Raw genomic sequence first — 57,671 nt, 5'->3', positions numbered from 1 at the left:
AATCCCCGTTGTCCATGTATTTAAAAATGGCGTTTTAAATTTCGGATGAACTTTAGCAAGACGCTTCGGTAATAAACCATCTCGGCTCATCGCATAAGAAACACGAACTTGCCCATACATCATAACTAGCATTACTGTTGTAATCCCTGTAATTGCTCCTACTGAAATTACCCCCGCTAATCCATCTTGTCCAATAAATTGAAGTGCAAAAGCAACTGGATCTGATATATTTAGCTGTCCGTATGGAACAATTCCTGTCAAAATAAGCGAAACAACGATATAAAGAACTGTACAAATTAATAACGATGCAATAATACCAATTGGTAAATCACGTTGCGGACGTTTCACTTCTTCTGCCGCTGTTGAAACTGCATCAAATCCTATAAATGCGAAGAATACTGTGGCCGCTCCAGCCATTACACCATCTAAACCAAATGGCATAAAAGGCGTCCAGTTTTCAGGTTTCACATAATTAAAACCAGCAAAGATAAAAATAAGAACAACTGCTATTTTAATAAATACCATAATGTTATTTACTCGTGCACTTTCACGAACACCCCTAGATAAAAGAACTGTCATCACTAAAATAATTAGAACTGCAGGTAAATCGATTATTCCACCCTTACCTGTACCAGGAGCCGAGGAGAGAATAGTCGGAATATGAATTCCAAACCCCTTTAATAAAGATTGAAAATATGCAGACCAACCGTTTGCTACAGCAGATGTAGCAAGTAAATATTCAAGCATTAAGTCCCAGCCAATTAAAAATGCGAATACTTCCCCCATCGTCGCGTATGTATACGTATACACACTGCCCGAGACAGGAACTGAAGAAGCAAATTCAGCATAACAAAATGCAGCAAAGGCACAAGCTAGCGCGGCAATCGCAAATGATAATATAATAGCTGGCCCAGAATGTTTCGCTGCCACAACACCCGTTAGAACAAAAATACCAGTTCCAACGATTGCACCGATTCCAAGCATAGTTAAATCTAGCGCGCCCAATGTTCTTGCTAACGTTTTTTGCTTACTTTCTTGCATTAACTTTGCAATTGGCTTCTTTTGAAAAATTTGCTTCATCTTTCACTCCTCCAAGTTTTAAATTTTCTGAAAATTTTTAATTCGCTTTTTTATTTTACTCATTACGCTTTTCCCAGTCAATACTTTTGTCGAAACAAGTAGAAATTCTTCTGAATATGCACCATCCTTATCATTCTTTCTATATATCTTTCGACAACTCTTTTTGGTATTATTATACATGTCGATTCCACAAAAAAGCATGCTCCCTTATTGAGAGCATGCCTTTTTTTACTTATTTCACAGTATATGAACCTTGTTCAATCCAGCTATACATATACTTTTCATCTTCTGTTTCATGTGCTTGTTTTACAATACGAAGCGGACGGAATGTGTCTATCATAACAGCTAATTCAAGCGTCTCTTTCTTCCCTATACTTGCCTCTGTTTTCCCCGGATGCGGCCCATGAGGAATCCCGCTCGGATGAAGTGTAATAGAACCTTCTTCCACACCTTTGCGACTCATAAAGTTTCCTTCTACATAATAAAGAACTTCATCACTATTAACATTACTATGATAATATGGTGCCGGAATTGACTCTGGATGATAATCGTATAAACGTGGTACGAAAGAGCAAATAACAAAATTATGCCCTTCAAATGTTTGATGTACTGGCGGTGGTTGATGAATGCGCCCTGTAATTGGTTCAAAATCCTCTACATTAAATACCCACGGATACAAATAGCCATCCCATCCAACAACATCTAACGGGTGGTGTCCTAAAACATGTTTATGCATATATCCTCTTGATTTTGTCATTACGACAAACTCGCCTTTTTCATCATAGGTCTCTAATTTTTCTGGACCACGAAGATCTCTTTCACAAAACGGACTATGCTCTAACAATTGTCCATATTCATTTCGATAACGACGCGGTGTTGTAATTTGGCTATTCACCTCTACAACAAGAAACTTAGTCTCTCCTTCATCTGGAATAACACGATAAATCGTTCCAATTGGGATCGTTACATAGTCGCCTTTTCTATAGTGAATCGTTCCAAACATCGTTTCAATTTTCCCTGTTCCATAATGAACAAATAACATTTCGTCGCCATCACCATTACGATAGAAATAATCCATTTTTTCTGTTGGGCTCACTACTCCAATTAACAAATCTTCATTTCCAAGTATGAAATTCCGTCCACTTATTGCATCACCACTTTTTTTATTTTCTTTCGTTCGGAAGTGGCGATGAGAAAGAGCAACATCCTCTTCATACTGCAACTGACAAGAATGCGATAATGCAGAATGACCTACTTCTGTTGGCATATAGTGATGATACAAAATAGACTGCGTACCAGAAAATCCTTTTGTTCCCATTACCTGTTCACGATAAAGCGATCCATCTTTTTTACGAAATTGTACATGTCGTTTATGAGGTAGTTCTCCCATGTGACGATAAAACATGCCCATCACCCGCTTCCTTTTCTTTTTTGATCGTATTACGTAGTGTACCTAAACCAGTAATCGACAGCTCTACAACATCTCCATCTTGTAGCCACTCTTCTGTACCAAGTTCTAAAATACATCCTGTTCCTACTGTCCCAGAACCAATCACATCTCCTGGATATAACGTAACGTCCTCTGAAGCACGTTCAATCATTTCAGCAAATGTATAGTAAATATCTTGGAAGTTTCCCTTTGATAATAGTTTTCCGTTTACATGAGCAGTCATTTCTAAATCATATCGATCACCATTACGATAAACATCTAATTCCTCTTTCGTAACAAGATGTGCTCCTAACGAAGTTGCAAAGTCCTTTCCTTTCGCCGGACCGAGACCTACTTTCATTTCTGTTGCTTGTAAGTCTCTCGCACTCCAGTCGTTCATAATACAATAACCAAAAATATATTCCTCTGCTCGCTCACGAGAAATATTTCGCCCTTCTTTTCCTATTACGCAAGCAATCTCCAGCTCATAATCAAGCTTTTTAGACTTTTTCGGACCAATTACAAAATCACCGGAACCAATTACAGCACGATGATTAGTAAAATAAAAAACCGGAATATCATACCATTCAGGCACAACATCTAGTCCTCTTCGTCCACGAGCTGTTTTTACATGTTGTTCAAATGCGTAAAAATCTCGAATACTACTCGGATTAGGAAGAGCAGCTGTCAATTGTACTTCTTCTAAAGCATATATACCCTTATTTGGATTCTTAATATTCCGCACTACTTCTACATACTCATCAGCTTTTTCTAAAAAAGCCATCATAGCAGAAGGGATTTTCCCTTCACTAGCAAGATTCATATCTATTACTTTGTCACCTTCAAGCCATCCAGCCCGTATTTCTTTTGAAGGAAGACGAAATGTAACAAATTTCATCCTGATTCCTCCTTATAAAAATGAAATTTCCACCAGCAAAGGGACTTTTGCTGGTGGATATAAATCTTATAAGTTTCCGCGACGCTCTTGTTCTCTTTCAATTGATTCGAATAACGCTTTAAAGTTTCCTTCACCAAATCCACGAGAACCTTTACGTTGAATGATTTCAATAAATAAAGTCGGGCGATCTACAATTGGTTTCGTAAAAATTTGTAGTAAGTAACCTTCATCATCACGATCTACTAAGATCTTTAATTCTTTTAGCTTATCAATTTCTTCATCGATTTTTCCAACTCGTGCAGTTAACTCATCATAATAAGTATCAGGTGTATCTAAAAACTCCACCCCATTTGCACGAAGCGCTTCAACCGTTTTAACAATATCACTTGTTAATAAAGCAAGATGCTGTACACCAGCTCCATTATAGAATTCTAGATACTCTTGAATTTGTGACTTTCTCTTTCCGTCTGCTGGTTCGTTAATCGGAAACTTAATACGGCTTCCATTCGTCATAACTTTCGACATTAACGCCGAATACTCTGTACTAATATCGTCATCATCAAAATGAATCATTTGTTTAAAGCCCATGACATTCTCGTAATAACTAACCCACTCTTCCATTTTTTCAACATTACCAACTACATGATCGACAGCAATTAAACCAGACTCTTCAAATGGAATATTAAACTCTACCTTTTGGAATCCTGGCATAAATGCCCCTTTATAATTTTTACGCTCTACAAGCGTATGAATTGTATCACCATACGTACCAATAACTGCTTTTTTCAATGTACCGTCCTCATCTGTTAATTCCTCTGGTGGAGCAATTGCGACGGCACCACGTTTCACTGCTTCTGAGTATGCTTTATCAACATCATCAACAAGTAGTGCCACATCCTTCACGCCATCACCATGAGTCTTTACAAACTCTGCAATACGATTTTCACTACTTAAAGCTCCAGACACAACGAAACGCATATTTTTTTGCACAAGAACATAAGATACCTTTTCACGGTTTCCAGTTTCTAATCCAGAGTAAGCCACAATTTTGAATCCGAACGCTCTCGCAAGATAATAACTCGATTGCTTTGCATTCCCTACGTAAAATTCCAAATGATCTACATCACGTACTGGAAAAAAATCCTCCATTTGTGCAGCTAGCGTATCCATAGATTTTTGTTTCATAATATCTTCATCCCCCTGTAAATAGATTAAATGGTCCATACTTAAAACCAACCGAAAACGCTTCCAACATAAATAAATAGAAATTAGTTAGCAAGCTAACAAATTCTGACCTTTAAAATTTTCTATCTTTTCTGTCAAATTCCTCTTTTTTTCTTACATATAAAATTCGACTTTTTTCTCTTTGAAATAAAGCGGGATTTTATTCAGTGGATTTTTGATTATTCGTTGAATCAAATTTCAAACGCAGCGTCTAATTAGCCATAAATGCTGGATAATGAGGTAACTTTAATACTTGAGGGTATATAAGAAGAATATAAAAAAGACTCCAACATATTAACTACTTACTAATACGTTAGAGTCTTTATTTTTTTTGAATGATTGTATTTATATATATCATACTAATACACTTGCAAGGAATAGAATAAATGATGTTAATATTACCGCTCCACCTAAGGATCCTAATAAATCTGTTTTTGTTACTTGAAACACTTGTTCACTGTTCATATCCCTCATTCTCCCTTCTTTTTCTTTTTTTACAAAGTTTCTATTATACTAATACGCTTGATAGAAATACGATTAATGCTGTTAATACTACCGCTCCACTTGCTGATCCTACGAAGTCACCTTTTGTTACTTGTAATACTTGCTCTTTCATATCTTTCATTCTCCCTTCTCTTTCTTTTGTTACAAAGTTTCTATTATACTAATACGCTTGATAGAAATACGATTAATGCTGTTAATACTACCGCTCCACTTGCCGATCCTACGAAGTCACCTTTTGTTACTTGTAATACTTGCTCTTTCATATCTTTCATTCTCCCTTCTTTTTCTTTTTTTACAAAGTTTCTATTATACTAATACGCTTGATAGAAATACGATTAATGCTGTTAATACTACCGCTCCACTTGCTGATCCTACGAAGTCACCTTTTGTTACTTGTAATACTTGCTCTTTCATATCTTTTATCCTCCCTTTTCATAAGTTATCTATATGTAATTTCTAAGAAATGTTTATTTCATAGTTTTTATGTTAACGTTACATTAAATTTGATAACGTAACGTTTGTAACATTAATGTAACATAACTATTGTTACGTTGCAATATAATAACGTGAAATTTATTACACTTTTTTTACGTTTTTTTATAATAATCCCCAAAAACCTTTATTTAATGCACTTTTCACTAAGCTCACGTTTGTAACATTCGTGTAATATTACAGTCATAAAGTGAAATATAGTCATACTCCTCTCTATTTTTGTTACAAACAGTTTATTTAGTGACACTAAACCTATCTAATCTTTACTTACTTTTAATATGAGATAAAATACCGTCTTTCCAAGATAAGTTTATATGTTTCCTCTATATAACTATGTATAATAAAAACAAAGAGGTGGTCATTTTGAAATTAATCGCATTAGATATGGATGGTACACTACTATCATCTAATCTTGAAATCTCCAAAGAAAACCTACAAGCAATCCAAACTGCACAAGAAGCTGGTCATATTGTAATGATTTGTTCTGGTCGTGCGAAAGAGGATGCTTTAAAGCTATTGGAAGAATATAAATTATCTCTTCCAGTCGGAGCAAGCAATGGGGCTATTGTTTATGTGGATGGAAAAGTAATTAACTCGCGTTGTATACAAAACGACAAAGTGTACAAACTTGCAAAATTACTAGAATCTGAAAGTTTCCCATATAAGTTATATACAAATAAAGGAGTTTATTCTCCATATACATGGCAAGATCAAGTGATGCAAGCGTTCGAAGAAAATAAGCAGGCGCTTGATGTTACATTAGAGGAACTTGAACGAATTACAGAAAAGCAAAAGAAATCGAACTTAATTACTGATTTCAAAAAAATAGAAGATGTTGTAAATAACCAAGAACTGGAAATATCTAAATTCTTCATTTCAACATTTAATGCAGCGCATCGCGCACAGCTATTAAGCGTGTTACAAGAAGACGCTGATATTATGGTTACAGCATCAGCTCCTACTAACTTAGAAATTATGGATAAGAATGGACATAAAGGAAACGGGCTACAGCAGATGGCAGCTCATTTTAATATTCCTATTGAAGATACAGTTGCTATTGGTGATAATTTTAATGATGTACCAATGTTAGAAGTAGCAGGCTTATCTGTTGCAATGGGCAACGCTGAAGAAGATGTAAAAAAACTATGTGATGTTGTAACATTAACAAACAATGAACATGGTGTTGCTCACGCAATCGAGCAATTTGTATTGAAACAAACTTCATCTAGTAAATAAAAAAAAGGACTCTTTCCATTTGAAAGAGTCCTTTTTTTATACATGATGACAAGAAACAAAATGATCATCACCAACATTACGAAATTCTGGTATTGTTTTTTTACAAACATCTGTTGCAAACGGGCAACGTGTATGAAAACGACAACCCGAAGGTGGATTTGCTGGACTTGGAATATCCCCTTCTAGTATAATTCGCTCTCGCTTCACTGTTGGATCTGGTATTGGAACGGCTGATAACAATGCTTTTGTATACGGATGTAGCGGATTGGTAAATAACTCATCACGCGGCGCCGTCTCCACAATCGTACCTAAATACATAATTCCGATTTTCGTACATAAATGTTCTACTACACTCAAATCATGTGAAATGAATAAATAAGATAATCCCTTTTTCTCCTGTAACTCACTAAATAAATTAATAATTTGTGCTTGGATAGATACATCTAGTGCCGCCACAGGTTCATCAGCTACAATGAATTCTGGATTTAACACCATAGCCCTTGCGATTACGATACGCTGACGTTGTCCACCAGAAAACTCATGGGGATACCGGTCAATATGATAAGGAGCTAAGCCACATAACTCCAATACTTCAATTACCTTTTCACGAACATTTTCTTTCGTCGCTAATCCGTGGGCCAACATCGGCTCTCCAAGCGCTTCTCCAATTCTCATTCTCGGATTTAATGAGCTAAATGGATCTTGAAAAACGAGCTGCATATTAGGGCGATGTTTTCTCAATTCATCCTTCGATAAAGAATGAACATCTTTCCCTTTAAACTTCACTTCCCCCTCCGTTTTTTGAATGAGACGTAAAATTGTTTTTCCTATCGTTGTTTTTCCGCTCCCTGATTCGCCAACGAGACCAAACACTTCGCCTTTATTAATAGTAAAACTTACTCCATCAACTGCTTTTACATGTCCGATCGTTCTACTAAATATGCCACCTTTAATTGGAAAATATGTCTTTAGGTTTTTCACCTCTAATAATGGTTCACTCATTGCTCCGCACGCTCCTCATATAACCAGCAAGCTACTTTATGATTTTCATCATTTATATTTAGATTTGGGGCTTCTTTTTCACATATTTCCATACAATGCTCACAACGCCCACTAAAGTAACAAAACTCACCTAAACCAACTAAATTTGGAACTTGCCCTGGAATAGAATATAGTTTATCTATTCGTTTTCCCATTACTGGTTTTGATTTCAATAATCCTTTCGTATAAGGATGTTTTGGATTTTGGAATATCTCTAATACCGGAGCTTCTTCAATAACTTTCCCGCCATACATAACGACAACGTAATCAGCCATTTCTGCTACGACACCTAAATCATGTGTAATTAATAAGATCGACGTTTTAAATTCTTCTTTCACTTGTCTTAGTAAATCTAATATTTGAGCTTGAATCGTAACATCAAGAGCTGTTGTTGGTTCATCTGCAATTAATAACTTAGGATTACAACTAAGCGCAACAGCAATCATAATACGTTGTAACATCCCGCCGCTCAGTTCATGCGGATAAGAATGGACAATTTCATCAGCACGGGCTATGCCAACTTTACGAATTAACTCAATTGCTTTCTTATACGCTTCATTTTTACTAAGTAATTCATGCTCCCTTAGCGTTTCTACAATTTGCTCACCTACAGTGAAGACGGGATTTAGCGATGTCATCGGTTCTTGGAAAATCATTGCAATATCATTGCCTCGTAAACTACGAAGTTCTTTCTCTTTCATTCCTAAAAGACTTTTTCCTTCATATAAAATATCTCCACCCACTACACTGCCAGATTCAGCAATAAGCCCCATAATAGATAAAGCCGTTACACTCTTCCCGCAACCTGATTCTCCTACTACACAAACCGTTTCACCTTCTCGAACAGCAAAGCTAACATGGTTTACAGCCTTCACTGTCCCTTCCTCCGTTTGAAAGTGTGTTTGTAAGTCTTTTAGCTCTACTACCGCTCTACTCATACCTTCTCACCTACCGTCTCATCTTTGGATCTAACGCATCACGAAGTGCATCACCAAGTAAATTAATTGATACAACTGTTATAAAGATTGCAAAACCAGGCGGAATCCATAACCACGGACGCTTTTGGAAATCAATTAATGAGTTAGCTGCGCTAATCATGTTCCCCCATGATGGTGTAGGTGGGACGACGCCGAGACCTAAGTAGCTTAGCGCGGACTCACTTAAAATAGATCCAGCCACACCCAAAGTTGCTACAACAATAAGTAACGGAAAGACGTTAGGAATTAGATGATGAATGATTTTTCGAGAATCTTTTAATCCTAATACATCTGCCGCTTGCATAAAGGCTTGCTCCCGCAATGTTAAAATTTGTCCTCTCACAAGACGGGCAAGTCCTGGCCATCCTACTAAACTTAAAATAATCATTACAACATATAAACGGTACTCCGATGGTAATTTCCATTCTGATAAAATTGCTCCCATTATAATAAGTAGCGGTAATCCTGGAATGGACATTAAGACATCTGCAACACGCATAATTAAATGATCTACAACTCCTCGATAAAAACCAGCAATGGCTCCTAATAGAGCACCTAGTATAACGGATAGTAGCATCGACGCTAAACCAATTGTTAATGAAATACGCCCTGCTTGCATAAGTCTAGTTAAAATGTCCCGTCCCAACTGGTCTGTTCCAAGCCAATGTGACAGGCTGGGTGGTTTATTAATTTGTGTTACTTGTACTTTCCCATCAGCATACGGTGAAAAGATTGGACCGATAAAACTAAATAAAAACATAAATATTAAAACGTATAAGCCACACAGTGCCATCTTATTTTTCTTGATTTTTTTATACGCTTGGCGCCATGGTGATGATTCATTTCTCTTTTTCCGTTCTTTCTTTTTCTCTATTATGGGTGTAATAGTCTCCATATCTTTCCCCCCCTTACTTCAATCGAATTCTTGGATCAACAAACGCATATACAATATCAGCTAAGAAATTAGCCATAATCGTTAAACAAGAAAGAAACATTGTAAAGGCCATTAATACCGTATAATCACGGAAGTTTAATGCTTCTAATTGAATACTCCCAATCCCTGGCCAATTAAAAATCTGTTCAATAATAATAGCTCCTGAAAATAAACCCGGTAATTCAAAAGCGAGTAATGTAATTGCTGGCAAAATTGCATTTTTCAATGCATGTTTATAAATAACGGTCCTTTCTTTTAAACCTTTTGCACGAGCAGTACGAATATAATCTTGCCTAATAACATCCAACATGCCGGTTCTAAAATAGCGTGTTAACGATCCTACACCAAGAAGCGTTAAAATAAATACAGGTAGAATCATATGACGTAATACTTCTAATATGTATGCTATCCCTGTTGAGTTACTCCCAATATCAATCATGCCACCAATAGGCAATAACTTTAAATCAACTGCTAATAATTTAATTAAAAATAGTCCGATAAAGAATGATGGAAATGACATTGCTGCAAAGACACCGATTGTTACCAATCTATCAAACCAAGAATGCTGCTTTGTTGCAGAAATAACCCCAATAATAAGAGCAATAATCCAAGTGAAAAATAAAGCTGCAGCAGCAACAATAAATGTATTCCAAATGAATTTATTAAGTAATGAAGTTACCGGTTCTTGGTACTGTAAAGAAAATCCAAAATCACCATGCAAAGCATTCACTAGCCAATGAAAATACCTTTCAATAATCGGTTTATTTAAACCGTACAACTCTCTTAATTCTTGAGCTCTCTCTGGTGTTAATTTTGGATTTGAATCGATATAATCACCCGGTAAGAGTGCAAATAAGAAAAAGATAATAATAGACGTACCAAACAATGTAGGAATCATTTGTAGAAACCTACGAATGATATATGTTTTCACCTTTTGTCTCCCCAATCCTATTTACTTAAAAATAGAAGAACATTTTTTCAAAACAGCTACCATTCCATTGCTGTGTGAAAAAACGTCTTCTATTATTTAGGTCAACCCTTATTGTTCAATAGATAACACTGGTAAATTGGAACTAATGCTATCGTACTTTTCTGGATCAATTCCTTTTATACGTGCATTATGAGCATAAAGTAGTTTACGATAGTTTAATAAAATAACTGGTGGATCATCACTTAACTCTTTATACAGCTCTTTATAAATCGCTTTACGTTTTTCAATATCTGTCGTTCCTATACCTTTTACAATCAAATCATCTACTTTCGGATTATTATAACCCGTATCACTTTTTGGATTAGTTGATAAGTACTCACTTACAACTTCACTTGGATCACTAATTCCTGGTGTTGAAACTGCCGCTAAATCGTAGTCACCTTTTCCTACTTTTGAAAGCATCGTATTAAAGTCCATCAACTCTGGATTTAATTCAACACCAATTTCTTTGTAACTTTCTTTTGCAATCGGAATAAAGATATCATTTGTTTTACCTGTATTTGATGCGTAGTATGTTAATTTTAATTTTTGACCATCTTTTTCACGAACCCCGTCAGAACCTACTTTCCAACCAGCCTCATCCAATAATTTTTTAGCCTTTTCTACGTCGTGCGGATATTTATTAATACCTTCTTCTGTATATGCCCATGAAACTGGAGCAATTGGTACGTTAGCGACAGAGCCATAGCCTTGTAAAGCTGTATCCACATACTTCTTACGGTCTAATCCATAAGTAAGTGCTTGGCGTACCTTTTTATCTTTCAAATACGACTTCTTATTATTTACATAGATATAAGCAATATCACTTGATGATTCAAGATTAATATTTGCAAACTCTAATCCTTTTAATTGGTCTATATTTTCAGGGTTCGCTCTAAACCCACTATAGTCCAGTTCACCTGTTTGGAATAATTGGAATCCAGTATCACCTGATGTAATTTTGTAAATAAAGTTTTTGATTTTTGGTTTACCTGCATAATAATTTTCGTTAGCAACAAAGCGGACTTCTTGACCTGGAACATATTTTTCAAATTTATATGGACCCGCTGCAATTGGTTGCCCATATAATGCTTTTAAATAGTCTAAACTTGTATTTTGTTTATAATCTTTTCCATAATAAGCTTTTGATAGCACTGGGCCACCTAAATTCGTTAGCGCCTGTGAATTAACTTTTTCAGTTGTAATTTTAATTGTCTGTGGATCAACAACTTGGATTCCTTCAATAGAAGTTGCTTTTCCTTCTTTATATTCTTTCCCACCTTTAACAGCATACTGAGCAATATCCAATCCACCTTCATACGCTTTATCATGAAGTAGTGTTAATGTAAATGCTACGTCATCCGCTGTTAAAGGCGACCCGTCACTAAATTTTAAGTTTTTACGTAAGTGGAATGTATATGTTAACTGGTCAGCAGAAATATCCCATTTTTCTGCAAGGTCCGGAACAGGTTTACTTTGTTTGTCTGTTGTTACTAATGACGCAAAAATAACAGACGTTACATTTCCATCCCAACCATTATCTTGGAAATACGGAAGGAAAACTCCCCCTGGCTTAGAAATGGCTGTAATAAAAGTATCTTTTCGTTGATTTGCTTTCTCTGGACTTTTCTTTTTATCTGTAGCTGGAATTGATTCAATCTTAGAGTCTTTTAAATCCTGCTTTTTTACTGGTTCTGTAGAAGCCGTATCCTCCTGTCCCCCACAAGCAGATAACACAAGCGAACTACTCAGTAATACTGAAAATACACCAGCCCATTTTTTTGTTTTTTTCTTCATTGTCCCCACCCTAACTGTTTAATAGTTATACCCTTTGAACTTATAAGCTTATGTATGCCTCCCACAGCACATTTATAGCCAATCGGAAAAGTCGGTTTTAATCATAAAAAAATAGATGTTTTTGAGGGGTAACAATCTTATTCCGACCTTTCCAGTAGACTTTATGGTTATTAGCTTATATCGTTCAGTATATTTTGTCAATTCTTTCTAAATAAATATTTTGAGAATTTTCCCAAAATTATCCCTCTACATTTATACTTTAAGAAAACTCAGCTATAATTCGTATTAAAAACTTAAAAATCTACTTCTATTTCTTCAGCATGAAACATAGAATACTAATAACCAATTACCAAAAAGGGGGCGAAAATATGGACAAACTATTCCAATACGTCCTGCACTACGTATTATTAACAATTATGATAGTCGGGGCGTTATTACTATTCCCGTTCTTCCCAAAGTTCGTCCTCTTTTTAGCTTTTTTTATCATGCTCGGGATCGCTATTATAATTTCAACGAGAGAAGATGCCACGCAAAAAGAGAGCAGAGTTCAGCGCGTAAAGCTGTAACTTTGCTCTCTTTTCGTTTTCAATCACTAGTCTCTGTTACACATATTTATCCCGCTATTTTCCGGGCAGTAAAACCCCCACTGATTAAAGTTTCACTTTATCTCTCGGGAAATAATTAGCCTTTGTTTTTGTGATTACTCCTATTGAAAAGCCACTAATGACATTTATTTTTCACCTTATCATTTCATATGCTTCACAAGCTATGCAAATTGAGGAACACGGATTTATCTAAGTTACTGTTTCACGTGAAACACATCGCTTCATTTAATCTTTAAAGCAAAATATCATTATGAAAAAGCCACTTCCTCCAGCAAAACTGAAAGGAAGTGGCTTTCTACTCTTTACTCCACAATATTCTCTAACTCACTATATAACTTCGCTCGTAACAACTCTTTCATCGTTTTTTCCTCATATAATTTTTCAAGTCTTTCAACATCAGCTACATGTTCCATTTCACATTCTATTGCATATATATCTTCTTCTACATGCATTAACTCATTTTCAATCTCTTCAAGATTCCTAGCCTTTTTCTCTTTTACTGGAACCATTTCAACACTCTTTCTCCCTTGGCGTTTCTGCTTTATTACTTGCTTCTCAAGCTTTTCTTCCCATTTTTGACGAGCCCATGCATAGTTTCCTGCAAACTCAAATAATTTACATTCATCAATCCAGTACGTCTTTTCAAATAACTTATTTAAAAAATAACGATCATGTGAAACAGCTAGGATTGTTCCATTATATTGCTCAAGGGCTTCCTCTAAAACTTCCCTTGATTCAATATCAAGATGGTTTGTCGGCTCATCTAAAATTAGAAAATTGATGTCTTGATACATAAGTTGCGCAAGTCTTAACCTCATTTTTTCTCCACCGCTCAGTTGCGTTACTTTCTTAAATACTGCTGGACCATAAAATAAAAACTTAGCCAATATATGTCTTGCTTCTCCTTCGGTTACAGCTACATACTCTCTAAACGCTTCCAATACATTACTCTTCAAATTGCCATACGTATGCTGTGATAAATAACCAATTTTGACACTACTACCAATTCGAATTTCACCAACGTCTGGATTTATTTCTTCTAATAGTAGTTTTAATAATGTAGTCTTTCCTGTGCCATTACGACCAACGATAGCCGCACGCTCTTGAAAACGCACGTGTAAATTCGCTTGTTCAAATAAAGGTCGGCCAGCAAAACCTTTGCTCACTTCTTTCATTACAACAACATCTTTCCCGCTTCTCTCTTGCCCTTCAAACTGAAGACCCATCTGTTTTCGTTCTAAGATTGGCCTCTTTAATTTCTCTATACGTTCTAACGCACGTTCCATATTTCTCGCTCTTTTATGCAATCCTTCATTCGGAGGGTTCGCTTGATTTGCCCATTCACGTAGACGCTTAATTGCTTCTTTCATTTTCTTTATTTTCTTTTGTTGCTCCTGATAAGCTTGAAACTCTTGAAGTAATCTTTCTTCCTTCTCCTCAACGAACTGAGAATAATTCGTATGGTACACGTGAATCTCTCCATCTTCCAAATCAAAAATTTTCGTTACAACTTCATCAAGGAAATAACGATCATGTGAAATAACCATAACTGTTCCAGTGTATTCTTTTAAAAATTGCTCTAACCATTCAACTGCAAATAAATCTAAATGATTTGTTGGCTCATCTAATAGAAGTAAATCTGGTTTCTGCAATAGCATATATGCAAGGCTTACTTTCGTCTGTTCTCCTCCACTTAATTCCGTAAATACTCTTGAAAATAAGTCTGTCACTTGTAAGCCATTTGCTACCTTCATTATATTTGCTTCTATTTCATAACCACCAAGGAACGCAAACTTTTCTTGAATTACTCCGTATCTCTCCATTAGCTTTTGCAAAGAAGATTGTTCCTGCTCCTCCGCCATATTTTTTTCTAGAGCATGCATTTCTTTTTCTAATTCCTTTTCTACTTTAAAAGCGGAACTCAATACATCATATACAGTCAGGACCTCATCAAACTTCGGAATTTGTGCGACATGACCAATACGTGTACCTTTCTTCATATGGATGGCTCCTGCATCCAAACTCTCCATTCCCGTTAGAAGCCCAAAGATTGTTGTCTTCCCACTACCGTTACGACCAACTAACCCAACACGTTCACCATTCTTTATTTCAAGCGATATATTTTCAAATATGATGTTTCCACCAAAAGATTTCGTTACATTATTTACACTACAAATAGTCATTTTCCGTACTCCTTTCAATATAAAAAACCATGAGAAAGAAACATTCCCCATGGTTTTCGGCATAGAAAAAGGAAGCCAAATAGCTCCCTTTTCACACGTTTATTAAAAATGGGTGAAGAGATTTCTATCGTTCAATAGTCACTATGCAATTGTTAAAAAAGGGCATACGTATCCCGTTAACAACTACATCATGAAAAATCGCACGACAAAAATAGATAAAATCTAAAAATTTGGCACGTGCAGCTAAAGAACGTTTCATCTCATTCACCCCTTTCGTACGGAATTTAATACTTACTTCTTTATTATACTTTCCAATTTCATGTTTGAATAGTCATTTTTCTGAAAATAATGAAGATAGACTAAACATTTCAATAAGTGACATCAAATCTTACAAAACTGTTATGTTCACGTAATGGAAAGCGATAGTACGAAAAGATGCCTCCCTATACAATAAAGATGTAAACAAGAGAGACAAACAAAAGGAGGAAACAAACATGATGAAAGAAATCGTAAAAGCAATCTTTGAGGTATTAGTGAACGGACAAGCAGTTGTAAAAGAACTAAATGAACTATAAAAAGGAGTGAAGAAATATGATGAACATGGTGAAAATGATTTTACACGCTTTAGTCGATGCAAAAGCAGTTAGCCAAGAATTAAACCAACAATAAAAAGGGGTATATGAATATGAAGAAAGCCATTATTATAATTGCAAGCACAGCAATTACTTTATACACAATAAAAAATAGAAAAAAGAAAAATACTGAAAATGTTCTATATTATCCATACACACTATTAGAGAAAAAATAAAAGACAAGGTACCCTATCGTAATGAGGATATCTTGTCTTTTATTTTTTCCATATTGCCTTTAGAGGATTTCCTTCTCCTTTTCCCGAATGTATTAAGCGGGATTTTTACACATATTTTAAAGGGGCATATATATAAATGGATACACAACAACTATATTTTTTAAACGATATCGGTAAACAAAAACCAGAAAGTATTCGGAATAGAAGCGCTGCATGTCCATTTTGCGATAAAGAACATTTAACGGATATTTTAGCAACTGATGGTTCTATTATTTGGTTAAAAAATAAATTCCCTACATTACAAGATACATTTCAAACAGTGTTAATTGAAACCGATAATTGCGAAGATCATATCGCAACATATACAGAAGAACATATGCGGAAATTAATGCAATTTTCTATTCAACATTGGTTACACTTACAGAAGAAAGAAGAGTTCGCATCTGTGATTTTATACAAAAATCATGGTCCATTTTCAGGTGGAAGTTTGCATCATGCACACATGCAAATTATCGGAATGAAATATGTAGATTATCTTGAAAATATTGAAGAAGAAAATTTCCAAGGGGTAATTGTTCAAAAAAACGAACGCATTGAGCTTAATATTTCAGAGCGTCCCATTATTGGCTTCACTGAATTCAATATAATCATTGATAATATTTCATATATAGATGATATGGCAAATTACATTCAGCAAACTGTACGTTACATACTGACAGATTTCCATAAAGGATGTAGTAGTTATAACTTATTCTTCTATTACTTAAATGGAAAAATTATTTGTAAAGTTGTTCCTAGATTTGTCGTTTCACCGCTGTATGTAGGATATAAAATACCTCAAGTTTCTACAAAACTAGAAGAGGTGAAATTACAACTCACGCAGTATTTTACGAAAGAAAAGGATGAAATTATTCATAAAAAAACAGAGTAGGTATCGAAAACCTACTCTTTTATTACACCTTTATTTCGATAGTACACATCTTCTAATCCGATGTTATACTTCATGTTATTATCCGTCCACTCTGGCCCTAAATTCCCTGGCCATCCAGATGTATTCGCTATATATTTCAGTAATGCAAAATCAGTCAAACCTTTTTGCACCCCGCGCTTATATCCTTTCATCAAATGTGGCATTGCAATTTGTGCATTTGTACGTGGATCTTTCAGCTCATCATCAGTTAAATGTTCTGGTGCAAGCCCGCCGCCGCGGTGTAGTTGAAACAATCCGAATGAAGTTCCATTATCTCCAACACTTCTTGGATTTAATCGACTTTCATGCTCGGCAATTGCAAGAGGTATCCATTCCGGAAGATTTACTTTCTTCGCTTCCTCTATAATGATTTGTTTCATCTGTTTTGCTTCTTCTGAATCAACATAACTTGTTCCATTAACTAGCTTATCCATTCCTTCAGACTTTCCTTGGAAATATAAATATACTCCAAGAACAACTAAAAATCCTACAAAGAATTTCTTCACTACCTCTACCTCTTTCTCCGCTGAAATTTGTCCCCTTTCAGCCTTCCCTTTACAATTACCTACATTCTACTACTCTTTTATCATAGCAAATAACTATACATATTATCATCATGCTTTAGACCGATTTTGTGAAAAAAAAGCTGGTAAATACGTGCAAAAATGTAACTTTCATAGACTATAACGCATTTATTGTATATAATTGTAAATTGAATTCTAAATATAAACTAGGAGAATAATAATATGAAAAAACGGCTGTTACTCTTATTTAGTTTACTACTATTAATTCCTGTCCCTATTTCCGCACAAAAAACTGAACAACCAAAAACCCTTATTTTATACAGTTCAAACGATGATCAAATTACAAGCGATATCCAAATACTTAATACACAAGTAGGGCATTTCACTAATAATATAACAATTAAAAACATAAAACAGTTAGCTGAAATAACTGATAAATCTTCGTATACACATGTTATTTACATGGGTGAAAAACAAGAAGAACTTTCTACTGAAGCAAAGGAATTTCTAGAAGGCTTCCCAGGACCATTACTAGTTTTAGGTCAAAATATAGAACAGTTATCTACTCGTTTTTCATTTATCACACTTAAAAATGAAGATATAAACTCTGATACAATTGAATATCCAACACGTAAACTAAAGAATATATTAGAAGAAGAAAGATCAATTAAACAACTTGATACAAACGGAACAATTCTCGCACATGCTTTAAGAGGAAATAATACTTATCCATTAATTGTACAGCAAAATAATTCTTATTATGTAGCAACTTCTAACCTCTTTGATTGGATATCTTATTATATTGGCGAAAGCCTATTTTCTTATTTTCAGCAAAAACCCGAAACCAATAAAAAATTAGCTTATTTACGTCTTGAGGATGTTCACCCAGCAGCAGATATAAATCAATTGAAAGAAATTGCTGAATTACTAAAAGAGAAGAAGATTCCTTACATGATCACTGTTATTCCTGTATATACAGATCCGGAGACAGGTAAAACCCTACATTTAAAAGATAAACCCGAACTAGTCGATCTTTTACGCTCTATGCAAGATGATGGCGCAGCGATTATTATGCATGGTTACACTCACCAATTTTATGATAGTGAAACTGGGGAAGGTTTTGAATTTTGGGACGTAAAGACAGATCAACCAATTCGCCAACCGAAACATGAAAAACCGAAGACAAAAGATGACTTTCCAAATATAGAGGCATATAACCAATATGTAAAAAAAGGGGAAGAGTTTGAGGAAAAATATACGACAGATCATATCGAAAAAGGGATTCAAGAACTTGTAGATGCTAAACTATATCCTGTCGCATTTGAAGCACCTCATTACACAATGTCTCAAAAAGGGTATGAAATATTATCAAGATACTTTTCAACTTATGTAGGACAACTACAATTAAGTGATACAACTTGGAAATCCATGCACTCTCCAGCATATAGAAGTACACCATCATTTCTACACGGAATGAAATTAATGCCTGAAACAGTCGGTTTTATTGAAGAAGATAAGCCACAAGCTATTGCTAAAATGAAAGCAAATGCTTTATCTGTCGCTAAATTATCCGATGGGATTATTGGAGCATTCTATCATCCTTACTTAGGTGTGAAACCATTAAAAGAAGTGTTAAAGGATCTAGAAAGTATTCCAAATATAGAATGGATTGATTTACAAAAGGAAAAGAATGAAGTAAAAATGAAAGATATTCATATTACGACGAATAAAGACGGCATTCACGTTGAAAAACCCACCAGTGCGAATGACATAATTGATTATATAAAGCAATATGGCTTCTTCCTTATACTAGGGTTCGTTATCATTGTCTTTCTTTTATTATTAAAACGTGCGAAAAAATTAGAATCCTAATACAAAACCACCGAGCGGAACGCTTGGTGGTTTTTTGTCCTATATCAAACCGTGGCATTTTACTAAATAAATTCAACTTTTACTTTTTCCGTTACATGATTAAAACTATAATTCTCCTATCCTTTCAAATAAAATCGACTTGTATTTTCATATATTGTTTCTGCGACCTTATCAATGGATATGTTTTTTATAGAACTAATTTCCTTTAATACATCTCGAATCATTCTTGGGTGCGTTATAACATCTTCTTGAAATTCCCACGGACCATCTGTTTCTACCATCATATATTCAAGCGGATAATACGAAACGATTTTTCTAATCTTCTCCTTATGTAAAACATCCGGTGTAATCGAAATATAATAACCATTTCTCATCATCCGTTTCATTGTTTCATCGCTTCCTTTAAACCAATGGAAGTGTGCACGTGAAACTTTATATTTCTCTAGCAAATCACATACAATGTCAGCATCTTCATAAACTGCGTGTAATATAATCGGCAAATTATACTTACTAGCTAGTTCTATAAATTTTTTCAATACAGCTATGTATGAATCTACAGCAATTCTTTCATCTTCTTTTCTCAAATAATAGGGCAAACCTACTTCACCAATCGCAACAATTTCCTCTGCGTTCTGTTCAATAAGTTGATAAATCTGTTCACACTCTTCTTTATGAATCTGTTGCTCTGGATGAAACCCTATCACTGGATATATAAAGGGATACTTCTTCGCTAAAGATAACGTTTCCTTACAAGATTGATAATTCATAGATACCGCAATAAGCCCCTTTATTTCATTACTATTTTCCACCTCTTTCAGTAATCTGCTCTTCTCTTCATCCTTATATTGATCAACATGTATATGACTATCAATCCATTTCATCTTTATGCCCCCATAAAAAAAACAAGAAAGGACTTCCTTTCTTGTTTTAGCATCTATATTATTTAACAATTAAGTTTGTTATGATATCAAATAATCCAATACACACTACGGCAACAGTAAAGTAGCTACAGAAATCTTTAATTGGTAACTTCACTACTTCTTCTTTACGCATCCCATTTTTCTCCCTTCTTACTAGATCCCTAATTATTTTTCTATCTGTATCTATTATGCAAAAAATATGACAAATTTACTATCGAATTAACTTACGTAAACCTTACAATGTTGTAAGGTTTTAAAAAAGATCCCCATCTTTATTCAGATGAGGATTATTAAAAATTAGTTGGTTTTTCATTCTTCATTACAAACAGAAAGTAATATATTGAGACTTTCTAGTTACACTATATGAAAATTACTATCTTTTGACTATCGAATTACATTACAGAAGGCTTACATGTTTGTAAGTTATGTGTAATGTAATTCGATAGTTTCCCTTACTTATATTTCGTACAATAAAGTTAGAAAGTAAGCCAAATAAGAAGAACACTCACATAACCAAATTACATTGCTAGTAGCTACTCTTCTTATACCTTTCACCTATGCTACTACAATGTACCCCCTTCCCCTTTATATAATAAAAAAGCCTTAGTCTATATGGACTAAGGCTTTTTGTTAATTTCAAAAATACCCTTACCCAGTATTTTTATTTTCGACAAAAAATAGCTTGGGGTATATTTTACTATCTCATCGTTAAAAGTTTGCTCTTCGCATTTATAGGAATATTTGCAACCTCAATTTCTTCAATCGATTCACCGTAACGTCCTTTTGCAAAAACCTTTAATGCTTCATCTCTCTTTAACATATGCTTAACCGTTTTCTTTATTTTCTGCTCTCTACCACGTTCATCGAATGCAATAAATTCATATTCATACCACTCATCACCAATATGCTGACCAATTGTATTCACAACCGTATAGTATTCTTTCGTCTTATACAGTGGATTATATTTATCGATAACCGGTCCAAGTTTCGTAGGCAGTAACATTACTACTATCACTATCATCGCTATTATAGTAGTGATCATTTTTTTCTTCATAATAAACATTCCTCCTCTGCAGGATATATATACATCCATTTTAAAAAGGGGGAATAAAATCTACTATTGAATCTCATTACATTACACTTACATTTTTGTAAGAATTAAAAAAGGTGAACGAATTTACTCGTTCACCTTTTAGCTTGCTTTAAAGCCACCGCCAAGCACATCACGTACATCATGTATAACAACGAAAGCATCTTCATCTACCCGACTAATAACTTGTTTTAACTTAACAAGCTCTTGTTTATTAATAACAACATATAAAACTTCTTTATTTTTACCAGTATATCCGCCGCGCCCTTCTAATACAGTAACACCGCGTGTCATATTTTTCGTAATAGCCTCACGAATTAAGTCTGGTTGATTCGAAATAATCGTAACAGCCGTTTTTGTGTCCATTCCTTCTACAATGAAATCAATCACCTTCGCTCCGATGAACACAGCTACAAGTGTATACATTGCCTTTTCTTGCCCTATTATAAATACAGAACCAGCAATTACAACAATATCAATAATTAGTACGCCTTTACCTACGCTCCAACCTAAATATTGATTTGCTAACTGAGCTAAGATTGCTGATCCTCCCGATGTACCTCCGGCTTTGAACATACAGCCTAATCCAATACCCACAAATAAACCAGCAAATAAAGCTGCTAATAATGTATCACTATTTACATGATACTCAATATGTTCTGTAACGTATAAAAACAAAGATGTTTCTACAATCCCTAAAATTGTATAAATCATTGTTTTCTTATCAAAAAATTTATAACCAACAGCTAGTAAAATTGCATTTATAGCAAAGTTCACAATTCCTGGTGACCAATCAAATAAGTAGTACGTAACAACCGTTAAACCAATAATTCCACCTTCCGATAAACGGTTTGGAATTGCAAAGTAATTAATACCAATTGCGAATAATAATGAACCAATTGTAATTAGTGTTATTTCCTTTATACGTTGATTAACCATAGTTCATACCCTCCCCCCATTTGACATTGTATCACTATCTCCTAGAGGTTTAGAAGTGGTTTTTATTCCGCATTTTCCCTGTTAAAAATTGAAATATTATGTTTAAACAGAGGGGTGATTAATTATTCATATTTGCTCTAACTGCACGGACAAATTGCTCCACATTCCCTTTCTGAATATACTTAGCGCGAATGGTTTCATGATTACAAGTAAATTCAAAATACGGATGAAAATCTATGCTATCTATATGCAAATATGAATACTCTTTAAATGTTGAAGAATAGTACGGAAATTTCCCGTAAAAAAGGAGACGTCTAGTAGTGGCAACAAAAACCCCATGTTGATACGATAATATAAAATTATCCTTCTCAAATATCCCTACCACAAAAGCCAGAATCTTTTCATCATCATCTACATACTTTTTCATACTCGATAAAAGTTCATTCATGCATATTCCTCCAAATTCTATTCATTGCATTAACACTTGAAAAGAATCCATGGATTATTACAAACCGGTTTAACTCCTTTATAAAGTATGAAACGCGTTTCCTGTCAAAGATATTTCAAAAAAATAATCCGTTATGCGATTATACACATAACGGATTAAAATTAAACTGTAGAGCGTTCCACAAGTTCGTATGGAATTTCCAGCTTTTCTTGTTCAGAACTCTCGTCATTCACTTTTCTATGCAACATTTCAAAAGCAGTTTTCCCTATCTCCTTTAAATTTTGATCAATAGTTGTCAGTTGTAACACTTGTGAGATAGGTTGATTATCAAAGCCAATAATTGCTAAATCCTCAGGAACTTGAATGCCTAATTTTTCAACCTCTGTCATAACCCCAATCGCAACCTCATCGCCTGCTACTATTAATGCTTCAGGAAGATCCTGCATCTCTTTTAACTTATGAGCTACTTTCACACCATCTTCTAGTGTAAAACATTCTGTAAAAATCCATTCTTCATTAACCTCTTCGTCTATAGATTGCAATTGATGTTTATAAACATCAAAACGCTTTTGACTACTCGGCCCTAATTTTCTTCCCGTACAATAACCAATTTTTTTATAACCTTTCTCAATCAAATAATCCATTCCTAATTGAAAGGCCGCTGAATGATTCGTATATACACTTGAGATGTTTGAAATATCATTGTCTTCACAAGCAATTATTGCGCCGCAAGAAGCATACGGTTCTATCGTTTCCCAATCATTTGCACGTGAACAAATAATAAGACCATCCAATTGTTTTGTTTTTAACATATGTAAACTTTTCATTTCTTCTTTTTTATTATAATTCGTTTGGCAAAGTAGCACCCTGTAATTATGCGCTAACGCAATCTCCATCATTCCGCTCACCATCGCATCAAAACACGGATGATTAATATACGGTAAAATCACACCAACAATATTCGTTTTTCCTTTTGATAAATGAACAGCATTTGCGTTTTGCGAGTAATTCAATTTCTCAACTATCTCTATAACCGCTTTTCTTTTTTCTTCACTTACATATGGGTGATCATTCAACACTCTCGAAACAGTCGTAACTGAAACTCCCGCCATCTTTGCAATATCTTTAATATTAGCCATACACTCACCTCTACCTTTAACTTAATGAATCTCAGGAACATATGTCAAATCTTCTTATCATTACACCTTCATTCGTTTCTCTTACAAAAGTGTAATTTTTCTGTAAGCTAATTCGATAGTGACTTTCCGCAACATTTCATACAATTAAGTCAGAAACAGGGTAACAACTATTCGAAAAGGAGCGGATTAATATGATGAACAAAATGAAAACAAACAATTTCTTAAATACAATGGGCATGGTATTTTCCGCTCTTATTGATGCAAAAGCTGTTGCTTCTACATTAAACAAGTAAGGAGAATATATTATGAATAACATCACTTTTAACAAATTAGATTTTTTAGGACTAGCTAGTGGCTCGATTCTTCTTACTGCTTTTATTTACGCCGCTACGCTTGTATAACTTCGTGTCCCCTTTCCCCTTTATTATAAATAGTAATAGAAAAGACGACCGTCTATGCCCGGTCGTCTTTTCTTATTTTTGATTTGATTGCAAAGCTTCTTTTAACTCCTCAAACTTCTCATTTAATTGATCTGTCATCATTTTCATAGCGGTTTTTCGATCTATTTGTTCTCCAGCCTCAATTTGAATTGGATCTCCAAAAATCAATTGTGCCTTTTTCCCCTTTATTAATTCTTTTACACTTGATGGACCAACATAAGCTGCTGGTACTAACGGAACATTAGAACGCATCGCAATTGTCACAGCACCCGCTTTTAATGAAACATCTTCCGCTGATCTCGTTCCACTCGGAAAAATTCCTACTACCTTTCCTTCTTTTAATAAACGTGATGGTATTTTAAGTGTACTTGGTCCCGGATTCGCACGATCTACAGGGAATGCATTTACATTTTTAAAGAACCAATTTTTGAATTTACCTTCAAATAACTCTTTTTTTGCCATGTAATGAATTTGAGTTGGATACATCCCTGTAGCTAACATTAATACATCCATAAAACTTGTATGTGTACACGCAACAACATACGGTCCACCTTCTGGTAGCTTTTCTCTTCCTTGTACTTCTACTTTCCCAGCTGTTTTAAATATATATTTCAACAAAAATGTAATTGGTTTATACATTTGTTTCGTTCCTTTCTAAACATCCGAAGTATAATCATATTCTTATAATAATTATAACACTAAGTTTTAGGAGTTGGTAACAAAATTAAGGATGAATTGTTAAATTTCAATTCTTACAAAAGTGTAATTTTCTTGTAAGCTAATTCGATAGTTACTTCTTACTATATTTCATACAATTAAGTCAGAAACAGGGCAACAATTATTCGAAAAGGAGTGGATCAATATGATGAACAAAATGAAAACGAACAATTTCTTAAATACAATGGGCATGGTATTATCAGCTCTTTTCGATGCAAAAGCTGTTGCTTCTACATTAAACAAGTAAGGAGAATGTATTATGAATAACATTGCTTTTAACAAATTAGATTTTTTAGGATTAGCTAGCGGCTCTCTTCTTCTTACTGCTTTCATTTACGCTGCTACGCTTGTATAACTTTGTGTCCCCTTTCCCCTTTATATAGAAAAAGACGACCGTCTATGCCCGGTCGTCTTTTTAATTTTTTCTTTCTTTCAATTCTTTTAAAAGCTGTATCAGCTCAGCTTGTTGTTTTATCTTTTTACGACCATTTCGATTAATTGCCGCAAGCTCACAGGCAACTCCGACGGCGAAGAAAAACAATAAACTTTCTAACATGTGAAATCCTCCATTTGCCTATTAAACAGCTTGACGTAATTGCTCTTCTTGTAAAACTCTCTTATTTATATTTTCTTCTTTTCTCTGACAAACGTTATTGCGAATAAGCGCTGCAATAACAAGTACAGTCCCTATAATATCAAACATTGTGATTTGATACCCTTGCATCATCATAATAGCTAAAGTCGTAATTGGTACAAAATTAATAAATAAAATCCCATTAATGGATGATAAAATTTTCACACCGTAGTTCCAAGCAAGTAGCGCTACAATACCTGGCAATGTCATCATAAATAACAAATCATATTTTACAATAGAAATCGTTCCCATACTCGGAACTGAAATATATCCAAGCGACGTAATAATTACCGTTATAATTCCTGTAACAGTCGTACCGAATACACACGTCAACGTAGAATAACGTAATGTTGACCAATCACTACATGTTTGACCACCCATCGTATAAATAACCCAGCCTACAACACCAATAAATATAAATGCTAATGAGAACATATTATCTTTCAATGTTACAAAGAAACTCATGTCACCTTTTGTAATAACAAACACAGCTCCTACAAAAGCAATAACCATACTCGTTATCATATACTTCTTCGGTTTTATATGCTTATATCCCCATAAAATACAAATAGAAATCATCGGCATAAGTGCTTCCATAATGGAAGCTACCATTACACCCGACTTACCCATTAACATTTGCCCTAAAAATATGAGGACATTATATACTGTAAATGCCATCGTTCCAAAAAAGACGAGTAACTTTCCTCTTCCCTCTAAACGAAATGCCTGTTTTCCTTCTTTCATTAACAACAATACAATCAGTACGATCGCCACCGCTCCATAGCGAATAAGCGAAAAATAAAATGGATCTATGTATTCTAGCGCATGATCAGCAACTGGAAACATCGCTCCCCATGACATACTCGCAATTAAACAAGCTAAAGCCCCTATTATCATTTGACCTCTTCTCACCGCAATCCCCCGTTTCTTTCTATTTGCACAAAGAGAATTGTAAAAGAAAAAATATATCACGTAAAATGATTCAAAATGATGTTAACTATCATTTATAATGATAGTTAACATCAAGGGGGATTACAAAATGGAATTAAGAGACTTACAAATCTTTAAAAGCGTTGCCGACCAGGGTAGTGTAAGTAACGCAGCAAAGGAATTAAATTATGTACAATCAAATGTAACTGCACGTATTAAACAACTAGAAAACGAATTAAAAACCCCACTCTTTTACCGCCATAAACGAGGCATGACTTTAACAGCTGAAGGAAGAAAAATGCTCGTTTATGTTAATAAAATTTTGCAAGATGTCGACGAACTAAAACAAGTATTTTTAGATAGTGAAACACCCTCCGGTATATTAAAAATCGGTACAGTAGAAACAGTAAGTACATTACCTACCATTTTATCTTCTTACTATAAAAGCTATCCGAATGTCGATTTATCATTACAAGCGGGTCTAACAGAAGAATTGATTAGAGAAGTACTTGATCATCAATTAGATGGTGCCTTTATATCAGGTCCTATTAAACATCCACTAATCGAACAATACGATGTTAGTACAGAAAAATTAATGCTTGTAACACAAAATAAAGCTTTTCATATAGAAGAATTTACAACAACGCCTCTACTCGTTTTTAACCAAGGATGTGGATACCGTTCCAAACTAGAACGATGGCTGAAAGACGAAGGTTTGCTACCAAAAAGAATTATGGAATTCAATATATTAGAGACAATATTAAACAGCGTTGCACTCGGCCTCGGAATTACACTCGTACCACAGTCTGCTGTCCATCATCTTTCTAAAGCAGGTAAGGTACATTGTCATGCAATCCCTGAAAAATACGGCAGTATTTCAACGGTTTTCATACGCCGTAAAGATAGCTATATGACGAATTCAATGCGTAGTTTTTTAAAAACAATTGAAGAACATCATCATATCAATATGCTGTGAAAGACATTCTTACATGAATGTCTTTTTTTCTTACAAAAGTGTAAGTCTTTCGTAAGCTAATTCGATAGTTGCAAGTGGACATATTTCCTATAATTAAGACATAAGCAGGGCAACAACAATTCGAAAAGGAGCGGATACGCATGATGAACAATATGAAATCAAATAAATTTTTAAATACAATGGGCATGGTGCTATCCGCACTTGTCGATGCAAAAGCTGTTGCTTCTACATTAAACAAATAAGGAGAGATTATAATGAACAACATTACTTTCAACAAATCAGACTTTATCGGACTTGCAAGTGGAGCTACTCTTCTTACGGCTTTCATTTATACACTTGCTCAAGGTCTTGTTTAACACTTTGTTTCCCCAAACCCCTTTATATAGAAAAGGCTGCTCGTCTTATAGACAAGCAGCTTTTTAGTTTGTTTCATATATAATTTGACCTGTTTTCGTAATATCATATCCGCCAATTGCATTTAATTCATTATGAAATTCTTCCGATTGCAGAATGTCTTTCATGACTTCAATCAGCTCTTCATTTTCTTTATTCTTCAAAATTACTAAATCATACTGTTCTTTCATGATTGGAATAAAGTCCACATTTACAATTTGCGAAAACTTTTCTGAACCTACTCCTACATCAGCTTTTCCATTTGCAACTTGCGTGGCAACACCCAGATGATTCGATTCTTCCCATTCATATCCACTAATATCAGCTTTATTTAATTTTTGGATTCGTAATTGTTCATCCACTAACACTCTAATACCAGAACCCTTTTCTCGATTTACAAACTTTATAGTGGATCCGGATATGTCGGCCCATGTCTTTATTTTCTTCGGATTTCCTTTTTGGACATAAAACCCTACATTTCTGGACAATAAATTAATCATAATACATGGCTGTCCTACTAAAATGCGTTTTACATAAGGAACATTATATGTACCCGTTTCACCATCAAACAAATGCAAACTAACGATACTTCCTTCTCCTTGATACATTTTCACTAAACTTGTTAAGCTACCTTGATACGCCCTTAAAACATTAGAACTTGGCAAACGGTTTTCTATACGTTTAGCTAACATATCTAACGTTAGTTCTTGACCACTAATAATACACGTGTTCAAGATACTACTACCATCGTTTTTTACAGGAGTAACTTGTACCTTTCCTGTTTTCATTTGTTTTATATATTGATCTAAATCTGCTGCATCAATGCGCATCTGTCTACCAACTCTATAAGAAGGCAGTTCTCCTTTTTTAATTAAGTCGTATACAGTTAATTTTGATACTTTTAATCGCTTCGCTACTTCTTCCGTTGTGTAGGAATGATGATCCATAGACGATTCCTCACTTTCTTCCTTCATTGTAACAAAGAAAAGAATATTTCTCCTATATTAAAAAACAACTACATCGTTCAAATTATATTCAATTATAACTAGTTATATTTAGTTATAATTAGTTATAATTAGATGTGTCAAAACGAAAGGGGATTTTTTTATGAATAAATTTACATTACGTTCTATTGGGGCACTTATACTTTCTTTCCTTCTTATATTTAGTGCTGCTTGTACAAGTGGGGAAAAGAATACAAAGTCAGCTGCTAAAGAGGATAAAACAGTTGAACTTACTATCTCAGCTGCTGCAAGCTTACAAGATGCATTAAAAGAAATTGAAAAACAATATAAAGAAAAAGAACCAAATATTAAACTTTCTTTTAACTTCGGTGCTTCTGGAGCACTTCAACAACAAATTGAACAAGGTGCACCTGCTGATTTATTCTTCTCTGCAGCAGAAGATAAATTCCAAACCCTTGTAAAAAAAGGATTCATTAATGAAAAAGAGGGGAAAAATCTTCTTGGAAATGAACTAGTTCTAGTCATCCCTAAAGATAGCTCTCTTACAAAATTTCAAGATTTAAAAGATGAGAAAATCAAAAAAATTGCACTTGGTACACCTGAATCTGTACCTGCTGGAAAATATGCAAAGGCTTCTCTAACACACGAAAACCTTTGGAATGATGTTCAAAATAAAGTCGTATTTACAAAAGATGTTCGCCAAGTGTTAACATATGTAGAAACAGGGAATGTCGATGCTGGTATCGTATACAAAACAGATGCTCTCATTTCAGATAAAGTAAAGATTGGTGAGACAGCAGCAGCTACTTCTCATGAGCCAATCCACTATCCTTTAGGTGTTATAAAGGAATCTAAACATAAGAAAGAGGCGACTTCAGTTTATGAGTATTTGCAGTCAAAAGATGCACAATCTATCTTTAAGAAATATGGATTTACAGTCCTGTCGTAATTACTATGAGCATTGATGCTATTATATCGCCTGTCTTTCTATCTTTAAGAGTAGCTGCTTGCGCCACTATTCTCGTTACAATTTTAGGGACGATTGTCGGGCGAGTATTAGCTCGCTCCTCATGGCGATATAAAGTACTATTAGAAACCATTTTTTTATTACCAATGGTACTTCCACCAACTGTTATCGGCTTCTTTCTCATTATCATGTTTGGAAACAACAGCCCGATCGGAAAGTGGATCGAATCATTATTTCAGCAGTCTATTATGTTCACATCTACTGCTGCGATTATCGCTTCTACAGTTGTTGCATTTCCGCTTATGTACCAATCAGCAAAAACGGGATTTTCTATCGCAAATGTACAAATTGAAGAAAGTGCTCGTGACCTTGGCGCAAGTGAATATCAAGTTTTTCTGCACGTTACACTTCCGCTCGCATTTCCTGCCTTACTAAGCGGGATGATTTTGAGCTTTGTCCGCGCGCTCGGTGAGTTTGGTGCTACACTCATGTTTGCCGGGAATATTCCTGGTAAAACACAGACAATCCCAACTGCAATTTACATGGCCATTGACGCAAGTAATATGCAACTCGCCTGGACACTTGTGATTATCACTATTAGTATGTCACTCGCATTTCTCCTATGCATTCAGCTTATTAATAAAAGAATTAGTAATTCTTAAAGCAGCTTTTTTGAAGCTGCTTCTTTATTTCTTAGGAAATAAAATATACCATCGGGAAATAACTGAATTTTACCTTTTATTAAAATATACATTTTATTTGAATTCACTTTCTAAAATAGGCAATTTCCTGTTATTATATGGAGGTGTTTCAAAAAATGAAGAAATGAAAACGCATTTATATCGTAAGTTCTTCATCCTGTTTTAGCGATCGGTAATCTTCTACTCTATTAGTGGGGCATTACCGATCGTTAGAACGATATGTAATTATATTGGTATAGAAAACCGAAGGGAGTCTTGTAATGGACATTTTATTAGCGCTTCTTCCTGCAATTGCATGGGGAAACATCTTATTAGTAAGCGTAAAAATGGGCGGTGGTGCATATAGCCAAACGGTAGGTATGACAATCGGTGCTCTATTCTTCGCAACAATCATGTATGTATTTACTCAACCAGCTTTAACAATGACAGTCTTAATTGTTGGTTTTATTTCAGGTTTATTCTGGGCTTTAGGACAAGTAAACCAATTAAAAACAGTTGAAAAACTAGGTGTTTCAACTACTGTAACGATTTCTACTGGCATGCAACTTGTTGCAACTTCTATCTTTGGGGTTATCGCTTTCCGTGAGTGGACTACTACTACAACGATCATTCTGGGAACGATTGCAATCCTATTAATCGTAGTTGGTGTTGTATTCACATCATTAGATGATAAAGAAAATGCTCAGCCACCAGGACAATTGAAAAAAGGTCTTCTTACTTTAATTGTTTCTACTTTCGGCTATCTTGTATATGTAATTATTATTCGTTGGTATAATATCGACGGTTGGTCTGCTATTTTACCACAAGCAGTTGGTATGTTTGTTGGTGCGGTTGTACTGACGTCTAAACATAAACCATTTAACAAATATGCAATCCGTAATGCTTTATCTGGTTTACTATGGGGAACTGGAAACTTATTCTTACTTCTTTCATTACCACGTGTTGGAGTAGCAACAAGCTTCCCATTATCTCAAACTGGAATCGTTATCTCAACATTCGGCGCAATTGTCTTCTTAGGTGAAAAGAAAACAAAACGTCAATTGATCTTTATTGCACTAGGTAGTGTTTTAATTATCGGCGGCGCTGTATTACTTGGTATGACAAAAGCATAATCTTATATTCTATTAGTAACCCCCTGAAGCATATATGCTTCAGGGGGTTTTTTAATTCTAATTTTTTTCTAGATATAATTATTTGTATGTTCTTGCCCCTTATAATTACTCTTCCACTCTAGCAAACCAGCTACACATATAAAGAGATTAATAACAGCTAATATTAGCATGACGTATAAACCAGTAGAAATATAAATTACAACGCTAACTACATTATATAAAATCCATAAATGCCAGTTTTCTAATATTTTTCGACTTAACATAAATTGAGCCACTAGTCCCAATACAGCATTTAAAGCGTCTAAATATGGACTTGTTGACTCTAAATAACGGACTTGATAATAACCCCAACCAATCCAAGCAACTAAAATAAAACTTATATAAAAAGTCCACCCTTTCAAATCTAAACGAACTGTTGCTTTTACCTCTCCCTCCCCACTTCGTGCAATCCAATAATACCAACCATATACATTAAAGATAAATTGAAAAGCAGCTAATACTGCCATTGCATATAAACCTTGTGTAATAAAAATGTATAGAAATACCGCAACAGTAATCATGCCAAATAAAAAGTTGGATACTTTTTCTCTCGCTAATAACCAAACATTAATGATCCCCATAATTGATGCGAAAATTTCAATATAACTCGATTGAATATACAATCCAACTAATACACAAATAATACTAGAAACAAGTAAAAAAAGTGGACTTCTAACCATATTTATCTCTCCCCAGATGTGTAATAAATTCCCTATCACCAGTATAAGGAATAGCCCTTTCCTTTACCATGAATTTCCGCCTTCTCATTATCCATTCCATCTACGGTAAGTCTTTTCTTTTTACAAAATTCTCTTAAAGATGATATCGTTTTTATAACATATCTCTACTAGAAAGGAATAAAGGATATGCCTAACAAACATCGAATTTTATTTATTGGTGCTGGTCGTATGGCAGAAGCTATATTTTCCGGATTACTTAAAACAAGCAAAGAGTACATCGAAGAAATTATCATCTCTAACCGAAGCAACGTAGAAAAGTTAGAACAATTACAAAGGCGATATAATGTGTCTATTACAACGGATTGGAAGCAGCATATTACATCTGTCGATACGGTTGTTTTAGCAATGCCACCTTCTGCTCATGAAGAGTTATTAGCTGAGCTATCTCCGTTAATATCAAATCAACTTGTCGTAACAGTAGCAGCTGGCATTGGACCATCTTATTTAGAAGCTAGACTCCCAAAAGGCACGCCTGTTGCTTGGATTATGCCTAATACAGCTGCTGAAATTGGAAAGTCTATCTCCTTATATACAATGGGACAATCAGTAAACGAGATGCATCAAGAAACCCTGCAACTGCTTTTAAGAGGTATTGGTACTTCGCAACTTTGTACTGAGGAAGAAGTCCATCAGCTTACTGCAGTTACTGGAAGTGCACCAGCCTTCCTTTATTACTTTGCTGAAAGCTTAATTGAAGCAACAAAAAGTTATGGAGTCGATGAAGAAACCGCAAAACATCTTGTCATTCAAATGATTTCTGGCTCTGCTTCTATGCTCGAACAAACGCAAGATCCAGCTAACCTCCGCGAACAAGTAACAACGCCAGGTGGTTCCACAGCTGAGGGTCTCAAAACTTTATACGAATATAATTTTTCAGAGGCAATTCAAAAAGCAGTAGAAGCAACAAACAAAAAAGCTAGGGGGAAATAATATGATTTTAACAAGTTTAAAAGACTATACAACATTACATAACGGTGTAAAAATGCCTTGGTTTGGTTTAGGTGTTTTTAAAGTAGAAGATGGTTCAGAAGTAATTGATTCTGTAAAAGCAGCAATTAAAAATGGCTACCGCAGCATCGATACTGCAGCAATCTACCAAAATGAAGAGGGCGTTGGACAAGCGATTCGTGAATCCGGTGTTTCACGTGAAGAATTATTTATTACCTCAAAAGTATGGAATAGCGATCAAGGATATGAAACAACACTTCAAGCATTTGAAACTACATTAGAGAAATTAGGTCTAGAATATTTAGACTTATATTTAGTACATTGGCCTGTAAAAGGGAAATATACTGAATCATGGAAAGCATTAGAAAAACTTTATAAAGATGGCCGTGTTCGCGCTATCGGTGTGAGTAATTTCCACATTCACCACTTACAAGACGTATTTGAAATTGCTGAAATTAAGCCAATGGTCAACCAAGTGGAATACCACCCACGTTTAGCACAAGAAGAGTTACATACATTCTGTAAAGAACATAACATCCAGCTTGAAGCTTGGTCACCATTAATGCAAGGACAACTACTAGATAATCCAACGTTACAAGAAATTGCGACAAAATATAATAAATCAACTGCGCAAATTATTTTACGCTGGGATTTACAAAACGAAGTTGTAACAATCCCTAAATCAATTAAAGAACATCGCATTATTGAAAATGCAAACATCTTCGACTTTGAATTAAGTGCTGATGATATGAAAGCAATTCAAGCTTTAAATGAAGATCGTCGCGTTGGTCCAGATCCAGATAACTTTAACTTCTAAGCAAAAAACCACTGCCATATGCAGTGGTTTTTTTATTTAAGAAAACTGAAAATTTAAACTATATTTCATTCGGTTGACACTTCATTGTTCAAGGTGTAAGATTTTGAATTATCAAAGAAACACAAAAATTAATAAAATTTATTCGTTTACTCATTGTATCAAGAGAGGTGGAGGGACTGGCCCTTTGAAACCTCGGCAGCAGGTTCATTTTGAATACTGTGCCACTTCCTGCAAGCTTTATGCTTGAAAGATAGAATGAGGGACTTCGTTTATATACGGGTGCATAACTTGTACGTAAAAATCCCTCTTTCTCAATATGAAAAGAGGGATTTTTTATTTTTCATTTCCCTCATCATCATCCAAACTTAATCATTTAGGAGGAAAATCAAATGAAAAAGAAGTTTGTACCCGGTATTGCATCAGTTGTAGGAGTAAGTATTTTATTAACTGGTTGCGGTAGTTATAAAAACGAAGCAAGCGGAGCAAATGCAAAAGACGAGGCACCTAGTAAACAGGTTTTAAATTTATCTTCACCTACTGAAATACGAACAATGGATACGGCCCGTGCTACAGATACTGATTCTGGTCAAGTAATGAGAAACGTATTTGAAGGTTTGTATAATCTTGGTGAAGGTAACAAACCTGTCCCTGGCGTTGCAAAATCTCATGAAGTAAGTGGCGATAAAACGAAATACACATTCCACCTGCGAGATTCAAAATGGTCAAACGGCACTCCTGTTACAGCGAAAGATTTTGTGTTCGCTTGGCAGAGAGCCGTAGATCCAGCAACAGCCTCTGAATACGCATTTCTATTCTTTGATATTAAAAATGCAACAAAAATTAACAACAAAGAACTTCCAGCCGACCAACTTGGTGTAAAAGCAGTTGATGACCATACGTTTGAGGTAGAATTGGAACGTCCTGTTCCGTATTTTATTAGCTTAACAGCGTTCCCAACATTTCTACCAATTAACGAGGAATTCTTTAAAGCACAAGGTGATAAGTACGCTTTAGAAGATAATACAATCTTGTACAATGGAGCTTTTACACTAAGCGATTGGAAGCACGAACAAAGCTTTAAATTTAAGAAGAACCCTACCTATTGGGATAAAGATACTGTCAAACTAGAAGAAATCAATTTTAACGTCGTAAAAGAAAAATCAACAGAAGTCAATTTATTCGAGTCAAAACAATTAGACCGTATAAAACTAACATCTGACTTCGTTGATAAATATAAAAAAGATGCCAACTTTAAAGAACGTCCAAACGTAGGCGTACAATTTTTACGTATGAATCAACAAAACAAAGTACTTCAAAACGTTTCTGCACGCCAAGCAATTGATCAAACAATTGATAGAAAATCCTTTGTAAATACGTTATTAAATGATGGCTCTACACCAACATTTGGTCTCGTTCCAAAAAACTTTGCAAAAGGACCTGAAGGAAAAGACTTCCGTACTGCAAACGGCGATTTAACAAAAGTTGATACAAAATCCGCACAAAAGTTATGGGAAAAAGCTAAACAAGAGCTTGGTTCTGAAAAGATAACATTAGAATTATTAACGAGTGATGCTGACCTTGATAAGAAAACTGGTGAATTCTTAAAAGGACAACTAGAAAAGAATTTAGATGGCTTAACAGTAAATATAAAACCGCAACCGCGTAAGCAACAAGTTTCGCTTTTATTAAAAGGTGACTACGAAATCGGAATTGATGGCTGGAGCCCTGACTTTGCGGATCCAATTACATTCCTTGAGCTATTTACAACGAATAACCCTTATAACTTAGATCATTACTCTAGTAAGGAATTCGATGAAACAATAGCAAAAGTGAAAACAACTTTAGCTGGTGATGAAAAAGCTCGCTGGGAAGCATTACTAGAATCCGAGAAAATATTATTTAAAGACTCTGTTATCGCTCCTCTTTACCAAAAAGGCGAATCTTATTTAGAACGTTCTTATGTGAAAGGAATTGTACAAGTAGACTTTGCAGGTCAATTAAACTTCAAGTGGGCAAAAATTGAAAAATAAAGTAAAACCGTAATAAGTGGGGGTTCTTCATCCCCACTTATTATTAGCCCTCACCAATTGTTTTTTTAGCAAAATATATTAAAAGTAGGTTCTCTCACACAAGAGAATCTACTTTTTTAATATATTATTCCAAGAAATTAACATTCTATTTTTATTATTGACATATAGTTCTTTCCGGTGTTAATATTCTAAATAATCAAAGAAACAAAATATTTCACCATCAAAATATAATGTCTACTACGTTGAAACATATAACGATAGATTATAGCTCAACATGTATATACATATAGAACACCTGATTACCTATAAACAAATATTTATAATAGGTTTTATCTCCTTCTATAACTCTACTTCAAGACATGGACATTATGACGTTACGAACAACACATTTAGGGAGGAACGAACAATGAAGAAAAAAGTTGTACCTGTTGTTGCATCTGTTTTAGGGGCAAGTCTATTACTAACTGCTTGTGGGGGAAATAAAGATAATGCAAGCGGAGCGAAAGCAAACGATAAAGTACCTGATAAACAGGCAATTAACTTATCATTCGCTTCAGAAATTCCAACAATGGATGTTGCAAAAGCAACGGATGGGGAATCCATGAATGTAATGCGAAATGTTTTTGAAGGTTTATATGCAATGGGAGAAGATAATAAACCGATTCCTGGTGTTGCTGAGTCGGTCGACATTAGTCCCGATAAAACAAAATATACATTCCATCTGCGTGATTCAAAATGGTCAAACGGTACTCCTGTTACAGCAAAGGACTTCGTCTTCGCTTGGCAACGTGCCGTAAATCCTGATACAGCAGCTGAATATGCATTCTTATTCTTCGATATAAAGAATGCGAAACAAATAAACCAAAAACAATTACCGGTTGATCAATTAGGTATTAAAGCTGTTGATGACAAAACTTTAGAAGTACAACTAGACCGTCCTGTTCCTTACTTCTTAAGCTTAACGACATTCTCAACATTCTTACCAATTAATGAAGATTACTTAAAGTCTCAAGGCGATAAATACGGTTTAGAAACAAATCATTTAATTTACAACGGTGCTTTCACATTAGATAACTGGAAACATGAGCAAAGCTTCCAATTGAAGAAGAATCCTAACTATTGGGATGCTAAAACTGTAAAATTAGAAGAAATCAACTTCAATGTCGTTAAAGATAAGTCTACAGAAGTTAACTTATATGATTCAGGACAAATTGATCGCGTTGCTTTAACTGCGGAGTTTGTTGATAAATATAAGGGCGATCCAAACTTCAAAGAACGCGCTGAAGTTGGCATTCAATTTTTACGACTAAATCAAAAAAATGAAACATTAAAAAATCAACATGCACGCCTTGCTATTAACGGAGCAATGAATAAGAAAGCATACGTAGAAACAATTTTAAATAACGGTGCTGTTCCAGCTGAAGGAATGGTTCCTGCGAAATTTGCAAAAAGTCCTGATGGCAACGACTTCCGTAAAGAAAATGGAAATCTAGTGAAAGATGATGTGAAAACAGCGAAAGAAAACTGGAAAAAAGCGAAGCAAGAACTTGGTACTGACAAAGTAACAATTGAACTCTTAACAAGTGATAATGCTTTAGCTAAAAAGACTGGTGAATATTTAAAAGGTGAACTAGAAAAGAACTTAGATGGATTAACAGTGAATTTAAAACCACAACCACGTAAACAGCAGTTAAAACTACTGTTAAGTGGTGACTATGAAATTGGTATTGATGGCTGGGGCCCTGACTTCGCTGATCCAATTACATTCTTAGATTTATTTACAACAGATAGTGCTTATAACTTCGATAAATACTCTAACAAAGAGTACGATGAGCTCATTCATAAAGTGAAAACAGATTTAGCTGGCGATGAAAAAGCACGCTTTGAAGCAATGAAGCAAGCTGAAAAAATTCTATTACAAGACGGCGCTGTCGCTCCTTTATACCAACAAGGTCGTTCTTACTTACAACGCTCTTTCATTAAAGGACTTGTAACAACTGACTTCGGCGGTGAATTTAACTACAAGTGGACAGAAGTTGCAAAATAATAAGTAATAATAAAAAGGTATCCAATTGAAGGATACCTTTTTATTTTATGCTTCTTTAATTATAGAATTACTTCTCTTTACCATCCCTTTTATACCTATGGTAATTCCTGCTACCCATTTTGTAACTAGTACAATAAGTAATAATACAATAATATTTCTCTCCCAATCAACTTCACCAAATATTATTGTATGATAACCGTCTGTTACGGGAAATCCCCCTAATCTAGTGATAAATATTTGCGTATCAATAATAAGAAGGCAAACAAAAAGATTATCAATTCTCTTCATAGCTCTCTTTTTGCATTGAACCAAAACTCATCATAAATATAAACACAAACATCAAATATGTTCTCCACGTCAAAGAAGGTATATGCCCTGACCAAAGATAGCTAATCAAATAGTTAATCCCCATAATACAAGAAGATACTACTAAACTAATGCTTATGAGTTTTACATATTTGAACATATCTTTTCTCCTTACTTTTCTATCTCTTCAAATTGCAGATTTACCGGCTCTTCTAGGAGTGTTTCATAAAAGTTTTCAGCCAAATCTGTTGAAGGAATTTTTCCATCCACTTCATCAAATCGAATACTATCTAGCCACACACAACCTTCTCCTGATAATAAAACACCAAATGCAATACCAAGCGCTCCTTCTTTTATATCTAATACAACCGAGTACGATTGCCAGTTATTCGTATTTTTAATGGGGCGATTTTGCATATTATCCATAGCGAGCGGTTCTGTATCTTTTCCATCTACTCGCATCCACAATCCTGCCCAATCTCTTACGCTTTCACTCTTAACAAACGCTGTAAAACGTAATCTCTTCCCTACATATTTATCTGCTCGGAACATTTGCATTAATGTTGAAAATCCTCCGTGCGTAACATTCTCTTTTGCTTTTATGTATGCAGATACTTTCCCTTGATGGACAACTTCATAATCTAAACCCATCTCATATTCAGCAGGATGACTTCCACTTAAGATCCATCCTTTCGGTATACCTTTTTGCATTGGAACACCCTCTCCTCTTTCTATATAAAATGACTGGAAGTACTTTCGATATTTCTTTGGTGGCAATTGAAACATTCTTTTAAAAGCTCTCGTAAAGGCCTCTTGTGAGGAAAAACCATATTGCATTGCAATATCAATAACAGGTCTTTCAGTCGATACTAAAGCCTGTGCAGCATGAGTTAATCTTCTCTTTCGAATATAATCCGTTACACTCATCCCAATATACCTTTGAAAAATACGATGAAAATGGTACATCGATACCGCACTGCGAGATGCCACTCTTTCTGTTGTAAGCTCCTCATGTAAGTGATTCTCTATATATTCAATTGATTTTTTTATTATCTCTTTATATTCTTCATGCATTTTAGTCCCTCCCTCACAACTTCAATTTACCATATACATACAAATCATTTTTGATTTAAATTGCGGATTAATCCTTGAAGCTACAAGTCAAAATTTTATTTTCAACACATACATAATTACATGATTTTAGGAAAAACTTGTATAGAACAAATTTACATAAGGAGGAATTTATAATGAGAATTTTACTATCAGTTTTATTAGCTCTTATGCTAGTACCTGCATTAACAGGATGTAAAGCTCCTGCAAAGGAAGACACGACTTCTAATAAAAAGACTACAGAAGAGGCAAAGAATGAAGCCCCTGCTGATTTAAAACTAAATTTCAATGAATTCGATTTAAAGGCAGACTACCAAGATACTAAGAAAGACTACGAAGCAGACTATAAAAATGTAGCAGCTGATAAAAAAATGGAAGCAAAAATTGAAGATCATAAAGCAGATGTAAAATTAACAGGAGATGAGGCTATCACAAAATTAAGCCCACTTCTACAAGAATTAAAATTTGATAAAGATACTCCTGACCAAGAAGTAATCGATCAAGTAGCGAACGTGTTCAAACTTGATAAAGACTACCAAAAATTCGATTTAGAAGTTGTCTTCTCTGATGGAACGAAAAAAGAATACAAAAGAGAAATAAAATAAAGAAGTAGGCGATTGCCTACTTCTTTATTTTTTAATTTTTGCGTATCTTAGTTCTGGACTAGAACCGATAATGAACTGAACACCAGATACTGATGGTTTTTGTAAATATGAAGCACTTGGGAAAATAATTGGGATTAATGGTGAATCTGTAAACATAATATCTTCCGCTTTATGCAATAAGTCAAAACGCTTATCTTCGTTTTGTTCAACTTTTGCTTCTTTTACTAAAGCGTCAAATTCTTTATTATGCCATTTTGCATAGTTATTCGGACCATCACCTGCATATAGATCTAGTTTAGTAATTGGATCTAATAAAGAGCCGCCCCATCCCATATAAGCTAATTGGAAATCACTTTGCTTGTATGTGTCGATGTAACTCTTCCATTCTTTATTTTCTAATTTAATATCTACACCAAGATTTTTCTTAAACATTTCTTGCATTGCTTCTGCTACTTTTTTATGTTGTGTATCTGTAGTGAATTTTAATGTTACTTCAGGTAATGTAGACCACCCTTGTTCTTTCATACCTTCTTCTAGTAATTTTTTCGCTTCTGCTGGATCAAATTTAACATAATCACCTTTTTCTTTACGGAAATCACGACCACTTTGTGTTTTTGCTCCTTCTGGAACGAATGCATATGCTTCTTGCGCATTATTTTTATACAATTTTTCAACGATAAATTTACGATCAATCGCTAATGAAAATGCTTTACGTACCTTCGCATTTGTAAACGGCTCTTTTTCTACGTTAAACGAATAAATATAAGATGAGAATCCTGCAACACGCTTATATTCTTTATTTCCTTTTTCTTTTTCAATCATCTCTTGTGGTAAACCACTTAGTAAATCTAATTCTTTTGATTTAAATAATTGATACGCTGTTTTAGAGTCTGGAATAATACGAAACTCAATTTCTTTTAGAGTTACCTTTTTATCGTAGTATTCTTTATTTTTTTGTACTGTAATAGCCTGGTTATGCTTCCACTCTTTTAACGTGAATGGTCCATTTGTAATTAACTCTTTTGGATCTGTTTTTAATTTATTATTATCATCAATCGACTTTTTAGCTAATGGAATAAATAATGAGCTTGCTAATTTTTGTTTAATAGAAGCAACTGGATGTTCAAGAGTTACCTTTAATGTTTGAGGATCAACGACTTGAATACCAACTTGTCCCTCTTCACCTTTTCCAGTATTATATGCCTCTGCCCCTTTAATGAAATACATTTCTGTCGCATTCATAGAACCCGTTTTCGGATTTAATAATCGCTTCCATGCAAATTCAAAATCATTTGCCGTAATAGGAGAACCATCTGACCATTTAATATCTTTCTTCAAATGGATTGTATATTCAGTTCCATCAGCATTTACTTCTTCTTTCTCTGCTAATTCATTTTGATATTTCCCATCACTATCTTGCGTATATAAACTTGAAAACAACTGCCCAATTATATAACCTGACGTGCTATCTGTTGCAATAGCAGAATCAAGTGTATATGGATCACTACTAATATTCGTTACTAATCGATCTCCTTCTCCCTTACCGGCACTCGCCTTTTGCGTCTCTTTCTTACCGCAAGCGACCGAAGTAATCGCTAAAACAGTCATAATGACAAACAGTAAAAACTTCTTCATCCTACATTCTCCTTTAACCCGAAATTTTTGGTGTTGATGCTAATAATGTTTTTGTATAAGAATGTTGTGGATTACGGAACACTTCGTCCGTATTTCCAAATTCAACAAGTTCTCCTTTGTATAAGACAGCTACTTTTTCACATAAATAGTGAACCATCGGTAAATCGTGCGCGATAAATAAATATGTATAGCCTTGCTCCTTTTGAATCTTTTGCAGCAGATGTACAATTTGAATTTGCAATGAAACGTCTAATGCCGAAATTGGTTCATCAAGAATTAATACTTCTGGCTCACATAATAGCGCTCTTGCAATAGCGATACGTTGACGTTGTCCTCCGCTAAATTCATGCGGATATCGATCAATATATCTTCTATCTAATCCAACACGCTCTAGCGCATCACCTGCTACTTTATCCTTCAACCCTTTATCACCTAAACCGAATGAAATATAACCTTCCGTTACGCTATCGCGTACTTTCCAGCGCGGATTTAATGCAGCTGTAGAATCTTGAAAAATGAACTGTACTTTCTGTAAAAACTCTCGCTTATGAGCTGACTTCAGCTTGTGAACGACTTGACCGTTATAATCAATTTCACCAGACGTTGGACTCTCAATCCCTGCTATGAGCTTTCCAAGTGTTGTTTTTCCTGAACCACTTTCACCAATAATGCCAAGTGTTGTTCCTTTCGGGATAGAAAGTGATATGTCTTTTAACGCTGTGATTTCTTTACTTTTACTTCCGTACGTTTTCATTACTTGCTTTACAGTAATTAAATCTGTCGTCATGAGGCATTCACCTTCTCTTTTGATTTCGCTTTATTATGCTCTAGAACATGCTGCCAACAATGTGAACTATGCTCCTTAGAATATGTTGTTCTCTCTGGGAAACGATGAATACATTCTTTTATCGCTACTGGACAACGATTTACAAAAGGACAACCAAAGCTATTTAATGTTTCAATGGAAGGTGTCGTTCCTTCTATAGCACGTAATACCTTTTCGGAATCATCCATATTCGGAATTGCTTGTAATAAACTTTTCGTATATGGATGTTTAGGAGAACCTATTACCTCCTGTATCGTTCCTTTTTCAACGACACGTCCCCCGTACATAACAACTACTCGATCAGCTACTTCACGTACAAGTGCCAAATCATGTGTAATTAATAAAATACTCGTATTTTGTTTTTCTTTTCTTTCTTTTAATAGCCCCATAATTTGTTTCTGAATCGTTACATCTAACGCTGTTGTCGGCTCGTCTGCAATTACAAGCTTTGGATAACAAGCAAACGCAATTGCTAAACAAATACGCTGCCTCATACCTCCGCTTAATTGATGTGGGTACTGTTCAAAGCGTTTCTCTGCTTCATGTATCCCTAAATCTGTTAACAAGTTAATCGCAATTTCCTTTGCTTCTCTTTTCGATTTTTTCTCATGTTGCAAAACTACTTCTGTAATTTGTTTGCCTACCTTCATCGTTGGGTTTAAAGATGAAAGCGGATCTTGAAATATAAAGGAAATATCTTTTCCGCGAATTTGATTCCATTCTGACTCTTGTAAATTCGTTAATTCCTTTGCTTGGAAAGCTATATTTCCATCATCAATATGAATTGATTCTTGATTCAAGCCGATAATGGATTGTGCTGTGACACTTTTTCCTGAACCACTTTCTCCTACAAGTGCAACTATTTCACCTTCGTTAATAGAAAAGGAAACATGTTTCACAATCGCTTGCTTACTATTCTCTTTTTCAACGGCTAACGTTACGTTTTCTAAAGATAAGATTTGTGCCATGTTTTTTCTCCTTTCGATTCCGTTTGACGATTTTTGGATCAATCGCATCTTGCAAACCATCACCAATTGCATTAAATGCGAACATAATGAGTGCAATCATGATTGCCGGGAAAAATAGCTGCCACCATTCTCCGCTCAATAATGTCCCAAGTGCATCATTCGTCATCGTCCCCCAACTTGCCGCTGGTGATTGTACTCCAAGTCCTATAAAGCTTAAAAATGATTCTGAAAAAATAGCTGCTGGAATTGTAAATGATAAATTTACGATAATAATCCCTGTTAAATTCGGAATTAAATGCCCATATATAATTTTCATATGTGATGTACCTAATCGCTCTGCTGCAATAACAAACTCTCGTTGTTTTAAAGACAATACTTGTGCTCGAATGAGACGAGCCATTCCAATCCATCCCGTTAATGCAAGGGCGATAATAATGGTGAAAAGACCTGGTTTCATAACAATTAATAGTAAAATAACAATTAATAAATATGGGATGCCGTATAATACTTCAATTCCTCTTATAATCCACTCATCAATTAACGTTCCAAGGCGATTACGCCCTCTCACATATCCACTAAATCCACCAATCAGTACACCAAGCCCTATATCGAGGGCAGCTGCTACTAATCCAACTGTTAGTGAAATCTTCCCACCAGCCCAAGTACGTGCCCAAATATCTCTCCCTAGATCATCTGTTCCAAACCAATGTTCACTACTCGGCGGTAAATTTGTTGCCTCTTTTACTTGTTCACTCGCAGTAAATGAAGTTAAACTTTCGCCAATAAGCGAGAAAACAATAATTAGCAATAACGTCACTGTTCCTAAAACTGCGATTGGATTCGATATAAACTTACGAAACACTTCTTTCTTTCTGCTAATCGTTTGCTGATTTTTATTTATCGTTAATTCTTTTTTCTCTTCTTTCGTTAATAACTGTTCATTAATTTCATAAGCTCCCATTTAAATATCCCCCCTCCTTATGTAATAGAACGAATACGCGGATCAACAATGCGGTGAATAATATCTGTAATGAAAATACAAGCAATTAATAATGCACTATAGAAAATCGTTGTTCCCATAATCACCGGATAGTCTCGGTTAAAAATACTATCTACGAAATATTTTCCTAGGCCAGGAATTGAAAAGATTTTTTCAATAACGAAAGTCCCTGTTAAAAGTCCAGCCATTAACGGTCCCACAAATGTAAGTACTGGAACAATCGCATTTCGAAGAGCATGTCTTATAATAATCTTCTTAATTGGTATACCTTTTGCTCTTGCTAGCTTAATATAATCACTCTGCAGTACTTCGATCATATTAGAACGAACAAACCTTGTAATAACTGCAATTGGCCCTAACGCTAATGCAAAGGATGGCAATACCGTATGTTCGAATGTTCCCCAAGAGGCTACTGGTAAAAACTCAAATTGGATAGCAAATACTTGTATAAATAGTGGTGCTAAAATAAAACTTGGAATAGAAATACCTAGAATTGCGAGCAAACTCACACTATAGTCAATTACTCTCCCATGATATAGAGCAGCAAATGTCCCTGCCGCAATTCCTACCAACAATGAAATAACAAGTGCTTGTAGACCAATAATTGCTGATGGACCAAAGCCAGTTGTTATAATTTCTGATACACCTTGCCCGGTTGATTGAACAGATTCACCAAAATCAAAATGAACTACACCGTCTAAATAAGCAACATATTGATTCCATAACGGTTTATCAAGGTGATACTTCGCTCTCATGTTTTGGATCACTTCTTCAGGAAAGATTTTTGCATCTGATGAAAATGGATCTCCCGGAATAATATGCATAATTAGAAATGTCACTGTCGTAATAACCCATAGTGTGAACACCATAACCGATAATTTTTTAATTACATACACTTCAATAACCCCCTAAACACATGAATTTACTTTGTTTTATGAATGTACTTTTTCCATTACTCCCTTTTCTCTTTTTAGAATACAAAAAGCCTTGATCTTAAAAAATAAGATCAAGGCTTAACAAACAAAGGCCCATCACTTATCTTTCAAGACTTGCTTGCTGGAATTAGCACGGTGTTCCTATTACAGAACCCGCTGCTGAGGTGTCATAGGGCCAGTCCCTCTACCTCTCTGGATAAGTAAATTGCTATATTATTATTTGGTTCAAATTGTATATTTCGAATTATAATTCTGAAAAATTGAAAAGTCAATCAAATTGGATAAATTTAGAAAAATCAGTTTTTAATTCTTTTATCGAAATTACAGTTTTCGGCTTATCATAACAAGAAATGATGTTAAAGGAGTTATAAGATGGATCCCTTACTTCTTGCTACTATAGGATTATCCTTAACTATCGTTATACTTGTCATCATCGGCTTCTATAAACTCTTTATTAAAAAGAAACGTATCACTTCTTTCTTATACCCCTTTCGATAATATTACCGGGCAAACTATTTCCGAATTTCACGAAGAACAGAAAATATTAGTATCCGAGGATGCAGACGGAGATGGTAAGAAGAAAAAATAACCTTGCACAGGCAAGGTTATTTTTTCGTTTCTGCTTGAAAACGTTTATAGTATGTCGATGCTGTTGCAAAATTAATTTCTATATCACGAATCAACGATGAATCTTCTTCTTTAGCTAACTTCTGTAATTTTTTCATCGCTTGTTCCGATTCATTCAAGAAACCAACATATACTTCATGTTCTTGCTCTTTCGACTTCGGCACACGAATTTCTTTACGTATATGATCAATATCTTCTAACATGCTCGTTGTTACCTTTTGCACATCTTCTTTATATGTAGCATTCGTTATTTCCTTACCGCCCTTTTCTTTTGCCACTTCAAATAACTGCAGTGCTTTATTAATTTCTTTATTCATTTTTATATCGTATTTTTCATGTACTGCAAGGTATTCTTTCATCTCTTCTGTTTGTTCAGCAGATTGCTCTACCTTTTCTTTCGTTTCTTTCGTATCTTTATTTCCATTACACCCTGCTAGAAAGAGCATACTTCCCATTACAGCAATACCCAAAACCTTCTTCATCTCTTCTTCTCCTTTTATCTACAGCTATTACTCATTATAGTTTCTTTTATCTCCACTTGTTATTATACCGAGAACGCCCTACTTTTTACACTTAAGACGACATCGTAATATATATACCAACATGTTTGTCACAGTATCGTCACTTTATACAAATAACTTTTGCAATGCTTTACTACATCACCTTACAAAACTGTAAGCACACATAAAGAACAAACCATGCTAGACTTACATATGCATAACGCAAACATATGTAAGTTTTTAAGGAGAATCATCTATGTACAACACAATGCCTTTTATGGGAGAAGATATTCGTGTCCTTATTCGCGAAAAATCACTTCATATCGAAAATACAGAGAGCCTTCGCCGCGTATTAAAGAAGAAGCATGCTCCATTTAAGTTAGCTCAATATTTAAAACAACAACACACAAATCAATTTCATACCGTGCTAAATATATCGGATAAATCATTAACAATCGAAATCATCGGTCATGTCTACATTGGAAACTTCGCAGATATCTTAAAAGAAATCCCACGTATACCGAAGATTGCTCCTATTATCGTTAAAAAAGCGTATAAAATTACTGACCATACCGATATTATCGACTGTGGGGAAAAAGAAGTCGATAGTAATCGCTGGGTGTGGGATAAACTTGCTGTTTTATATGATACGATCATGAATAATATGTATGATGTATTTCAAAGAAATGAAAAAAAGAACTGATTCAAACATTCCCTTTGAATCAGTTCTTTTTTGTTAAGCCTCTAAATTTTGTCTTTGTTGCAGTTCAAACTGCTTCTCACTTCTTCTGGCCATAAATAGATAACATAATACTGCCCCTACTTCACAAAGCGCAATAACAACACCCATCGGTAACGCTGTATTACTCCCACCAATACCTACTAGCGGAGCGACAAGCGCTCCTGAAATGAACTGTAATAAGCCTAATAAAGCTGACGCTGTTCCTGCAGCTTGCTTCTGATTTCTCATCGCTAATGAGAACCCAGTTGTTGATACAACCCCGACACTTGATACAACAAGGAATAACGAACATAAAACACCGATTAAACCTATTCCTAGTACGATTGTCAGTAGTAAAGATAGGCCACCAACAGCTGCGATAATAATACCAGCAACAAATAATGTCTTCTCATTCACTTTCCCCGCTAAACGACCCGTTACCTGACTAGCAATAATAATACCGATGCCGTTAATCGCAAAGAATAAACTAAATTGCTGTGGCGATGTTCCGTATATGTTCTGCAGCACAAATGGTGAGCCCGAAATGTATGCAAACATTGCCGCTGTTACTAATCCTTGTGACAATGCATATCCCATAAACAGACGGTCCTTTAACAATTTTCCGTACGTCGCCAAAGTCCCTGACAAACCACCCGTTTCTCTTTCTTCAGGAGGTAATGTTTCACGCAATACAAAAGTAGCTGAGATTAACATGAATACGCTAATTGCTCCAAGAACGATGAAAACACCGCGCCACGTTGTAAACTGTAATAATTGCCCTCCAATAATTGGTGCCAAAATAGGTGCTGCTCCGTTTACTAACATAAGCAGTGAGAAAAACTTCGTCATTTCAGAACCTGAGTACATATCACGTACCATTGCACGTGATATAACAATCCCGGCTGATCCTGAAGCTCCTTGTAGGAAGCGCAATAATACTAATGTCCAAATAGATGGCGCAACAGCACAAAGTAAAGAAGAAGCAACATAAATAATAAGAGCAATAATAAGTGGTTTGCGTCTTCCGTAAATATCGCTAATTGAGCCAACAAATAATTGTCCTACTGACAACCCAAGCAAACAAGCTGTTAATGTAAGCTGCGCTAGGGATGCACCTGTTTGCAAGTCATCCGTTAACTTCGGTAATGAAGGCAAATACATATCAATAGATAATGGCCCAATCGCCGTAAGTGTTCCTAATACAAGAATCATCCATAACCTGTTTGCCTTTACAGGTTTATATATTTCGTGATTAACTTCATTCACTTTTTCAATTCACCCTTTCCTATATACACTGAATCGTAACAATTATAGTTACATCATAAACATACGTCAAGTACAGCGCATTTTCCTCTTTCATAATGTAAAAAAAAGCGATAGAAATTCTATCGCTTTACTTTTTCACATTGCTATTCGTAAATTTAGATACCGAGGCCATCGTCTCTCCTGTATCTAAATATGTAATTTGAATTGGGTCTCCTACTTCTGTAAACATAGCATACGGGAATTTCTTCACCGGTATCATAAATACCTTTTGTTCATTCTCTAAAAGTACGTACACGATTGTATTTTCACCTGATTTCTCTTTATATACACGTTGTACAATACCTTCTTTTTGCGCTTCTTTTCCTGTTGAGGTTGGTCTAAAGGTATCACCATTACCACTCATTACGTTTTTATAATTCTCAAGCGCTTCTTTCTGCGAAGAACCTGTCGCAAATATTTTTGCATTAGCAGCATATACAACTGTATGTGCACGTACTAGGCCTCCGTCATCAACAACCGGAATAATCCAAGCTGGTTTTCCGTATACGTTATAAATGACAGGCATTGTCCCATGCCATTTCTCTCTCTTAAAGGAATTATCTACTACTTCTGTAGCTGCTGAACCATCCATAATCCCCTTTACTTCTTTTCCATTATAGTAATATAGCTTGCCTGTGCGTGCATCTACTAATGAATAGCCTAGGGCTGAATCTACTCCTTCTTTTGGAGAAGTAAAGTCTGTAAAATAATACAGTGTTCCATCTTTACCAAAGATCGGGGTCACGCCTTCTTTCGTTCCCCACTCAGTCGGAATTTTCATATCTGTTTGTGAGAATTTCGTATTCCAAAATCCGTGAATATATTTACCAAAGTACGTATTTAACGTAGATGCAGTCTCATGATTTAATACACCATCAACAAATTTAGGTGCCTTTCCTTTATCATATCTTTTCACTTCACCTGTTTGTGCATCTACTACGACAACACCTTCTACCTCAAATCCAGATCTTCCTGAAATAAATTCACCATACGTCATTGTATAATATGGTTTTCCTTGATCATCAACCTCAAATTTAGGTTTTCCTTTAAAGATTAAATTTGGTTCTGCTTGCCTTACCACACGCTCTAACTTATTACCAAAAAACATGCTTGGCACATATTTCATTTTATAACCGAGGTGCAGTTTCGCTTCCGCATCAGGATTCGTACCTGACATCGTTACATACCCTGGAATTGTCTCAGCTTTACGCGCTTTAAAAAATCCTGAAACTTCAATCGGCGCTACATATAAAGCTTCGCCGTTTACCATTTGTGGCGTTAATTCTCCTAGCTCAAAATAAGCTACTTTCGGAATATCACCAAATACTTTTTTCATCTTATTCTCCGCTGTCTTTGGCGGCACTGTAAACGGCTGGTCATTTTCAGTAAATGGCTCTGAAATATCTTTCTCTACCTTAACAACAGAATCATATTTCTTTTGCGAGATTACTATATCGTGCAAATAACCAAAGTAGCCGTAACTTGCGAGTAAAATAAACATTAGAAGTCCTTTTAGCGTACCTTCTAATTTCCCTATTTGATCTTGTGAAAATAAAACAAGCCCAATTAAAATTGCTACTGCAACAGAATAATGAGTAAGAATCGAATCTACTCGATCATCAATTAGCCAAAAGTATTCATAGATTGCAATACCTATCCAAAATAAAACAGGAATAACTAAAATAGATGATTTCTTACCCTTTACAACCTTCTTATCTCCCTTCTTATCCACTGCCCGAAGCTTACTACTGCTTCTTGTCCATGGAATCAAAAACAAAGTAAGAATAGCTAAAACTACAAATTTCATCAAAGGCACTGTCCCCTTTTCTTTTGTATTCCCTTTTAGTATAACAAATAAAGGGTATTAAGGTGAAAATAGGAATAGTTATATTTTTTTACTACTTAATACAATCCCGCTCACTACATATAGAATAGATGCAATATAAAAAATTGTACCAATCGTAAAGAAATCTACTAAATATCCCGTGGCAATAACCGCTACTGCTCCGCCAATGGATGTCCACACATGGTATTTTCCAATCTCATAACCAGCCTTTTCCTGCGCAACCTTTCGTGCTAATGAAGTCTTCTCAGTATTACGCTGCACAGCACCTAAAACTCCCATTACAATTTGAAGAATATACACATGCCATACTTCCGTGGCAATCGGAAAGCAAAGCATTAAGATTGCCATGGACCAAGCGTATATTATTAATAATTTTCTATCACCTACTTGATCAGATATCTTTCCCACTAGTGGATATACAAGTGCTGATGTTAAAGCAAATAAGCCATACGCCCAGCCAAATTGCGAGAAGCTATTTCCAACGTTTCGAAGCAATAATATATAAAAAGGAAATACCATACTTCCTGCCATCATGATGATACTTTGCGAAGCCACAAATCTTCTATATGTCATTTCGTATACTCCCTATAAAATAAATTCACAAATCTCTCTTCTGAATCTACTTCCTTCTTTTTCTTGAGAAATTCTTCAATACGAGGATATGCCCTCTTTAACTGCTCTTTCGTTGGATAAGAATAATACGGCAAATAGTAACTACCGTTATGCTTTAAAGTAACATCAATCATCTTCCGAATGACATCCTCTGTTTTCTTTATCTCACTCTCTGAGCGTCCCTGGTTAATCAAAAGAACCAGCGCAAACATATCATCTTTCGCATAGGACAAAACTGCATTTTCATTCTTTTCCACGTAACGAATCGTAATGTTGAGTAAATTAAACTCTTCTTCATTTAATGCGTTACGTAAATCATCTATATACTCCGTGAAAGCATCTATAGGCACAAAGTATTCTTGTAACACTTCGGTCCTATTTGGATTTTCATATTCCATAAAAGCACTATCTGATCTCATAACATTATTACGCGTCTCATACTTTCCATCTGTACGTTCAAAATAACCTCTTTGTATATCCCAAAATGTATTCTTTCCCCAATCACTATAACGTGATAACCCAAGTAAAAATTTAGGTGCAGCTATAATATTTTCTTCCTTTAATTCACTGTACTCTTCTCTCATATTTTGATTTTGTGCCAAAGTATAATCCGTCACATACATCTCTTTTAAAAATGAATTTGGAGCAACAGAAATACGCGCTAAGTGCATACGAACATTCTCATCTCTTTTCACTTTCTCTTTGAAATAAGATGCGTATTCTTTATAATCTATCATTCTCGTGTGCATTTCATATAATTCATCATCTGTTAACTTCAGCGTCACATCTAAAATAACTCCAAATAAACCGTAACCACCAATGACATATGGAAATAACTCTACATTTTCTTCTCTACTTACATTACGTACCGTGCCATCTGCCATTAACAATCTGAATGACTCTACTGTATCAATTAGTGCCTCATGACGAATATCACGCCCGTGTACATTTACACTTAATGAACCACCAACAGTAAAAATATTTTGAGACTGCATGACCTGTACCGCAAGGCCATATGGATTTATTTTCTTCTGAATATCATTCCACGTGACACCACTTTGAACTGTAATCCGCTTCTTCTCTGGATCGAATTCTAATATTTTATTATATCCTTTCATATCGAGCATCGTGCCATTCGGATAATATGTCTGTCCTCCTTGGCTATGTTGCATGCCTGCAATGGAAATTTTCTCTCCTGAAACTTTTGCATCTCGCACTAATTTTATTAACGAGTGCTCTTCCGTAGCACTTTCAACACGTTTTATTTTTGTCGGAAGCAATTTACCTACATCACTCATAATAGGATGATCAATTTGTTTTTTATACGTATGTACAGACGTTGCAAGCAAAACCGTATATGCGACAATGACCACTGCTATCTTTCTTTTTTTCAAAGGACACTCTCCTTATTAGCAACAAAAAGAGATACCCGTTCTTTCAGGTACCTCTCTTGACAGTGATTACTTTGCTGCTGGCAATTGTATTGGATCAAATTTATCATACGATGTAAACTTTGCATCCGTAATAATGTGCGCTTTATCCTTACCATTGCTACTCATAACCATATCTATCTTTGCTGATTCATATTTAAAATCTTTTGTAATAATATATTCCCCATCTATTTCTTCTATCTTTGCATTTTGGCCTTGTAGCATTTGTTTCTGCTTTTCATCCATACTAGCTAGCATACTCTCTGTCTCTTGCCCTTTTAATGCAAACTTCAGTTTATAATTATCTCCACTTTTCTCCATCTTTACTTTATTTAAAATTTCCGATGGAATCTCTAAATTATCTACCATTCCTTGAGTCGCGTTCATTCCGTTAGCATTTAATTGTTCCTCTGGTACAGACATCACTTCACCCGTATTAGGATTTTTCACCTGACCAGCAATTTTGCCACCTACATCATAAACAATAACCTCTGTACCAGAAACATTCATTTCAGAACGAGAGTTTTTTTTCTTCGGCTCTAGTTGCATTTTGGCCTTCATTACATTCATCTCTGTTCCTTCAGCCTTTATTCCCACATCATATGTCATCGTTACATTTTCTTCGTTTTTAAAAGCTTCATTCGCTTTATTGAAAACATCCTTCGCTGTTAATTCCTTTTCTTTCTGCACAGCTTCTTTTTTCGGTTCATCAGTCTTTTTTGTTTCCTCATTACTACACCCTACTCCTAGACCGACTGCAAGTACTAGACTTGAAATTAAAATAAGTTTTTTCATAACGTCCCCTCCTTCCCAAAAATAATATCATCTCTATTCCTATGAAATCTATATAATTCGTAATATTTATCTTTAAATTTATTTCCTATATAACAACATGTTTGAGAAAAAGTTTAAATATGATGTAAATAATAACAACTCATTTCAGGAGGTCATTATGAAAGCGATTATTTGCACAAAGTATGGACCACCTAATGTTCTCCAGCTTCAAAATGTAGAAAAGCCTAAACCTAAAAAAAATGAAGTATTAGTTAAAATTCACGCAACAAGTGTAACGACTGGAGATTGTAGAATACGTGGCTTTAATAGCCCCCTCTTATTTTGGATTCCTATGCGGATCATATTAGGTTTCAGAAAACCGAGAAAACCTATACTTGGCGTAGAGTTATCCGGTGAAATCGAAGACATTGGAACAGATGTAACACAATTTAAAAAAGGGGATCCAGTTTTTGCATTAACAGAACTCAACCTTGGTGGTTATGCCGAATACACATGCGTGCATGAAAGTGGATTAATAGCATTAAAACCTACCAATGTGACCTATGAAGAAGCTGCTGTTATTCCTTTTGGCGGAACTTCAGCATTGCACTTCCTTAGAAAAGGACAGATAAAAAAAGGGCAACAAGTACTTATATACGGCGCCTCTGGGTCAGTAGGGACGGCAGCCGTACAACTTGCTAAATACTTCGGGGCGACTGTCACAGCCATTTGTAGTAGTTCGAATTTCGATTTAGTAACAGCTTTAGGGGCAGACAACGTAATTGATTATATGAAAGAAGATTTTACTAAGCGGGGCGATCACTACGATATTATATTTGACGCAGTTGGAAAATATCAAAAGTCTCTTTGTACAGATGCATTAATGCCTAATGGAAAATATGTATCTGTGAACGGAATGATGGCAAAGGTCAGTAAAGAAGATATGAACCTACTAAAACAACTAGCTGAAACAGAAAAGCTAAAACCTGTTATTGATAGAACTTACCGATTAGAAGAAGTTGCAGAAGCCCATACGTATGTAGAAATGGGCCATAAGAAAGGAAATGTTTCGATCACCTTAAAATAAAATATATTCTGAAAATATAATTGACAATTCTTTTTGTACGATTTACTATTAGTACCATATTCAAAACTACATACACATACTCTTATCAAGAGTGGCGGAGGGACTGGCCCGATGATGCCCGGCAACCGAGCTTATTACGTATAAGCTAAGGTGCTAATTCCTGCAAAACGAGTTTTCGTTTTGGAAGATAAGAGAGGAATCTATTTCGTCTATTCGGCACCTCTCTTATTTTTGGGAGGTGCTTTTTATTTTGGAACGTATATGAAGGGGGATTTATAGATGAAAAAGGTATTATTAAGCATTGTAAGCGGAGCAGTATTATTATTAGGCGCATGTAGCGCGAGTTCAGATAAAGAGGTAAAAGCATTAGACGAGAAAAAGATTACTGTCGGTGTAACAGGTGGGCCGCATGAACAAATTTTTGAAAAGGTAAAAGAAGTTGCCGCAAAAGATGACCTCGAAATTGATATAAAAGTATTTAATGATTATGTAGCGCCAAACGTATCTTTAGATGAAAAAAGCCTTGATGTAAATAGCTACCAAACGAAATCGTATTTAGATGTATTTAAAGCTGAACGCAATATGAAATTAGCTGAAGTATTTTCAACAGTAACATTCCCTATGGGCGTATATTCTAAAGATATAAAAGATGTAAAAGACTTAAAAGACGGCGATGCGATTGCTGTACCAAATGACCCAACGAATGAACTGCGAGCTTTAAAATTATTTGAAAAAGCAGGGGTTTTAAAAGTTGATCCAAAGGCTACAGAAAAAGCGACTGCAAAAGATGTAATTGAAAATCCAAAAAAATTAAAGATTGTCGAATTAGAGGCATCTCAATTACCAACGCAACTAAGTGAAGTAAAAGCAGCTGCAATTAACACAAACTTTGCATTAGGTGCAAAATTAAGTCCAGCGAAAGATTCTATTTTCCGCGAAGGAAAAGATTCACCATATGTGAACTGGGTTGTTGTTCGTACTGAAAATAAAGATGATGCCGTTGTAAATAAATTAAAGAAAGCTTATCAATCTAAAGAAGTAAAAGAGTTTATCGAGAAAAAATTTGATGGTTCAGTTTTACCATCTTGGTAGGAGCTGACGATAATGATTGAATTAAAAAACATATCCAAAGTATTTTCAACAAAAAAAGGGACTGTTGAGGCTCTTAAGTCTACTTCCCTTAAAGTAGAAAAAGGCGAGGTATTTGGAATCATTGGGTATAGCGGCGCTGGTAAAAGCACATTGATTCGATGTGTAAATTTATTAGAAAAACCAACGACAGGAAATATCATTGTAAACGAACAAGACTTAACAACGTTATCGACAAAAGAACTAGCAAAAGCGAGACAAAAAATCGGAATGATCTTTCAAGGATTCAATTTACTTAAAACTGTTACCATCTATGAAAACATTGCATTACCTTTACGCCTTGCTGGCATTCCAAAAGCGGAAATTAAAAAAAGGGTAGAAAAATATTTACGCATTGTCGATCTTTTCAATCGAAAAGATGCTTATCCAAGTGAACTTTCTGGCGGTCAAAAACAGCGCGTTGCAATTGCACGTGCACTATCACATGAGCCTGAAGTGTTATTAAGTGACGAAGCAACGAGCGCTTTAGATCCAGAAACAACTGATTCTATTCTTGATTTGTTATTAAAGATTAACGAAGAAATTGGAATTACGATTTTACTCATTACACACGAAATGAACGTTATCCAACGTATATGCGACCGCGTTGCCGTTATGGAACATGGATCTGTAGTCGAAAGTGGGACTGTGAAAGATATTTTCACAAACCCACAACATGTAACAACGAAGAAATTTGTAAATAGCGCCTTTGCAGCTAAAATTCCAGAAGAGGTACAGAAAGAACTACAGAATACTGGAGAAATTGTAACACTTTCATTTATTGGCACTACTTCAGGTGAACCTGCCTTAGCTGTTGCCACAAAACGTTTCCAAGTGTATCCGAATATTTTATCCGGTAATATTACGCAGTTAAAACATGAAGCATATGGGAAACTAGTCGTTCATATGCAAGGAGAACAAAATGAAATCCACCGTGCTTTATCATTTTTACAAGAGCAAGGAATCATTGTAGAAGGAGGTAGAACAGATTATGGGAAACAAGTCCTTTTTGGATGAATGGGGTAAAGTCATATGGGAAGCCACAATTCAAACCTTTCAAATGACATCTATTTCATTACTCATCTCTATCCTTATTGCATTACCACTTGGCGTCACACTTGTTTTAACGAGACCTGGTGGGCAGCGTGAAAATAAAATCATCTATCCTATTCTTAATACGGTTATTAATACCATTCGCTCTCTTCCATTTATCATTCTATTATTCTTCATCTTACCTTTTACAAAGTTTCTAATGGGAACATCCATTGGCGTGCAAGGTGTGATCGTACCACTTGTCGTCTTCACAGCTCCCTATATCGCACGTTTAATGGAGACGGCTTTACTAGAAGTAGATCGCGGTGTCATTGAAGCCTACCAAGCGATGGGCGTTTCTACTATAAAAATCATTTGGCACGTTATGGTGAAAGAAGCTCGTCCCTCCCTTGTACTGGGATTAACAATTGCAACGATTGGCTTAATCGGCGCAACAGCAATGGCTGGTCTTGTAGGTGCTGGCGGGCTAGGAGACTTAGCATATCGATTCGGACATTTACGCTACGAACCAGAAGTAATGTATGCAACCGTCTTTATTCTGATTATCCTCGTTCAAGGATTACAGTCTTTAGGTAATGGTGTTGCACGAAGACTGAAAAAAGATTAAAAAAGAAGGTATCTCACTAGGGTGAGATACCTTCTCAGGCTGTGGAGAAAGTCTTCTCTA

At 35.1% G+C, this 57,671-nt stretch carries 62 protein-coding genes, 1 pseudogene and 3 riboswitches (1 of these 66 running past the window's edge); of the genes and pseudogenes, 23 read left to right on the top strand and 40 right to left on the bottom strand.

The window, feature by feature from the left end:
- The 8 genes from RT27_RS21130 to RT27_RS21090 form a co-directional block, all read right to left on the bottom strand.
- A protein-coding gene (locus RT27_RS21130; RefSeq protein ID WP_000809361.1) for an amino acid permease crosses the window boundary here: on the bottom strand, positions 1–1,080 show its 5' portion. It extends 336 nt beyond the left edge of the window; 1,080 of the gene's 1,416 nt are visible here — the first part of the coding sequence; its start codon is at positions 1,078–1,080; the stop codon falls past the left edge of the window.
- A gap of 232 nt (positions 1,081–1,312) precedes the next feature.
- A complete protein-coding gene (locus RT27_RS21120) occupies positions 1,313–2,485 on the bottom strand; it encodes a homogentisate 1,2-dioxygenase (protein ID WP_043937333.1) in 1,173 nt (390 codons plus the stop codon).
- Complete coding sequence (locus RT27_RS21115; RefSeq protein WP_043937326.1) at positions 2,451–3,407, bottom strand: fumarylacetoacetate hydrolase family protein; 957 nt, start codon at positions 3,405–3,407, stop codon at positions 2,451–2,453. The genes RT27_RS21120 and RT27_RS21115 overlap by 35 nt, the downstream gene beginning before the upstream one ends.
- Positions 3,408–3,473: 66 nt before the next feature.
- On the bottom strand, positions 3,474–4,592 hold the full coding sequence (gene hppD, locus RT27_RS21110) for a 4-hydroxyphenylpyruvate dioxygenase (RefSeq protein ID WP_000810920.1): 1,119 nt from the start codon (positions 4,590–4,592) through the stop codon (positions 3,474–3,476).
- Positions 4,593–4,985: 393 nt separating this feature from the next.
- Positions 4,986–5,096 (bottom strand): DUF3948 family protein, encoded by a 111-nt coding sequence (locus tag RT27_RS21105; protein ID WP_001083691.1) that lies wholly within the window; start codon positions 5,094–5,096, stop codon positions 4,986–4,988.
- A 43-nt stretch (positions 5,097–5,139) separates the two neighbouring features.
- A complete protein-coding gene (locus RT27_RS21100; RefSeq protein WP_000654250.1) occupies positions 5,140–5,256 on the bottom strand; it encodes a DUF3948 family protein in 117 nt (38 codons plus the stop codon).
- A gap of 34 nt (positions 5,257–5,290) precedes the next feature.
- Entirely contained in the window at positions 5,291–5,407 is a 117-nt protein-coding gene (locus RT27_RS21095; protein ID WP_000654250.1) for a DUF3948 family protein, read from the bottom strand.
- A 34-nt stretch (positions 5,408–5,441) separates the two neighbouring features.
- Positions 5,442–5,558: a DUF3948 family protein gene (locus tag RT27_RS21090; RefSeq protein ID WP_000654250.1), complete on the bottom strand. Its 117-nt coding sequence runs from the start codon at positions 5,556–5,558 to the stop codon at positions 5,442–5,444.
- 432 nt (positions 5,559–5,990) lie between these two features.
- Here RT27_RS21090 and RT27_RS21085 point away from each other — a divergent pair, with 432 nt between their 5' ends.
- Entirely contained in the window at positions 5,991–6,863 is an 873-nt protein-coding gene (locus RT27_RS21085) for a Cof-type HAD-IIB family hydrolase (protein WP_000766426.1), read from the top strand.
- Between the two features lie 36 nt (positions 6,864–6,899).
- Here RT27_RS21085 and RT27_RS21080 read toward each other — a convergent pair whose 3' ends face one another.
- The 5 genes from RT27_RS21080 to RT27_RS21060 all read right to left on the bottom strand — a co-directional run bounded on the left by RT27_RS21080 (position 6,900) and on the right by RT27_RS21060 (position 12,582).
- Positions 6,900–7,865: an ABC transporter ATP-binding protein gene (locus RT27_RS21080; protein ID WP_001294490.1), complete on the bottom strand. Its 966-nt coding sequence runs from the start codon at positions 7,863–7,865 to the stop codon at positions 6,900–6,902.
- Entirely contained in the window at positions 7,862–8,842 is a 981-nt protein-coding gene (locus RT27_RS21075) for an ABC transporter ATP-binding protein (protein WP_029441454.1), read from the bottom strand. Before RT27_RS21075 ends, RT27_RS21080 begins: the two co-directional genes overlap by 4 nt.
- Positions 8,843–8,852: 10 nt before the next feature.
- On the bottom strand, positions 8,853–9,776 hold the full coding sequence (gene opp4C / locus RT27_RS21070; RefSeq protein ID WP_000447957.1) for an oligopeptide ABC transporter permease: 924 nt from the start codon (positions 9,774–9,776) through the stop codon (positions 8,853–8,855).
- Between the two features lie 13 nt (positions 9,777–9,789).
- Entirely contained in the window at positions 9,790–10,746 is a 957-nt protein-coding gene (locus RT27_RS21065; protein WP_000860687.1) for an ABC transporter permease, read from the bottom strand.
- Between the two features lie 108 nt (positions 10,747–10,854).
- Positions 10,855–12,582: an ABC transporter substrate-binding protein gene (locus tag RT27_RS21060; protein ID WP_000730676.1), complete on the bottom strand. Its 1,728-nt coding sequence runs from the start codon at positions 12,580–12,582 to the stop codon at positions 10,855–10,857.
- A 368-nt stretch (positions 12,583–12,950) separates the two neighbouring features.
- Between RT27_RS21060 and RT27_RS21055 the strand changes: the two genes are divergently transcribed.
- Positions 12,951–13,148, top strand: coding sequence for a hypothetical protein (locus RT27_RS21055; RefSeq protein ID WP_016083966.1), 198 nt, complete (start codon positions 12,951–12,953; stop codon positions 13,146–13,148).
- A gap of 341 nt (positions 13,149–13,489) precedes the next feature.
- Here RT27_RS21055 and abc-f read toward each other — a convergent pair whose 3' ends face one another.
- Both abc-f and RT27_RS35845 read right to left on the bottom strand, forming a co-directional pair.
- Positions 13,490–15,421: a ribosomal protection-like ABC-F family protein gene (gene abc-f / locus RT27_RS21050; RefSeq protein ID WP_142286855.1), complete on the bottom strand. Its 1,932-nt coding sequence runs from the start codon at positions 15,419–15,421 to the stop codon at positions 13,490–13,492.
- A 73-nt stretch (positions 15,422–15,494) separates the two neighbouring features.
- The gene (locus tag RT27_RS35845) at positions 15,495–15,629 is read right to left on the bottom strand and encodes an RAxF-45 family protein (protein WP_000830643.1); all 135 of its coding nucleotides are present in this window, start codon (positions 15,627–15,629) and stop codon (positions 15,495–15,497) included.
- A gap of 420 nt (positions 15,630–16,049) precedes the next feature.
- Between RT27_RS35845 and RT27_RS21045 the strand changes: the two genes are divergently transcribed.
- Both RT27_RS21045 and RT27_RS21040 read left to right on the top strand, forming a co-directional pair.
- Complete coding sequence (locus RT27_RS21045; protein WP_002083998.1) at positions 16,050–16,178, top strand: hypothetical protein; 129 nt, start codon at positions 16,050–16,052, stop codon at positions 16,176–16,178.
- Positions 16,179–16,314: 136 nt separating this feature from the next.
- On the top strand, positions 16,315–17,109 hold the full coding sequence (locus tag RT27_RS21040; RefSeq protein ID WP_043937322.1) for a DUF4931 domain-containing protein: 795 nt from the start codon (positions 16,315–16,317) through the stop codon (positions 17,107–17,109).
- 11 nt (positions 17,110–17,120) lie between these two features.
- On the opposite strand, the gene RT27_RS21035 is transcribed toward RT27_RS21040, so the two are convergent.
- Complete coding sequence (locus RT27_RS21035; protein ID WP_000713249.1) at positions 17,121–17,654, bottom strand: transglycosylase SLT domain-containing protein; 534 nt, start codon at positions 17,652–17,654, stop codon at positions 17,121–17,123.
- Between the two features lie 240 nt (positions 17,655–17,894).
- Between RT27_RS21035 and RT27_RS21030 the strand changes: the two genes are divergently transcribed.
- Positions 17,895–19,544, top strand: coding sequence for a polysaccharide deacetylase family protein (locus tag RT27_RS21030; RefSeq protein WP_043937320.1), 1,650 nt, complete (start codon positions 17,895–17,897; stop codon positions 19,542–19,544).
- A 116-nt stretch (positions 19,545–19,660) separates the two neighbouring features.
- On the opposite strand, the gene RT27_RS21025 is transcribed toward RT27_RS21030, so the two are convergent.
- From RT27_RS21025 to RT27_RS21000, 5 genes are all read right to left on the bottom strand, one after another.
- On the bottom strand, positions 19,661–20,425 hold the full coding sequence (locus RT27_RS21025; protein ID WP_043937318.1) for a TatD family hydrolase: 765 nt from the start codon (positions 20,423–20,425) through the stop codon (positions 19,661–19,663).
- Positions 20,426–21,161: 736 nt separating this feature from the next.
- A complete protein-coding gene (locus tag RT27_RS21015; RefSeq protein ID WP_016083971.1) occupies positions 21,162–21,518 on the bottom strand; it encodes a YxeA family protein in 357 nt (118 codons plus the stop codon).
- 138 nt (positions 21,519–21,656) lie between these two features.
- Entirely contained in the window at positions 21,657–22,493 is an 837-nt protein-coding gene (locus RT27_RS21010; protein WP_000248045.1) for a YitT family protein, read from the bottom strand.
- A 118-nt stretch (positions 22,494–22,611) separates the two neighbouring features.
- Entirely contained in the window at positions 22,612–22,941 is a 330-nt protein-coding gene (locus tag RT27_RS21005) for a PH domain-containing protein (protein WP_029441448.1), read from the bottom strand.
- Between the two features lie 161 nt (positions 22,942–23,102).
- Positions 23,103–24,080 carry a LacI family DNA-binding transcriptional regulator gene (locus RT27_RS21000; protein ID WP_043937316.1) on the bottom strand — a complete coding sequence of 326 codons (978 nt, stop codon included), beginning with the start codon at positions 24,078–24,080 and terminating at the stop codon, positions 23,103–23,105.
- Positions 24,081–24,385: 305 nt separating this feature from the next.
- Between RT27_RS21000 and RT27_RS33865 the strand changes: the two genes are divergently transcribed.
- The gene (locus RT27_RS33865; RefSeq protein ID WP_001059999.1) at positions 24,386–24,481 is read left to right on the top strand and encodes a DUF3948 family protein; all 96 of its coding nucleotides are present in this window, start codon (positions 24,386–24,388) and stop codon (positions 24,479–24,481) included.
- A gap of 72 nt (positions 24,482–24,553) precedes the next feature.
- Here the strand turns inward: RT27_RS33865 and RT27_RS20995 are convergent, their stop codons facing one another.
- Entirely contained in the window at positions 24,554–25,159 is a 606-nt protein-coding gene (locus RT27_RS20995) for a lysophospholipid acyltransferase family protein (protein ID WP_000277778.1), read from the bottom strand.
- Between the two features lie 337 nt (positions 25,160–25,496).
- Here RT27_RS20995 and RT27_RS34865 point away from each other — a divergent pair, with 337 nt between their 5' ends.
- The gene (locus RT27_RS34865) at positions 25,497–25,592 is read left to right on the top strand and encodes a DUF3948 family protein (RefSeq protein ID WP_001059387.1); all 96 of its coding nucleotides are present in this window, start codon (positions 25,497–25,499) and stop codon (positions 25,590–25,592) included.
- 60 nt (positions 25,593–25,652) lie between these two features.
- On the opposite strand, the gene RT27_RS32470 is transcribed toward RT27_RS34865, so the two are convergent.
- Together RT27_RS32470 and RT27_RS20990 are read right to left on the bottom strand one after the other, a co-directional pair.
- Positions 25,653–25,793: a YrzO family protein gene (locus RT27_RS32470; protein WP_000894065.1), complete on the bottom strand. Its 141-nt coding sequence runs from the start codon at positions 25,791–25,793 to the stop codon at positions 25,653–25,655.
- 21 nt (positions 25,794–25,814) lie between these two features.
- Positions 25,815–26,783 (bottom strand): DMT family transporter, encoded by a 969-nt coding sequence (locus tag RT27_RS20990; RefSeq protein ID WP_016083974.1) that lies wholly within the window; start codon positions 26,781–26,783, stop codon positions 25,815–25,817.
- A 127-nt stretch (positions 26,784–26,910) separates the two neighbouring features.
- Here RT27_RS20990 and RT27_RS20985 point away from each other — a divergent pair, with 127 nt between their 5' ends.
- Both RT27_RS20985 and RT27_RS33850 read left to right on the top strand, forming a co-directional pair.
- A complete protein-coding gene (locus tag RT27_RS20985; protein ID WP_000423024.1) occupies positions 26,911–27,777 on the top strand; it encodes a LysR family transcriptional regulator in 867 nt (288 codons plus the stop codon).
- 254 nt (positions 27,778–28,031) lie between these two features.
- A complete protein-coding gene (locus RT27_RS33850; protein ID WP_001060018.1) occupies positions 28,032–28,133 on the top strand; it encodes a DUF3948 family protein in 102 nt (33 codons plus the stop codon).
- 63 nt (positions 28,134–28,196) lie between these two features.
- On the opposite strand, the gene RT27_RS20980 is transcribed toward RT27_RS33850, so the two are convergent.
- On the bottom strand, positions 28,197–29,117 hold the full coding sequence (locus tag RT27_RS20980; protein ID WP_016083977.1) for a substrate-binding domain-containing protein: 921 nt from the start codon (positions 29,115–29,117) through the stop codon (positions 28,197–28,199).
- Positions 29,118–29,277: 160 nt separating this feature from the next.
- Here RT27_RS20980 and modA point away from each other — a divergent pair, with 160 nt between their 5' ends.
- The 3 genes from modA to RT27_RS20965 all read left to right on the top strand — a co-directional run bounded on the left by modA (position 29,278) and on the right by RT27_RS20965 (position 31,915).
- Positions 29,278–30,084, top strand: a complete 807-nt coding sequence (modA, locus tag RT27_RS20975; RefSeq protein WP_029441446.1) for a molybdate ABC transporter substrate-binding protein — start codon at positions 29,278–29,280, stop codon at positions 30,082–30,084.
- 5 nt (positions 30,085–30,089) lie between these two features.
- On the top strand, positions 30,090–30,764 hold the full coding sequence (gene modB / locus RT27_RS20970) for a molybdate ABC transporter permease subunit (protein ID WP_029441445.1): 675 nt from the start codon (positions 30,090–30,092) through the stop codon (positions 30,762–30,764).
- A 299-nt stretch (positions 30,765–31,063) separates the two neighbouring features.
- Positions 31,064–31,915: a GRP family sugar transporter gene (locus RT27_RS20965; protein WP_000353546.1), complete on the top strand. Its 852-nt coding sequence runs from the start codon at positions 31,064–31,066 to the stop codon at positions 31,913–31,915.
- 68 nt (positions 31,916–31,983) lie between these two features.
- On the opposite strand, the gene pnuC is transcribed toward RT27_RS20965, so the two are convergent.
- Positions 31,984–32,634: a nicotinamide riboside transporter PnuC gene (gene pnuC / locus RT27_RS20960; RefSeq protein WP_016083980.1), complete on the bottom strand. Its 651-nt coding sequence runs from the start codon at positions 32,632–32,634 to the stop codon at positions 31,984–31,986.
- A gap of 186 nt (positions 32,635–32,820) precedes the next feature.
- Between pnuC and proC the strand changes: the two genes are divergently transcribed.
- From proC to RT27_RS20940, 4 genes are all read left to right on the top strand, one after another.
- Positions 32,821–33,624: a pyrroline-5-carboxylate reductase gene (gene proC / locus RT27_RS20955; protein WP_029441444.1), complete on the top strand. Its 804-nt coding sequence runs from the start codon at positions 32,821–32,823 to the stop codon at positions 33,622–33,624.
- A gap of 1 nt (position 33,625) precedes the next feature.
- Positions 33,626–34,459: an aldo/keto reductase gene (locus tag RT27_RS20950; protein WP_043937314.1), complete on the top strand. Its 834-nt coding sequence runs from the start codon at positions 33,626–33,628 to the stop codon at positions 34,457–34,459.
- A gap of 152 nt (positions 34,460–34,611) precedes the next feature.
- A riboswitch (SAM riboswitch) is annotated at positions 34,612–34,716 on the top strand.
- Between the two features lie 132 nt (positions 34,717–34,848).
- Positions 34,849–36,489 carry a peptide ABC transporter substrate-binding protein gene (locus tag RT27_RS20945; RefSeq protein WP_029441443.1) on the top strand — a complete coding sequence of 547 codons (1,641 nt, stop codon included), beginning with the start codon at positions 34,849–34,851 and terminating at the stop codon, positions 36,487–36,489.
- A gap of 406 nt (positions 36,490–36,895) precedes the next feature.
- Positions 36,896–38,536 (top strand): peptide ABC transporter substrate-binding protein, encoded by a 1,641-nt coding sequence (locus tag RT27_RS20940; protein WP_043937312.1) that lies wholly within the window; start codon positions 36,896–36,898, stop codon positions 38,534–38,536.
- A 45-nt stretch (positions 38,537–38,581) separates the two neighbouring features.
- On the opposite strand, the gene RT27_RS20935 is transcribed toward RT27_RS20940, so the two are convergent.
- From RT27_RS20935 to RT27_RS20925, 3 genes are read right to left on the bottom strand one after another with little or no spacing between them, the layout of a single operon-like run.
- Positions 38,582–38,824, bottom strand: coding sequence for a hypothetical protein (locus tag RT27_RS20935; RefSeq protein ID WP_043937310.1), 243 nt, complete (start codon positions 38,822–38,824; stop codon positions 38,582–38,584).
- Positions 38,811–39,002, bottom strand: a complete 192-nt coding sequence (locus RT27_RS20930) for a hypothetical protein (protein ID WP_016083986.1) — start codon at positions 39,000–39,002, stop codon at positions 38,811–38,813. The genes RT27_RS20935 and RT27_RS20930 overlap by 14 nt, the downstream gene beginning before the upstream one ends.
- Positions 39,003–39,013: 11 nt before the next feature.
- Positions 39,014–39,916 (bottom strand): AraC family transcriptional regulator, encoded by a 903-nt coding sequence (locus RT27_RS20925; RefSeq protein WP_043937309.1) that lies wholly within the window; start codon positions 39,914–39,916, stop codon positions 39,014–39,016.
- 173 nt (positions 39,917–40,089) lie between these two features.
- Between RT27_RS20925 and RT27_RS20920 the strand changes: the two genes are divergently transcribed.
- Positions 40,090–40,557 carry a YusW family protein gene (locus RT27_RS20920; protein WP_016083988.1) on the top strand — a complete coding sequence of 156 codons (468 nt, stop codon included), beginning with the start codon at positions 40,090–40,092 and terminating at the stop codon, positions 40,555–40,557.
- A gap of 24 nt (positions 40,558–40,581) precedes the next feature.
- Here the strand turns inward: RT27_RS20920 and RT27_RS20915 are convergent, their stop codons facing one another.
- Genes RT27_RS20915 through RT27_RS20895 form a run of 5 tightly spaced genes read right to left on the bottom strand, consistent with a single transcriptional unit; the run spans position 40,582 to position 45,882 of the window.
- Positions 40,582–42,192: a peptide ABC transporter substrate-binding protein gene (locus RT27_RS20915; protein ID WP_043937308.1), complete on the bottom strand. Its 1,611-nt coding sequence runs from the start codon at positions 42,190–42,192 to the stop codon at positions 40,582–40,584.
- A gap of 13 nt (positions 42,193–42,205) precedes the next feature.
- Positions 42,206–42,979, bottom strand: coding sequence for an ATP-binding cassette domain-containing protein (locus RT27_RS20910; RefSeq protein ID WP_016083990.1), 774 nt, complete (start codon positions 42,977–42,979; stop codon positions 42,206–42,208).
- Complete coding sequence (locus tag RT27_RS20905) at positions 42,976–43,986, bottom strand: ABC transporter ATP-binding protein (protein WP_043937307.1); 1,011 nt, start codon at positions 43,984–43,986, stop codon at positions 42,976–42,978. Before RT27_RS20905 ends, RT27_RS20910 begins: the two co-directional genes overlap by 4 nt.
- Positions 43,943–44,947, bottom strand: a complete 1,005-nt coding sequence (locus tag RT27_RS20900) for an ABC transporter permease (protein WP_016083992.1) — start codon at positions 44,945–44,947, stop codon at positions 43,943–43,945. The genes RT27_RS20905 and RT27_RS20900 overlap by 44 nt, the downstream gene beginning before the upstream one ends.
- A gap of 17 nt (positions 44,948–44,964) precedes the next feature.
- Complete coding sequence (locus RT27_RS20895) at positions 44,965–45,882, bottom strand: ABC transporter permease (RefSeq protein ID WP_043937306.1); 918 nt, start codon at positions 45,880–45,882, stop codon at positions 44,965–44,967.
- Positions 45,883–46,018: 136 nt separating this feature from the next.
- Positions 46,019–46,124, bottom strand: a riboswitch (SAM riboswitch).
- Positions 46,125–46,293: 169 nt separating this feature from the next.
- Between RT27_RS20895 and RT27_RS33840 the strand changes: the two are divergent.
- Positions 46,294–46,510 (top strand): annotated as a pseudogene (locus tag RT27_RS33840) (DUF3951 domain-containing protein).
- A gap of 16 nt (positions 46,511–46,526) precedes the next feature.
- On the opposite strand, the gene RT27_RS20890 reads toward RT27_RS33840, so the two are convergent.
- Positions 46,527–47,030 (bottom strand): lipoprotein, encoded by a 504-nt coding sequence (locus tag RT27_RS20890; protein ID WP_043937305.1) that lies wholly within the window; start codon positions 47,028–47,030, stop codon positions 46,527–46,529.
- A gap of 274 nt (positions 47,031–47,304) precedes the next feature.
- Between RT27_RS20890 and RT27_RS20885 the strand changes: the two genes are divergently transcribed.
- Positions 47,305–47,751, top strand: coding sequence for a hypothetical protein (locus RT27_RS20885; protein WP_016083995.1), 447 nt, complete (start codon positions 47,305–47,307; stop codon positions 47,749–47,751).
- Between the two features lie 33 nt (positions 47,752–47,784).
- Here the strand turns inward: RT27_RS20885 and RT27_RS20880 are convergent, their stop codons facing one another.
- The 5 genes from RT27_RS20880 to RT27_RS20860 form a co-directional block, all read right to left on the bottom strand.
- Complete coding sequence (locus RT27_RS20880) at positions 47,785–49,044, bottom strand: multidrug effflux MFS transporter (protein ID WP_231577703.1); 1,260 nt, start codon at positions 49,042–49,044, stop codon at positions 47,785–47,787.
- 118 nt (positions 49,045–49,162) lie between these two features.
- A complete protein-coding gene (locus tag RT27_RS20875; protein WP_016083996.1) occupies positions 49,163–50,881 on the bottom strand; it encodes a DUF3981 domain-containing protein in 1,719 nt (572 codons plus the stop codon).
- A gap of 78 nt (positions 50,882–50,959) precedes the next feature.
- Complete coding sequence (locus RT27_RS20870; RefSeq protein ID WP_016083997.1) at positions 50,960–51,493, bottom strand: MFS transporter; 534 nt, start codon at positions 51,491–51,493, stop codon at positions 50,960–50,962.
- Complete coding sequence (locus RT27_RS20865) at positions 51,490–52,926, bottom strand: FAD-binding oxidoreductase (protein WP_016083998.1); 1,437 nt, start codon at positions 52,924–52,926, stop codon at positions 51,490–51,492. Before RT27_RS20865 ends, RT27_RS20870 begins: the two co-directional genes overlap by 4 nt.
- A 66-nt stretch (positions 52,927–52,992) precedes the next feature.
- Positions 52,993–53,757, bottom strand: a complete 765-nt coding sequence (locus tag RT27_RS20860; RefSeq protein WP_016083999.1) for a DUF6612 family protein — start codon at positions 53,755–53,757, stop codon at positions 52,993–52,995.
- A 157-nt stretch (positions 53,758–53,914) separates the two neighbouring features.
- Between RT27_RS20860 and RT27_RS20855 the strand changes: the two genes are divergently transcribed.
- The 4 genes from RT27_RS20855 (at position 53,915) to RT27_RS20840 (ending at position 57,611) form a co-directional block, all read left to right on the top strand.
- On the top strand, positions 53,915–54,823 hold the full coding sequence (locus tag RT27_RS20855) for an NAD(P)-dependent alcohol dehydrogenase (RefSeq protein ID WP_043937301.1): 909 nt from the start codon (positions 53,915–53,917) through the stop codon (positions 54,821–54,823).
- Positions 54,824–54,902: 79 nt separating this feature from the next.
- Positions 54,903–55,017, top strand: a riboswitch (SAM riboswitch).
- A gap of 85 nt (positions 55,018–55,102) precedes the next feature.
- The gene (locus RT27_RS20850; RefSeq protein WP_029441434.1) at positions 55,103–55,915 is read left to right on the top strand and encodes a MetQ/NlpA family ABC transporter substrate-binding protein; all 813 of its coding nucleotides are present in this window, start codon (positions 55,103–55,105) and stop codon (positions 55,913–55,915) included.
- Between the two features lie 12 nt (positions 55,916–55,927).
- Positions 55,928–56,968: an ATP-binding cassette domain-containing protein gene (locus RT27_RS20845; RefSeq protein WP_016084002.1), complete on the top strand. Its 1,041-nt coding sequence runs from the start codon at positions 55,928–55,930 to the stop codon at positions 56,966–56,968.
- Positions 56,943–57,611, top strand: a complete 669-nt coding sequence (locus RT27_RS20840; protein WP_043937299.1) for a methionine ABC transporter permease — start codon at positions 56,943–56,945, stop codon at positions 57,609–57,611. The genes RT27_RS20845 and RT27_RS20840 overlap by 26 nt, the downstream gene beginning before the upstream one ends.
- The last annotated feature ends 60 nt before the right edge of the window (positions 57,612–57,671 follow it).

Source organism: Bacillus sp. L_1B0_5, from assembly GCF_000836715.1.
Lineage (GTDB): Bacteria > Bacillota > Bacilli > Bacillales > Bacillaceae_G > Bacillus_A > Bacillus_A thuringiensis_S.
Note: the sequence above shows the minus strand (reverse complement) of the source record. Positions and strands in the feature narration are given on the sequence as shown.

What these genes read in the sequence shown, in the direction of transcription:
- RT27_RS20915 (WP_043937308.1), bottom strand. Translation starts at nt 42,192, where the DNA reads ATGAAGAAGTTTTTACTGTTTGTCATTATGACTGTTTTAGCGATTACT.
- RT27_RS21010 (WP_000248045.1), bottom strand. Translation starts at nt 22,493, where the DNA reads ATGGTTAATCAACGTATAAAGGAAATAACACTAATTACAATTGGTTCA.
- RT27_RS20985 (WP_000423024.1), top strand. Translation starts at nt 26,911, where the DNA reads ATGGAATTAAGAGACTTACAAATCTTTAAAAGCGTTGCCGACCAGGGT.
- RT27_RS21015 (WP_016083971.1), bottom strand. Translation starts at nt 21,518, where the DNA reads ATGAAGAAAAAAATGATCACTACTATAATAGCGATGATAGTGATAGTA.
- RT27_RS20850 (WP_029441434.1), top strand. Translation starts at nt 55,103, where the DNA reads ATGAAAAAGGTATTATTAAGCATTGTAAGCGGAGCAGTATTATTATTA.
- modA (WP_029441446.1), top strand. Translation starts at nt 29,278, where the DNA reads ATGAATAAATTTACATTACGTTCTATTGGGGCACTTATACTTTCTTTC.
- RT27_RS21100 (WP_000654250.1), bottom strand. Translation starts at nt 5,256, where the DNA reads ATGAAAGATATGAAAGAGCAAGTATTACAAGTAACAAAAGGTGACTTC.
- proC (WP_029441444.1), top strand. Translation starts at nt 32,821, where the DNA reads ATGCCTAACAAACATCGAATTTTATTTATTGGTGCTGGTCGTATGGCA.
- RT27_RS20860 (WP_016083999.1), bottom strand. Translation starts at nt 53,757, where the DNA reads ATGAAAAAACTTATTTTAATTTCAAGTCTAGTACTTGCAGTCGGTCTA.
- RT27_RS32470 (WP_000894065.1), bottom strand. Translation starts at nt 25,793, where the DNA reads ATGTTAGAAAGTTTATTGTTTTTCTTCGCCGTCGGAGTTGCCTGTGAG.
- RT27_RS20900 (WP_016083992.1), bottom strand. Translation starts at nt 44,947, where the DNA reads ATGGGAGCTTATGAAATTAATGAACAGTTATTAACGAAAGAAGAGAAA.
- RT27_RS21005 (WP_029441448.1), bottom strand. Translation starts at nt 22,941, where the DNA reads ATGAATGAACTTTTATCGAGTATGAAAAAGTATGTAGATGATGATGAA.
- RT27_RS21000 (WP_043937316.1), bottom strand. Translation starts at nt 24,080, where the DNA reads ATGGCTAATATTAAAGATATTGCAAAGATGGCGGGAGTTTCAGTTACG.
- RT27_RS20870 (WP_016083997.1), bottom strand. Translation starts at nt 51,493, where the DNA reads ATGACATATAGAAGATTTGTGGCTTCGCAAAGTATCATCATGATGGCA.
- RT27_RS21120 (WP_043937333.1), bottom strand. Translation starts at nt 2,485, where the DNA reads ATGTTTTATCGTCACATGGGAGAACTACCTCATAAACGACATGTACAA.
- RT27_RS21025 (WP_043937318.1), bottom strand. Translation starts at nt 20,425, where the DNA reads ATGAAATGGATTGATAGTCATATACATGTTGATCAATATAAGGATGAA.
- modB (WP_029441445.1), top strand. Translation starts at nt 30,090, where the DNA reads ATGAGCATTGATGCTATTATATCGCCTGTCTTTCTATCTTTAAGAGTA.
- RT27_RS21075 (WP_029441454.1), bottom strand. Translation starts at nt 8,842, where the DNA reads ATGAGTAGAGCGGTAGTAGAGCTAAAAGACTTACAAACACACTTTCAA.
- opp4C (WP_000447957.1), bottom strand. Translation starts at nt 9,776, where the DNA reads ATGGAGACTATTACACCCATAATAGAGAAAAAGAAAGAACGGAAAAAG.
- RT27_RS20920 (WP_016083988.1), top strand. Translation starts at nt 40,090, where the DNA reads ATGAGAATTTTACTATCAGTTTTATTAGCTCTTATGCTAGTACCTGCA.
- RT27_RS21055 (WP_016083966.1), top strand. Translation starts at nt 12,951, where the DNA reads ATGGACAAACTATTCCAATACGTCCTGCACTACGTATTATTAACAATT.
- hppD (WP_000810920.1), bottom strand. Translation starts at nt 4,592, where the DNA reads ATGAAACAAAAATCTATGGATACGCTAGCTGCACAAATGGAGGATTTT.
- RT27_RS21080 (WP_001294490.1), bottom strand. Translation starts at nt 7,865, where the DNA reads ATGAGTGAACCATTATTAGAGGTGAAAAACCTAAAGACATATTTTCCA.
- RT27_RS20940 (WP_043937312.1), top strand. Translation starts at nt 36,896, where the DNA reads ATGAAGAAAAAAGTTGTACCTGTTGTTGCATCTGTTTTAGGGGCAAGT.
- RT27_RS20855 (WP_043937301.1), top strand. Translation starts at nt 53,915, where the DNA reads ATGAAAGCGATTATTTGCACAAAGTATGGACCACCTAATGTTCTCCAG.
- RT27_RS21060 (WP_000730676.1), bottom strand. Translation starts at nt 12,582, where the DNA reads ATGAAGAAAAAAACAAAAAAATGGGCTGGTGTATTTTCAGTATTACTG.
- RT27_RS21115 (WP_043937326.1), bottom strand. Translation starts at nt 3,407, where the DNA reads ATGAAATTTGTTACATTTCGTCTTCCTTCAAAAGAAATACGGGCTGGA.
- RT27_RS20910 (WP_016083990.1), bottom strand. Translation starts at nt 42,979, where the DNA reads ATGACGACAGATTTAATTACTGTAAAGCAAGTAATGAAAACGTACGGA.
- RT27_RS20875 (WP_016083996.1), bottom strand. Translation starts at nt 50,881, where the DNA reads ATGAAATTTGTAGTTTTAGCTATTCTTACTTTGTTTTTGATTCCATGG.
- RT27_RS20965 (WP_000353546.1), top strand. Translation starts at nt 31,064, where the DNA reads ATGGACATTTTATTAGCGCTTCTTCCTGCAATTGCATGGGGAAACATC.
- RT27_RS20995 (WP_000277778.1), bottom strand. Translation starts at nt 25,159, where the DNA reads ATGTATAAACCAATTACATTTTTGTTGAAATATATATTTAAAACAGCT.
- pnuC (WP_016083980.1), bottom strand. Translation starts at nt 32,634, where the DNA reads ATGGTTAGAAGTCCACTTTTTTTACTTGTTTCTAGTATTATTTGTGTA.
- RT27_RS21095 (WP_000654250.1), bottom strand. Translation starts at nt 5,407, where the DNA reads ATGAAAGATATGAAAGAGCAAGTATTACAAGTAACAAAAGGTGACTTC.
- RT27_RS20845 (WP_016084002.1), top strand. Translation starts at nt 55,928, where the DNA reads ATGATTGAATTAAAAAACATATCCAAAGTATTTTCAACAAAAAAAGGG.
- RT27_RS20925 (WP_043937309.1), bottom strand. Translation starts at nt 39,916, where the DNA reads ATGCATGAAGAATATAAAGAGATAATAAAAAAATCAATTGAATATATA.
- RT27_RS20950 (WP_043937314.1), top strand. Translation starts at nt 33,626, where the DNA reads ATGATTTTAACAAGTTTAAAAGACTATACAACATTACATAACGGTGTA.
- RT27_RS33850 (WP_001060018.1), top strand. Translation starts at nt 28,032, where the DNA reads ATGAACAACATTACTTTCAACAAATCAGACTTTATCGGACTTGCAAGT.
- RT27_RS21030 (WP_043937320.1), top strand. Translation starts at nt 17,895, where the DNA reads ATGAAAAAACGGCTGTTACTCTTATTTAGTTTACTACTATTAATTCCT.
- RT27_RS21105 (WP_001083691.1), bottom strand. Translation starts at nt 5,096, where the DNA reads ATGAACAGTGAACAAGTGTTTCAAGTAACAAAAACAGATTTATTAGGA.
- abc-f (WP_142286855.1), bottom strand. Translation starts at nt 15,421, where the DNA reads ATGGGGAATGTTTCTTTCTCATGGTTTTTTATATTGAAAGGAGTACGG.
- RT27_RS20935 (WP_043937310.1), bottom strand. Translation starts at nt 38,824, where the DNA reads ATGAAGAGAATTGATAATCTTTTTGTTTGCCTTCTTATTATTGATACG.
- RT27_RS20980 (WP_016083977.1), bottom strand. Translation starts at nt 29,117, where the DNA reads ATGGATCATCATTCCTACACAACGGAAGAAGTAGCGAAGCGATTAAAA.
- RT27_RS20905 (WP_043937307.1), bottom strand. Translation starts at nt 43,986, where the DNA reads ATGGCACAAATCTTATCTTTAGAAAACGTAACGTTAGCCGTTGAAAAA.
- RT27_RS20885 (WP_016083995.1), top strand. Translation starts at nt 47,305, where the DNA reads ATGTACAACACAATGCCTTTTATGGGAGAAGATATTCGTGTCCTTATT.
- RT27_RS35845 (WP_000830643.1), bottom strand. Translation starts at nt 15,629, where the DNA reads ATGAAACGTTCTTTAGCTGCACGTGCCAAATTTTTAGATTTTATCTAT.
- RT27_RS21040 (WP_043937322.1), top strand. Translation starts at nt 16,315, where the DNA reads ATGGATACACAACAACTATATTTTTTAAACGATATCGGTAAACAAAAA.
- RT27_RS20930 (WP_016083986.1), bottom strand. Translation starts at nt 39,002, where the DNA reads ATGTTCAAATATGTAAAACTCATAAGCATTAGTTTAGTAGTATCTTCT.
- RT27_RS20945 (WP_029441443.1), top strand. Translation starts at nt 34,849, where the DNA reads ATGAAAAAGAAGTTTGTACCCGGTATTGCATCAGTTGTAGGAGTAAGT.
- RT27_RS34865 (WP_001059387.1), top strand. Translation starts at nt 25,497, where the DNA reads ATGAATAACATTGCTTTTAACAAATTAGATTTTTTAGGATTAGCTAGC.
- RT27_RS21045 (WP_002083998.1), top strand. Translation starts at nt 16,050, where the DNA reads ATGAATATGAAGAAAGCCATTATTATAATTGCAAGCACAGCAATTACT.
- RT27_RS33865 (WP_001059999.1), top strand. Translation starts at nt 24,386, where the DNA reads ATGAATAACATCACTTTTAACAAATTAGATTTTTTAGGACTAGCTAGT.
- RT27_RS20840 (WP_043937299.1), top strand. Translation starts at nt 56,943, where the DNA reads ATGGGAAACAAGTCCTTTTTGGATGAATGGGGTAAAGTCATATGGGAA.
- RT27_RS20890 (WP_043937305.1), bottom strand. Translation starts at nt 47,030, where the DNA reads ATGAAGAAGGTTTTGGGTATTGCTGTAATGGGAAGTATGCTCTTTCTA.